We start from the raw sequence: 57,671 nt of genomic DNA, 5'->3' as shown, positions 1-57,671 counted from the left end.
TTGGTCCGGCGCTGGCGGCGGGAGCGGGTCCAGGCCCTGGCCCCGGCCGGCGTCGTCCCCGTGGCCCCCTGAGCGCTCAGCCGCGCCGCGCCGCCGAGCCGCGTTGTGTACCGCCTTGCCCTGTCCGTCCGGCGGCGGTTTCGGGTCCTTTCCCGTGAGTTGTGTTGCGGTGGTGTGGCGGTGCCGCCATCTCTTTCCGCCGCAACGGCGCTCAGCCGCAACGGCGCTCAGCCGCGACGGCGTTGTTCGGCGGTGCCGGACCGGCCGGGGCGCCGCGCCGTTGTGACAGGCGGTCGGGGGCCGGGTGCGGGTGCGTCGTGGCTGGTCGCGCAGTTCCCCGCGCCCCTGGCGGGGCGCTTCAGTGGGCCGGGGGTTCAACGCCGGGGAGGGGCGGTCGGGAAGCCGGGTGCGGGTGCGTCGTGGCCGGTCGCGCAGTTCCCCGCGCCCCTGGCGGGGCGCTTCAGTGGGCCGGGGTCCAGACGTACGGGGTTGTTGTCGTCAGCGTTCTGAAGCCCAGGCGCTTCAGGATCGGGGCGCTGGCGGACGAGGCCTCCACGAGGAGGTAGGGGGTGTTCCTGGCTGCCGCTCGGGTCGCTCGCAGGGCGACCAGTGCGCGGTAGATGCCCTTGCCGCGCCACTCGGCCAGGGTGGAGCCGCCCAGCAGCATGGCGAAGTCCGTGCCGGGGCGGAAGGCCACCCAGGCGGCCGAGACGACCTCTCCGGCGGCCTCGGCCACGAACACCTCGTTGTCGTCGGGGGCGACCGTGAGCCGGCCGCGCAGGTAGCCCGCGAGCCACGACATGTCCTCGCCCCACACCGCGCTTTCCAGCGCGGCGATCCGCCCCAGGTCCGCGTCGGCGGTGACCCGGCGCAGGGTCACGCCAGGCGGCAGGGCGGCCGCGGCCACGGCCGACTCGTCGACCAGGGCGATCACCACCGTCTCCCGCGGCTCCGGCACGAAGCCCGCCGCGCGCAGCCGGTCGGGGAGGTCCGCCGGGGCGTCGTGCCCGCGCGTCTTCCACTCCACGGCCTCGCCGCGCGCCGCGAAGAAGTCCCGCTGCCGGGCGATCAGCGCGTCCAGTTCGGGGCCGCGCACCCCGCCCCAGTCGCGCGGCCCGGTCACGAAGCCGCGGTGCTGGCCCACCACCCGCAGGGCGGGGCCGTCGTGCTCGTAGGTGATGCCGGGCGCGGGGACGGGCTGGACGGCGCGCATCTGGGCGTCGTAGGCGGCGAGCAGGGCCGCGTCGAGGTCGGTGTCGGTCACCGGCCGACCGTACGGGGAATGAGCCCGCGCGGAGCAACTGTTTTCACGGGCGCGGGACCGTGTTCGGCCAGGTCGGCACTCGATCGCTCAGAGCGAACATATGCATGGGAACATTTCTGGGCTCCTGAACATTGAGTCGGCATAGCTCAAGTTGACTGCCGAAGGGGAGATCATGGCTTCGACGTCCGCATCACTCACCCTCCCTGTGCTGCCTCTCGACGGCGAGGTCGTGCTGCCCGGGATGGTGGTCCCGCTGGACCTGAAGGACCCCGATGTACGCGCCGCCGTGGAGGCCGCGCAGGCCGCCGCCCGCACCGAGCCCGGCAAGCCCAGGGTGCTGCTGGTGCCGCGGGTCGACGGGGCCTACCCGAGCACCGGTGTGCTCGGCACGGTCGAACAGGTCGGCCGCCTTGCCGACGGTGACCCCGGCGCGCTGATCCGCGGCCGCTCCCGGGTGCGCATCGGCGCCGGTACGACCGGCCCGGGTGCCGCCCTGTGGGTGGAGGGCACCCGTATCGACGAGAACGTCCCGGACCCGGTGCCCGGTCATGTCACCGAGCTGGTCAAGGAGTACAAGGCCCTCGCCACCGCCTGGCTGCGCAAGCGCGGCGCCTGGCAGGTCGTGGACCGGGTGCAGGCCATCGACGACGTCTCCCAGCTGGCCGACAACTCCGGTTACTCGCCCTTCCTGACCACCGAGCAGAAGATCGAACTGCTGGAGACCGTCGACGCGGTCGCCCGCCTGAAGCTGGCCACCCAGCACCTGCGCGACCACCTCGCGGAGCAGGACGTGGCGGAGACCATCGCCAAGGACGTCCAGGAGGGCGTCGACAAGCAGCACCGCGAGTTCCTGCTCCGCCGCCAGCTGGAGGCGGTGCGCAAGGAGCTGCGCGAGCTGAACGGCGACGCCGCCAAGGACGGCGAGGAGTCCGACGACTACCGCGCCCGCGTGGAGGCCGCCGACCTGCCGGAGAAGGTCCGCGAGGCCGCCCTCAAGGAGGTCGACAAGCTGGAGCGCTCCAGCGACCAGTCGCCCGAGGGCTCGTGGATCCGCACCTGGCTGGACACGGTCCTGGAACTGCCGTGGAACGAGCGGACCGAGGACCAGTACGACATCCAGGGCGCCAAGGCGATCCTGGACGCCGAGCACGCGGGCCTGGAGGACGTGAAGGAACGGATCACCGAGTACCTGGCGGTGCGCAAGCGCCGCAGCGACCGGGGGCTCGGAGTCATCGGCGGTCGTCGCGGCGGTGCCGTGCTGGCGCTCGTCGGTCCGCCCGGTGTCGGCAAGACCTCGCTCGGTGAGTCGGTCGCGCATGCGATGGGCCGGAAGTTCGTCCGGGTCGCCCTCGGCGGCGTCCGGGACGAGGCCGAGATCCGCGGCCACCGCCGTACGTACGTCGGCGCGCTGCCCGGCCGGATCGTCCGCGCCATCAAGGAGGCCGGTTCGATGAACCCGGTCGTCCTGCTCGACGAGATCGACAAGGTGGGCTCCGACTTCCGCGGCGACCCGGCCGCGGCCCTGCTCGAAGTCCTCGACCCGGCGCAGAACCACACCTTCCGCGACCACTACCTGGAGGTCGAGCTCGACCTGTCCGACGTCGTGTTCCTCGCGACGGCGAACGTCCTGGAGGCCATCCCGGAGGCCCTGCTCGACCGCATGGAGCTGGTCCGCCTGGACGGCTACACCGAGGACGAGAAGGTCGTCATCGCCCGTGACCACCTGCTCCCGCGCCAGCTGGAGCGGGCGGGCCTGGCCGAGGACGAGGTGAGCCTCGACGAGAGCGCGCTGCGCAAGCTCGCCGGCGAGTACACCCGCGAGGCGGGCGTGCGCACCCTGGAGCGGTCGATCGCCCGGCTGCTCCGCAAGGTCGCGGCCCAGCACGAACTGGGCGAGCGGGAGCTGCCGTTCACCATCAGGGACGAGGACCTGCGCGCCCTGATCGGCCGGCCGCACCACGTGCCCGAGTCCGCCCAGGACCCGGCCGAGCGCCGCACCGCGGTCCCGGGTGTGGCGACGGGCCTCGCGGTCACGGGAGCGGGTGGTGACGTCCTGTTCGTCGAGGCGTCCCTCGCCGATCCGGAGACGGGCGCGGCGGGTCTGACCCTCACCGGCCAGCTGGGTGACGTGATGAAGGAGAGCGCGCAGATCGCCCTGTCCTTCCTCCGCTCGCACGGCGCCGAACTGGAACTCCCGGTCGGTGACCTGAAGGACCGGGGCGTGCACATCCACTTCCCGGCGGGCGCGGTCCCGAAGGACGGCCCGAGCGCAGGCGTCACGATGACGACGGCCCTCGCGTCGCTGCTCTCGGGGCGGCTGGTCCGCACGGACGTGGCGATGACCGGCGAGGTCTCGCTGACCGGCCGGGTGCTGCCGATCGGCGGCGTGAAGCAGAAGCTGCTCGCCGCCCAGCGCGCCGGGGTGACGACCGTCATCATCCCGAAGCGCAACGAGGCCGACCTGGACGACGTCCCGGCCGAGGTGCTGGACAAGCTCGACGTCCACGCCGTGACCGACGTCCGCCAGGTCCTGGAGCTGGCGCTCGCGCCTGCCGTGAACGGCGCGGCGCCGGAGGTTCCGGTAGCGGCGTGACGGACGCTGCCGGATGCAGAAGAGGGCCCGGGTCCCCGCGAGGGGGCCCGGGCCTTCGGGCTGTGCGCCGTCTTTCGTCCGCGGCGCGGTCGTGGCTGGTCGCGCGGTTCCTCCCCCGGCCTGAGCCGGGGGTACCCGCAACGCCCCTTCGGAGGCCCCGCGGGACCGCCTAGCCGTTGGCCAGCGCCACCACCCGGTCGAGGGCTCCGTTGAACTTGTCGTGGTCCCCGACCGTCGGCCCGGTCGACGTGTACTGCCACATCGTGTAGGTCGACCAGCCGGCCGGCAGGGTGCCGACCTCCGAGGCGTAGCGTGCGATCCACAGCGGGTTGGCGGAGGCGAAGCCGCCGTAGTTGCCGGTGCAGTCGGTCCACCAGCTGGTCGCCGTGTAGATGACGGCGGCCCGGCCGGTGCGGGCCTTGTACCGGTTCAGGAAGTCGGTGATCCAGGTGACCATCCCGCTCTTGGACTTGCCGTAGCAGGACGCGCCGTACGGGTTCCACTCGATGTCGAGGACGCCGGGAAGGGTCCGGCCGTCCTTGGACCAGCCGCCGCCGTGGTCGACGAAGTAGTCGGCCTGGGCGGCGCCGCCCGCGGTGTCCGGGGTCGCGAAGTGGTAGGCGCCGCGGATCATGCCGACGTCGTAGGAGCCGTTGTACTGCTTGGCGAAGGAGGGGTTGGTGTAGGACGTGCCTTCCGTCGCCTTGGAGTACGCCCATCTGACCCCGCTGCCGAGCAGGGTCGACCAGGAGACGTCGCCCTGGTAGCTGGCGACGTCGACGCCTTCGGTCTGGGTGGCGAGGTCGGTCTTGGGCGTGCCGCTGCGGCCGTCGTGGGCCAGGACGCCGATGCCCATGTACGCCGAACCGCGGGCCGGGACGGCCGGGCCGGACGCGTCGGCGTGGGCGGGGAGCGGGGAGAGCGCCGCGAGCAGCAGCGCCAGCAGGCCGGTCAGGAGTGTGGGGGCGGGTCTGTGCACGGGCATGACGTGCCTCCGTGGGGTGAGGTGAGGTCCCAGATATGCCAGAGGCGGTCGGTCAGCGCGGCGCGACACGACGCAGTGTCACACGGCACGACGCCACCGAATGGCGTGGGCATGCCAGCAATTGCCAGGATCCAGACGCTACGCACCGGCCGGACCCCCGGGGAAGGGGGTCCGGAGGCTGCCGTTGGTCTACGCCTGCGGAATACTTGGCGAGCTGCGGCGATGACGGGGTTTGACGGAAACTTTCAGGACTGCGAAACCGATCAGGGGTGCTGACGTGCACGAGGACGAAGAAGGCGTCGAACGGCGCGCCGCCACCGGGTTGACGCCGAGCGGGGCGGACCAGGAGTTCCTGGCCCTGGAACGCGAGTTGACGGTGCTGCTGCGCCGCGCCCGGGCCAGCCAGGGCGAGATGGCCCGGGAGGTCCACCCCGACCTGGAGTCCGCCGCGTACGGACTGCTCGTACGGCTCGACGAGTGCGGTGGCCAGCGCGCCACCGAACTGGCCGCCTACGTCGGCGTCGGCAAGGCCACCATGTCCCGCCAGCTGCGTGCCCTGGAGGAGCTCGGCCTGATCGCTCGGGAACCCGACCCGGCCGACGGGCGGGCCTGGCTGGTCGCCCTCACCGACGAGGGCCGGCGCCGCGTCGGCACGGTCCGCGAGGCCCGCCGTGGCCGCTACGTCCGCCAGCTCGCCCACTGGGACCGCACCGAGGTCGCGGAACTGGCACGGCTGCTGAGCCAGTTGAACGGCGTCATGGAGAAGTAGCGCCCCCTGGCTCCCGGGCCACCGGGCCCTTGGGCTCCCGGGCCCCAGAGCCCCGGCCGGGGGCCCCAGCCGCCGGGTCCCGGCTCCCGGGCCTCCACCGGACCGCCGTCCGGGGGCCACGGGGCCGCCGGGGGCCTCACAGCTCGACGTACACCACCGTCGCGTCGTCGTGCGTCTTGCTCCGCCGCAGGAACACCCGCTCCTCCCGGTCGGCCGCCTCCAGCTCCCGCACCCGGCCGACCAGCGCCTGCGCGCCCTCCTTGCGCACGACGTCGAGGAGGGCCGTCCAGTCGCCCTCCTGGAACTTCTCCGTCCAGCGGGTCGCCCCGTCCGTGAGCGCGGCCAGCGCCCGGACCTCGGCGCGGGGCACCGTCCCGGTGACCGCGCGGGCGGCCACCGAGGGGTCGGCGGCGGCCGTGAAGAAGCCGCCCTCCTTGTTGCGGACCGTGGCGTCGGCGATCGCGTCCGAGGCCAGCGAGGCGCGCGGCACCCGGTCGAGCCGGTCGTCCAGGACCGGGGTGACCGTGCCGTCGGGCGACCTCAGGAGCAGCGCCGAGTCGGACAGGACGAGGAACTCCACGGTCTGCGCGGACCAGCGGCTCAGCACGACCGTCGCCTGAGGGGTGCGCGGGTGAGAAAGGTCACAGGTGCCACCATGGGCGGCGGCTGTGCGGGCGATCGCCTGTTCGAGGATCTCCCGCAGCGTCAGATCTCCTCGCGAAACGGTCAGTTCGGTCAGGGCGCCGCCCAGCCGTGCGGTGAACCAGTGAACGGAATGCAGACACCCGGTGCCGTCCCGCGGCGGGGTGACTCCGTCCAGGACGATCACGCAACCCCCCTGCCCCGAGGCGGGAAGTCCGACACCGGCGAAGTCCTCGTTGGGGCGGTCGCGGGCGCCGGGTTCCGAAACGACTTCAGTACGCATTCGGCCAGTCTGCACGACCCCTCCACAGGCTTCACCAAAGGCTGGCAACCACCCCGGAATTGGCGCGGCACCGCAGGTCAGTCGCCTGTTTTGGGGTGGAATGACGCACTCCGGGAAGGTGCGGTGGCGAATCCTGCCAAAGCCTGCCGTCCGCGTCCAACCGGCCAGCCGGAAAAGGGTCCCGCACAGTCCTGCGGAACTTGCCCGCCAACTCCCCTCCGATGTTCACTCCTTCGGGTGGCGGGTGGGGCGATGTGAGACCACTGCCCGCACGCGCTGGGAGGGTCGGGGACCGTACAAGACGGGTGCACGCACCACTTGGCACCGAAATGCCGGGGATCATGACGGGGTGCCACCCGACCCCTTGGGTACACGAGTACAGGAATGCGAGCACCGGTGCAGAAGACGCGGCCTCGGCGCACAGGCACGAAGACGGCCTCCGAAACGGGCGCCGCGGCCCCCGTCGGCACCGGCCGCCCCAAGCACGTCCGCACCCGGCTGATCGTGGCCGTGGCCGTGGTCGCCGCGGCGATCGCGGGCGCCGGAGCACCCGCCCTGCTCACCGCCTCCGGGCAGCTGAGCGACTCCCAGGACCTGGTGACCCTGTCCGGCCGCACCCAGGACGCGCTGGCACTCGCCAACTCGCTCGCCGACGAGCGCGACGAGGTCACCTCCTACATCGCGGCCGGCCGCCCCAAGTCCAAGGCGCCCTCCGAGGACCGCAGCGCCCGCGTCGACCGCCAGGTCGAGGACCTCCGCGCGGACACCGACGCCCCCGGCTGGCTGCGCACCGACCTCGACGGCATCGCCGCCGTCCGCCGCTCCGCCCTCACCGGCAAGAGCACCGCCCTCGAAGCGCACCAGGCGTACTCGGCGACCATCACCGAACTGCACCGGCTCGCCGAGCAGCTGGCCGAGCAGATGCCCCCCAGGGCCGGCTCCGGCGCCTACGCGCTCGCCGAACTCGACTCCGCCGTCCAGCAGTCCGCCGCGGCCAGGGGCCTGCTGCTGGCCGCCCTGAACATCCCCAGCACCACCCAGACCACGATCAGCCCCCTCACCGGTCTGCCCGTCACCAGCACCACCACCTCCGAGACCGACAGGAAGCAGCGCGACGCGCTCACCGCGGCCGCCCAGCAGGCCAGGCTGCGCGCCGACGCGGCCCTCGCCGACTTCCGCGACACCGCGCCCAAGGCGGCGGTCGACTCGTACGACTCCACGGTCACCGGCGGTGACGTCAACGACGCCGACAAGTACCTGGCCGCCCTCACCGACCAGCCCACCTTCTCCGACGGCGACCTCGCCACCGGCACCAAGAAGCTTGACGCGGCGCTGTCCGCCCGGGTCGACCTGATGCGGGGCGTGGAGTCGGCCCTCTACGACCGCCGCACCAAGGACCTCGCGGCGCTCCGCGACGACGACGTCAACGCGCTGGAGATCCGGGTCGCGGTGGTCGGCGCCCTGATGCTGGTCGCGGTCGGCATCGCGACGGCCATGGCCCGCAGCCTCACCCGCCCCCTCTCCGTGCTCCGCCGGGGCTCGGCCCGCCTCGCCGGGGCCGAGGACCCGCGCACCGAGGAACCGATCACCTTCACCGGCCGCAACGACGAGTTCGCCCAGGTCGTCCGTTCCGTCAACGCCCTGCACGCGCACGCCGCCGAGCTCCACGACCGCATCGCCACCCTGGAGACCGACCGCAAGCACCTGGTCGGCCAGCGCCAGATGATGGCCGACGCCCGCGAGGAACTGCGCGCCGAGGTCGCCGACGCCGCCGCCCAGCTGGAGCGGCTGCGCTCCAGCATCGGCGGCACGTTCGTCAACCTGGCGCTGCGCACGCTCGGCCTGGTGGAGCGCCAGCTCGCCGTGATCGAGACCCTGGAGGAGCGCGAGCAGGACCCCGATCGCCTGTCGACCCTCTTCAAGCTCGACCACTTCGCCACGGTCATGCGCCGCCACAGCGAGAACCTCCTGGTCCTCGCCGGCACCGAACACGTCCAGCAGCACGCGGGCCCGATCCCGCTGGTGGACGTCGTCCGGGCGGCGGTCAGCGAGATCGAGCGCTACGAGCGGGTCCGGATCGCCGCCCTGCCCCCGCACGCGCACGTGGCCGGTTTCGCGGCCGACGACCTCTCCCACCTCCTCGCCGAGCTCATGGAGAACGCCACCGCGTCCTCCCCGCCCGACGTCCCCGTCGAGATCTCCGGCTGGCTGCTTGAGAGCGGCGAGGTCATGCTCTCCGTCCAGGACGAGGGCATCGGCATGACCGCCGACCGCATGGTCCGCCTCAACGGCCGCCTCGCCGAGTTCGACCCCGAGTCGCCCTACGACCAGGAGGGCGAGGGCGGTCTCGGTCTCGGCCTCTACGTGGTGGCCCGCCTCGCCCACCGGCACGGCGTCCGCGTCCAGCTGCGCGAGCAGAAGCAGGGCGGGGTGGCGGCGGTCGTGGTCCTGCCCCAGCAGCTGCTGGCCCAGGCCCCGCGGACCGCGGTCCCCTCACCCGCGACGGCCTCGGGCGGCGCCCACGCGTTCTCCCTCCCCGGCGCGGACGCCGAGGTCAACTCCAACGTCCTGTACGGCCGCTCGGCGTCCGGCGACCCGCTGGTGACGCTGGCGGAGAACGCGGTACGGCGGGCCGACGAGCAGCCCGCCCACGAGCAGCCCGCCCACGAGCAGACGCCGGCGCCGAAGGCCCAGGACGCCGAGCCGACGGCGCGGCCGAAGGCAGCGCCGGAGACGTTCGCCGAGACCACGATGGAGCTGCTGGTCCCGCTCACGGACCAGGATCCCCAGCCGGCCGAGCGGACCGAGCCACAGCCACGGACCGTTCCCGGCGAGGAGCGGACGCAGGCCGGTGCCGCCGAGGAGCGGACGCACCCTGCCGACGCCGAGATCCGGCCGCGGCGCCGGCGGGTCGAGGGTGACGACTGGCCCGGGTCGCCGGGTGCCGAGGACGAGGACCGGCCGCGGCGCCGGCGGGGCGAGGACGACGACTGGCCCAGGCCGCAGTCCGTGGACGCCGAGCACCACGCGCGTCCGCAACCCGCGGCCGCCGACGGCGAGTACGCCCCACCGGGGCCACCACCGGCACCCGACCTGGCCACCCGCAGGGGTGGTGCGGGCGGGAACGACTTCGGCGCGGCCGAAGAGCACTCCCGGCCGCTGCCCCGGCCCGCGACCGCCGAGGCCGAAGACGACGGTGACGCCGAGGACGAGGTCACCAGCAAGGGCCTCCCCAAGCGCACCCCCAGGATCACCGCCCCCGCCCCGGCACCCCGCCAGCGCAGCACCGGCGTCGACGCGGACGCCCTCCGCCGCAGGCTCGGCGGCTTCCGCCGGGGAGCCGACGCCGGACGGCGTGACGTCGAGGCGGAGATCGCCGAGCAGACCGGCCAGAACCAGGTGCCGAGCACCGTACGAGCCGTACCCGGAACAGCCGGATCCGAAGAAGCCACGGGGGGCACATCCGAGGAGGCAAGCAGTTGACCGCGCCCAGTACCTTCGGACTGAGCAGTGAGGCCCGCAACCTGCACTGGCTGCTGAGCAACCTCGTCGAGGAGGTGCCAGGGATCCAGTCCGTCGCCGTGGTCTCCTCCGACGGACTGCTCCTGCTCTCCTCGGACACCAGCCGCAACCAGGAGGCCCGCGAGGCACGGGACGAGAAGCGCAAGGGCCCCCGCGGCTCCTCGGCCGACCTCGCGACCGTCGTCTCCGGCATCGGCAGCCTGACCGTCGGTGCCGCCCGGCTGATGGACTTCGGCCCGGTCAAGCACACGATGGTCGCGATGGACGAGGGCAGCCTCTTCGTGATGTCGATCAGCGACGGCTCACTGCTGGGCGTGCACGGCAGCGCGGAGTGCGACATGAGCGTGGTGGCCTATCACATGGCACTGTTCGTCGGCCGCGCCGGCCACGTCCTCACCCCCGAACTGCGCACCGAGCTACGCAAGTCCCTTGAGGCCGACGCGACGAGGAGCGGCCGATGAGCAGCGCGCCGAAGAACCGCGGGCAGAACCTCCCGGTACGCGGCGGCGACCGCAAACCCGCCCGCGTCCGCCCCTACTCCCTCACCGGCGGCCGTACCCGCTTCGGCCACGTCCTGCTGGTGGAGACCTTCGTGGCCGCCCTCGAGGCCCCGGAGGAGCGCAAGGAACTGACGAATGGTTCCCTCAGCACCCGGGTGATGCCCGAGATGCAGGCCATCGTCGAACTGTGCCGCCGTATGCGGACGGTGGCCGAGATCGCCGCGTTGCTGAAGATGCCGCTCGGCGTGGTCCGGGTCCTGCTCAGCGACCTCGCGGACCAGGGAAAGATCCGTGTGTACGGAACCGGTACCGGGCACGGCGTCGGCCGCCCGGACCGCGCTCTGCTGGAAAGGGTGCTGAGTGGACTACGCCGTCTCTGACGCCACCGGCGTCAACCCGCTCCTCGACGAGGAGGAGCAGCCGCGGTCCTGGCAGACGGACCGCAGCCGGGCCCCCATCGCGACGAAGATAGTCGTGGCGGGCGGTTTCGGCGTCGGCAAGACCACGCTGGTCACCGCCGTCTCGGAGATCACGCCCCTGCAGACGGAGGCGCTGATGACCGAGGCGAGCGAGGAGACCGACGACCTCACCGCCACGCCCGGCAAGCTGACCACCACCGTGGCCATGGACTTCGGCCGCATCACGCTCGACGACGACCTGGTGCTCTACCTGTTCGGCACGCCGGGCCAGCAGCGGTTCTGGTTCATGTGGGACGACCTGGTGCGCGGCGCGATCGGCGCCGTCGTCCTCGCGGACACCCGGCGCCTGAAGGACTGCTTCCCCGCGCTGGACTACTTCGAGAGCTGCGGGCTGCCGTACGTCGTCGCGGTCAACCACTTCGACGGCAGCGAGCGCTTCGAGCCCGAGGACGTGCGCGAGGCATTGACGATCCCGCCGCGCATACCTGTAATGATCATGGACGCCCGCCGTCGGATCTCGGCCATCGAGACGCTGCTGTCCCTGGTCGCCCACGCGCTGGACGAAACTCCCGAGTAGCACCCGGGTAGATCTGCTGAACCCTTAGGAGCCACCACCGCATGCGGAAGATACTCGTCGTGGGGGCCGGCCAGGCCGGTCTCCAGCTCGCCCTCGGCCTCCAGTCGCACGGCTACGAGGTCACCCTGATGTCGAACCGGACCGCGGACGAGATCCGCTCCGGCCGGGTCATGTCGACGCAGTGCATGTTCCACACGGCACTGCAGCACGAGCGCGATCTCCAGCTGAACTTCTGGGAGTCCCAGGCCCCGAAGATCGAAGGACTCGGCGTCTCGGTCGCGGCCCCCGGCTCCTGGGGCGAGGGCCCCGCGGCCCGCGCCATCGACTGGGTGGGCAGGCTCGACGGGTACGCGCAGTCGGTCGACCAGCGGGTGAAGATGGCCGGCTGGATGGAGACCTTCGCGCAGCGCGGCGGCCAGCTGGTCATCCACGGCGCGGCGGTCGGCGACCTCGACTACTTCGCCCGCACCTACGACCTGGTGCTGGTCTCGGCCGGCAAGGGCGAACTGGTCCAGATGTTCGGCCGCGACGCCTCCCGCTCGCCGTACAGCGAGCCGCAGCGTGCGCTCGCCGTCGCCTACGTCCACGGCCTCGGCCCGCGCCCCGAGCACCCGGACTTCTACGCGGTCCGCTGCAACCTGGTCCCCGGCGTCGGCGAGCTCTTCGTCATGCCGACCCTGACCACCTCGGGACCCGCCGACATCCTCTTCTGGGAGGGCATACCCGGCGGCCCGCTGGACGTCTTCAACGGCGTCAAGGACCCCTCGGAGCACCTCTCCCTGACCCTGGAACTCATGGAGCGGTACACGCCCTGGGAGCACGCACGGGCCTCCAAGGTCGAGCTGACCGACGCCGGCGGCACCCTCGCCGGCCGCTACGCCCCCACCGTCCGCAACCCGATCGGCCGCCTCCCCGGCGGCGGCCTGGTCCTCGGCGTCGCGGACGTCGTCGTCGCCAACGACCCGATCACTGGTCAGGGCTCCAACTCGGCCTCCAAGTGCGCCGCCTCCTACCTCGCATCGATCCTCGAACGGGGTGAGAAGGAGTTCGACGAGACCTGGATGCAGGAGACGTTCGACCGCTACTGGAACACGGCCCAGCACGTCACCAAGTGGACGAACGCCATGCTGGCGCCCCCGCCGGAGCACATCCTCAACCTCATCGGCGCGGCAGGCCAGCTCCAGCCGGTCGCCGACCGCTTCGCCAACGCCTTCAACGACCCCGCCGACTTCGAGAACTTCTTCTACGAGCCGGAGAAGACGGAGGCCTACCTGGCCTCGGTGACCGCCGGCGCCTGATCGTTTTCGGCCGCGGGTGCGTGGGAGCTGCTCGCGCAGTTCCTCCCCCAGCCTTCGGTGTGCGGTGGTTGCTCGCGCAGTTCCCCGCGCCCCTGAAAGCAGGGGGCTGCACAGCGCCCCTTCAGGGGCGCGGGGAACTGCGCGACCAGCCCAGACGGGGCCGCACCCGGACGACGGCCCGTCGCGGCCCCCCACACGGACCGCATACGCTGATCGCATGACCCCGCAGGCCGCCACCCCCGCCTACCGCAGGCTCTCCGTCGAGGAGCGGCGCAGCCAGCTCCTCGACGCGGCCCTCACCCTCTTCGCGCACCGCGCGCCGGAGGAGGTGTCGCTCGACGACGTGGCGGAGGCGGCCGGGGTCTCGCGTCCCCTGGTGTACCGCTACTTCCCGGGCGGCAAGCAGCAGCTCTACGAGGCCGCCCTCAGGTCGGCCGCCGAGGAACTCGAACACTGCTTCGACGAGCCCCGTGAGGGCCCCCTCCTGCCCCGGCTCGCCCGTGCCCTCGACCGCTACCTCGCCTTCGTCGACCAGCACGACGCCGGCTTCAGCGCCCTGCTGCAGGGCGGCAGCGTGGTGGAGACCTCGCGGACGACGGCGATCGTGGACGGCGTACGCCGGGCCGCCGCACAGCACATTCTCAGCCACCTGGGCGTCGCCGCCCCCGGACCCCGGTTGCGGATGACCGTCCGGATGTGGATCACCGCCGTCGAGGCGGCCTCGCTCATCTGGCTCGACGAGGACAAGCAGCCGCCGGTCGAGGAGTTGCGGGACTGGCTGGTGGACCAGTTCGTCGCCGTGCTCAGCGTGACCGCGCGCCGCGACCCGCAGACCGCTGCCCTCGTCGACGCCCTCGCGGCGGATGGCTGAAACTGGTGCCGTGAAGAGTCAGGACATCCCCTTCGAGGGCGGCCCCATGGACGGACGGGTGCTGCCCGTGCTGCTGGGCATGACCGGCCACCCGCCGAAGACGTACCGCATCCCGGTCCCGGACCCGGCGGGCGGCCCGCCCACCGTCCTGGTCTACCGCCGCGAGCCCCGGGGGCGGAGCAGGCGCCTGGGGCTGTCCCAGGGCTGGACGTACGCGTACGACCCGACGGGCAAGGGGACCGGCGGCGGGCCGAAGTGGCCGTGGTCGAAGCAGGACCCGGCGCAAAGGCCCGACGACACCGACGGGTGACAAGGCTGCGCCGGACGGCGCACACGTGCCGCGCGGACCACGCATACACATCTGATAATCACGTGATCATCGCGATGTGGAACGGAGAGACCGTCCCGCATCGGAGGTGATGACGTGTCAGGAAGGTTCCTGCGTCTGGCCTGTACGGCCGCGGTGGCGGCCCAGGCCGTCCTCGCGCCGTCGCCCGCGCTCGCCGCACCCGCCGCCCCCGGGCAATCGGTCGCCGAGCTGCTGACGGATCTCCAGCAGGCGTACCGGCAGGCCGAACAGGCCACCGAGACCTACAACGCGACGGCGGAACGGCTGCAGCGGCAGCGTGCCGAGGTGACCCGCCTGGACGACGAGCTGGCCATCGCCCGGCGCTCCCTGCACGCCAGCCGCACCGAGGCGGGCCGGCTGGCCCGGCAGCAGTACCAGAACGCCGGCTCGCTCTCCCCGTACCTGCGGCTGCTGCTCGCCCGTGACCCGCAGCACGCGCTCGACGAGGGCCATGTCATCGGCGAGCTGGCCCGTGAGCGGGCGAAGACGGTGGGCCGCCTGACCGACGACGAGCGCAACCACGCCGACCTGGCCCGCCGGGCCCGCGCGGCGCTCGACACCCGGCTCGCCCTCGCCGAGAAGCAGCGGAAGCAGCGCGACGAGGTCCGCACCCGCCTCTCCGAGGTGGAGCGCATGCTGGTGTCCCTCACCCCCGACCAGCTCACCGCGATCGCCGGCCTGGAGAAGACGAGGACGGCGGACGCCCAGCGGAAACTCACCACGTCCGGCGCCCTGAGCAGCACCACGACGCCTCCGTCCCCGGCAGGGGACCGCGCGGTGCGCTACGCGGTGCAGCAGCTGGGCAAGCCGTATCAGTGGGGCGCGGCGGGCCCGGTGTCGTACGACTGCTCGGGCCTGACCTCACAGGCCTGGGACCACGCCGGCACCCCCATCCCGCGCACCAGCCAGGAGCAGTGGGCCCAGCTGCCCCACGTCCCGCTGAACCACCTGCGCCCCGGCGACCTGGTCGTGTACTTCCCCGAGGCCACCCACGTCGCCCTCTACCTGGGCGACGGCAAGGTCGTCCAGGCCCCCCGCCCCGGCGCGAAGATCAAGGTCTCCCCGATCGCGGCGAACCCGATCCTGGGCGCGGTACGCCCGGACCCGACGGCCGCCTCCCTGGCCCACTACAGGCCTCCGGTGATCCCGAAGACGGCGACGGACGGGCCGGACGAGGTCTTCGGAACCTTGCAACCGACCGTACCCAGACTGACCTAGGGGCGCTGGGGGTACCCCCGGCCGAAGGCTGGGGGAGGAACTGCGCGGGAAGCCCCACCGGCCCGCACCCGCAACTCAAGCCAGCAGCCCCGAGCTCTTCCACAACCTCCGCCCGGCCCCCCGGAGAACCCCGATGTCGTCCAGGAAGTCGGTCAGCCGCTTCGCGCCCGTCTGCATGACCTCCCGCCGATGCCCGCTCGCCCGCACCTGTGCCACCGCCTCGCGCCGGTCAAGGCCCACGTTCGTGTACACCTCCGGATTGACGAACGCGACCGAGAACACCCGCGCGAACTCACCGGAGGTGACCCGCGTGAACTCCTGCGACCACCGCGGCGCCGTCACCATCTGCCGGCGCAGCTCCTCGCGGGCGTACCGCACGTGCCGGGCCTCCTCGACCACGTGGATCCGCGTGACCCCGCGCACCAGCGGCTGGACCCGCTCGTCCGGGAAGGTCAGCCGCTGCATCCAGTCGAGGACCTCCTCGCCGAGCAGGGTGGCGGTGAAGGATCCCGGTGTCGTGGAGATCGTCTTGAAGAGGCGGCCCAGGTTCTGGTGGGCCCGGCTCACCGGGTACCAGGGCGCGTCACCGCGCGCGATCAGCCGCGCGAACATCTTCGAGTGCCGGCACTCGTCCTCGATCTCGGTCAGCGCGTAGCGCACGTGCGCGGTCGTCGCCGCCTTGTCGTAGATGTGCCGGACCAGCAGCTGCATCAGGATCAGCTCGAACCAGATGCCCAGCGAGGCCAGCGCGGCAGCCTCGTGCTGGGAGAGCAGGATCCGCTGCTCCTCGCTCATCCGCTGCCACATCGGCGTGCCGTACAGCGACACCAGCTCCGGCGGCCAGAACCACTTGCCCTCCTCGAAGGGCGCGTCCCAGTCCAGCTCCTTGTCCGGGTCGAAGGAGTGCTTCGCGGAGGAGACCAGCAGCCGTTCGGCCACCTGTTCGCGGTCCTTGAGCAGGCCAAGCGCGTCCCGCAGTCCGTCGACCGCGTCGGCTTCCGTCAGGGTCGTCATGGCTCCCTCACTTCGTTACCCGGGGGTACGTCATCGTCCACCCTTATGAGACCGCGTGTCAGCAAGACGGTCAATCCCCCGCGCACGACTTGCTGACTCCGCGTCTCAGAACCCGAGCACCGCCCGCATCACCGACCGGGCGATCGGCGCCGCGTCCCCGCCGCCGCTGATCTCCCCGCGGTCGGCCGCCGCGTCCTCGACCACCACCGCCACCGCGACCTTCGGCTCCGGGTCGTCGTCCGCCTGCGCCCAGGACACGAACCAGGCGTATGGCACCCCGGAGTTGCCGACGCCGTGCTGCGCGGTGCCGGTCTTGCCGCCGACCGTGGCGCCGCGGATCGCCGCGTTCGTGCCGGTGCCCTCCTCGACCACGTCCACCATGAGTTCCTTCACGCGCATCGCCGTCGCGGCACTCATCACCTGCCGCACCGGCCCCGCACCGCCCGTGCGGACCGTCTCGCCGGTCCGCCGCACGGTCCGCTCCACCAGGTACGGCGGCCGCGCCAGCCCACCGTCCGCCACCGCCGCCGCGACCATCGCCATCTGCAGCGGCGTGGCCCGGGTGTTGTACTGCCCGATCGACGACAGGGCCAGCTGGGCCTTGTCCACGCTCGTGTCGAAGGTGCTCGGCGCGGCGGTGAACGGGATCCGCAGCCGGGTGTCGTTGAAGCCGAACGCCTGTGCCGTCGCCGTCATCTGCGCCGCCCCCACGTCCACGCCCAGCTTGGCGAAGACCGTGTTGCAGGACCACTCGAAGGCCGCCCGCAGCGAGGCGTCCGCACAGCCGTCGCCCTCGTTGGTCAGCCGGGTCGTGGTGCCCGGCAGCCGGTAGGGGTCGGGCGAGTCGGTCGGTGCGTCCAGGTCGGTGACCACGCCCGCGTCCAGGGCGGCGGCCGCCGTGACCACCTTGAAGGTCGATCCCGGCGGATAGGTCTGCCGTACCGCCCGGTTGAGCATCGGCTTCTCCGGGTCGTCGTTCAGCCGCGCCCAGGCCGAGGTCACCGCCTCGCCGTTGCCGGACAGTTCGGAGGGGTCGTACGAAGGGGTGGAGACCAGGGCGAGGATCCGGCCGGTCGCCGGTTCGATCGCGGCGACCGCGCCCTTGCGCGAGCCGAGTCCCCGGAAGGCGGCCTCCTGGGCGTACCGGTTCAGGGTGGTGACGACGTTCCCGCCCGGGTTCACCGCCCGGCCGGTGTCGTTCCACAGCGGGAGCGGTGACAGCAGCGGATCGGTCCCGGAGAGCACCCCGTCCTCGGCGTGCTCCAGGAACGTGGTGCCGTACAACTGGGAGGCGAAGCCGGTGACGGGGGCGTACAACGGGCCCTGCGGATAGGTGCGTTCGTAGCGCAACTGCTCCCCGCTGTCCCGGGAGCCGGTGACCGGTGCGCCGCCCACCAGGATGTCGCCGCGGGGCAGGCCGTAACGGGCGATCGAGTTGCGGCGGTTGGCGGGGTTGTCGTCGTACTGCCGGGCCAGGACGACCTGGACGCGGGCGGCGTTGACGAGGAGGGCGAACAGCAGCAGGGCGCACAGGGCGCGGGCCCGCCGGACGTACTTGGCCGTACCGGCTTGCCGGCGGCCGTCCCCGGCGCTCATGGGGCCACCTGTCCGTCGTAGTGGCGGCGGGCCGAGTCGCTCACCCGGATCAGCAGGGCGACGATCGCCCAGTTGGTGACGACCGAGGAGCCGCCCTGGGCGAGGAACGGCATCGCCATGCCGGTCAGCGGGATCAGCCCGGTCACCCCGCCCGCGATCACGAACACCTGGAGCGCGATGATCGAGGCGAGCCCGACCGCGAGGAGCCGGCCGAAGGGGTCGCGCAGGGCGAGCCCGGCCCGGTAGCCGCGCTCGACCAGCAGGCCGTAGAGGAGGAAGACCGCCGACAGTCCGGCGAGACCGAGTTCCTCGCCTGCCGTGGCCAGGATGAAGTCCGACTTGGCGGCGAAGCCGATGAGGACGGAGTGGCCGAGGCCGAGGCCGGTGCCGAGGATCCCGCCGGCCGCGAACGCGAAGAGGGACTGGGCGAGTTGGTTCGGCCCCTGGCCCGCGTCGATCGTGGCGAACGGGTGCAGCCAGTCCTCGATACGGCCGTGCACGTGCGGTTCCAGCCGGCCGACGGCGAGCGCGCCGAACACGGCGAGCACCAGGCCGACGGCGATCCAGCCGGTGCGCCCGGTCGCGACGTACAGCATGACGACGAACAGGCCGAAGAAGAGCAGCGAGGTGCCCAGGTCGCGTTCGAGGATCAGCACGCCGACGCTCACCAGCCAGATGGTGACGATCGGGCCGAGCACCCGCCCGGTCGGGAACTGCATGAACCACAGCCGGCGGCCCGCGTACGCGAGCGCGCTGCGGTTGGCCGCCAGGTACGCGGCGAAGAACACGGCGAGCAGCACCTTCGCGAACTCGCTGGGCTGGATGGAGAATTCGGCGACCCTGATCCAGATCCGGGCCCCGTTGACCGCCGGGAAGAGGATCGGCAGGAGCAGCAGGACGAGCGCGGCGGCGACGCAGACGTACGCGTAGCGCTGCAGCACCCGGTGGTCGCGGAGCATCAGCACGACCATGATGAACAGGCCGACGCCCAGGGTGGACCAGACGAGCTGGGCGGGGGCCGCGCGGACGCCGGGGGTCTGCAGGTCCAGCCGGTAGATCAGGACCAGGCCGAGTCCGTTGAGCAGCACGCCGATCGGCAGCGGCAGCGGGTCGGCGTACGGGGCGCGAAAGCGGACGGCGAGATGGGCGACGAGCGCGAGGACCCCGAGGCCGGCGCCGTAACCGGCGGCACCCGGCGGGACGGTGCCGGTCTTCGCCAGGCCGACCGCGCAGTAGCCGTACACGCAGAGCAGGACGGCCAGCACGATCAGGGCGAGTTCGATGCCACGGCGCCGGGGGAGGCGTACGACGGAGGTGGGGGTCGCGGTCGCCGCCAGGGTGGTTCCGGCCTTGGTCATGTCCGGAACTTACCCAAATAGTGTGAGCCGGGGTGTTCTGTGAGTCGGTGTCAGCGTGGCGTACGGCCGGGGTCACGCGGGGGCGTCCGGTCCGCCGGGGCCGAGGAAGTCGAAATCGTCGTTGCCGGTCGTGCCGCCGGTGCCGCCGGTGCCGTCGGTGTTGCCGACGCCGTCGAGGCGGCCGTCGTCGTCGTAGGGAGGGTCGACCTGGCCTGCCACCGGGGAGTTGCTGCCCGAGCCGTCGTCGGCGAGGGCGGGGGCGGTGCCGCAGAGGGTGAGCAGGACGGTGGTCGCGGCGGCTATCGCGAAGCTGCGGGGGAGCATGGGGGCCTCCGGCGGGCGGGCGGGCGGACGGACGGTGCGGGCTTGGCTATGCGCCACGCTAGGAGGGGTGTGAGCAGAGCGCCTTCCACGATCCGCCGAAAGTGATCTGCCGGCCGGTGGGGGCTGGTCGCGCAGTTCCCCGCGCCCCTAAAGGGGCGCACTGCAGCGTCCCTTCTTTTCGGGGGCGCGGGGAACTGCGCGGGCAACCCCCACGCACCCGCGGCCGCGCAACGCACCGCTCACCCCCTAGGGGAGCGTCAACGTCGCCACCGCCCCGCCGCCGATCGCGTTGGCGAACGACAGCCGCGCGCCCAGCACCTCCGCCTGCCCCACCGCGATCGTCAGTCCCAGCCCGTGGCCCTTGGCCCCGCCCTCCGTCCGGAACCGCTGCGGCCCGTGGGCCACCAGGTACTCGGGATAGCCGTCGCCGTGGTCCCGTACGGTGACCTCGTTCCCCTGCACCGTCAGCACCACGGGCCCCCGCCCGTGCCGGTGCGCGTTGGCGACGAGGTTCCCCAGTACGCGCTCCAGCCGCCGCCGGTCGGTCTCGACCCACACGTCCCGTACGACCTTCACCTCGGTCTCCGTCCCGGACGCCCGCACCACCCGCTCGGCCAGCGCGCCCAGCGCCTCCGCGTCGGTCTCCAGCCGCTCCCGCCCCGCGTCGAGGCGGGAGATCTCGAGGAGGTCCTCGGTGAGCGTGCGCAGCGCCGCCACCCGGTCCCGCACCAGCTCCGTCGGCCGCCCCGGCGGCAGCAGTTCCGCCGCCGCGTGCAGCCCCGTCAGCGGCGTCCGCAGCTCGTGCGCCACGTCGGCCGTGAACCGCTGCTCGCTCAGCAGCTTGCTCTGCAGCGACGCCGCCATGCCGTCCAGGGCGGCGGCGACCGCGGCCACCTCGTCCTGCGGGCGGGTCGGGTCCTTGGTACGGGGGTCGTGCACCCGGGCGTCCAGGTCACCTGCGCTGATCCGCCGGGCCACCTGTGCGGTGCCGTGCAGCCGCCGGGTCACCCGGGTCACCGCGAACGCGCCGACCAGCAGCGTCGCTCCGATGGCCAGCGCCGACGACCAGAGGATGGAGCTGTCCAGGCCGGCGATGGTGCGGGCCTGCTGGGAGTAGTCGACGGCCACCGCGAGCGCCCGGTGGCCGTCGGCCGGGCCCGCCGCCCACATGGTGGGGCGGCCGTCGTCCCGGGCGACCATCGTGCCGCGGTCCCCGGAGAGCGCCAGCGCCCGCAGCTGCGCGGGCAGCCCCCGCGGGTCGACGCGGGCGCCCCGCGGCAGCGCGTCCCCCGCCTCGTACGCGCCCGTCGCCTCCGTCAGCCGGTCGAGGGCCTGGTCGCGGGCCTGGGCGACGGTCTGGTCGGTGACCGACACGTGCACCAGGACGCCGAGCAGCGCGGCCAGCGCACAGCACATCACCGTGATGAACGCCGCCGACTTCGCCCCCAGCGTGCCGGCCCAGCGCGGGAGCCTCATCGCGCGCCCGCCGAGGCCGACGGCATAGGCCGGCGGGTGTGGTGCCCGTGCCCCTTGCCGGTGCGCAGGAACTCGTCCCGGGAGAACACCATCGCCTTCCGCTCCGGGTCCCACGCCCAGGTCGTCCGGTACTCGTACCCGCTGATCCCGGCCGGCGACCGCACGATCACCGTCCGCCCGGCCAGCTCGACGCCGATGATCGCGTCGTCGTCGTCGAGGACCTGCTGGAGCCGGTGGTTCTCGACGGTGTACACGCGCACCGCGGTCTGGTTGGTCGGATACAGCCGGAAGCCGAGCGTCAGCTCGTCCCGCCCGTCCCCGGTGAGGTCCCGGTAATACGGCTTCAGCAGCGGGCAGCGCGCCCCGCCGCCGCCCGCCGTGCACTCCTTCATCCGCTCCGCGGTCCCGTGGTACGCCCCTTTCGGGCCGTAGTCCGCCGGGTCGGCGGCGATCTCCGCCCGTACGACGGCCACCGGGTCCACCCGGCGTATGTCGTCGCCGGGCACGGTGATCCCCTTCACGGTCTTCGTGCTGCCCTCGTCGTAGGGCCAGGCCGGGCTGGCCGCCGGCCGCAGGTCGGGCCAGAGCTTCGCGGGGCTGACCGCGGTCGGTGCGGCTCCGGCCCCGCGCAGCCCGCCGGAGTCGCCGCAGGCGGCGGCGGTCACCGCCAGCAGGGCGACGGCGGCCGCGGTCACGGCGGTACGGGCGGGACGACGGGCTGGCACGCTGCTCCTGGCTCGGCGGGGTCGGTGGGCGATGGGCGGGAGGCCCCGTACACCTTATTCGCAGATTTGTAGGGAAGTCCTTTTTGCGCCTGGGGCCGCCGGTGCACGGGAGAGGCTACTCGGCGAGGTCCTCCAGGAGGCGGGCGGTGGACAGACCGGCCCGCAGGTAGGCCACGAACAGCTCGTTGTGCAGCGCCCAGGGCGAGCGCCGGGCCCGTATCAGCCGGATCGCCTCCTCGGCCGTGCGCCCCTGGTGGACCAGCGCCTGCGCGACCACCAGCCCCGACCGGTTGTACCCGCTGTAGCAGCGCACCAGCACCGACCGCCCGGCGTCCAGGGCCTCGCAGGCCGCCCGTGCGAGCCGCATCACCCCGGCGAGCTGGGTGCCGTCCAGCGGCCCGTCCGGTATCGGCCACACATGGTGCTCGACCCCGTCGGCCGGACCGTGCCCGGGCATCCGCAGCAGGCTCTGTACCAGATCGAACTCGTCCCGCACCACGGCGGCCTCCAGCCGCCCCGAACGCGCCCGGAACTCGTGACCGCCCATCCACAAGCCGGGCAGCACCTCGCTCCAAGGACTGTCCGGAGCCGGCACCTCGTACTGTTCCCCACGGATCCGCACCCGGCGCCTCCCCGCTGCGCGCGCCAACCCCTGTCAAAGGTAGCGGGGTTCTTGCCCGTGGAGCACCCCGCCTGTTCCCATGGTCGAGGGGTGATGACGCAATGACCGGACTGCGCGTCGTGCCGGCCTGGCGGCACGGCCAGGAGCGACTGTACGTATGCCTCACGGACGGAAGGAACATCGCCTGGTACGACCGGGAGGCGGGCCGGGTCAACCTGCTCAGCGAGGAGCGGCGCGACGACGTGCTGGAGACCCTGAGGCCGTTCCTGACCGGCCCGGTCACGATCGGCCCGCCGCCCGTGCCCACCCCCGCGGAGCTGGCCCGGCTGACCCTGCATCCCGACGACGACCTGGCGCCCAACCGCCCCGGCGAGGCACTGCTGGTCGCCCTCGACCGGGAGCCCGGCCCGGCCCACCGGCTGCGCCCCGATCCGCGCCGCCGCGCCCTGACCGCCGAACAGACCGTCGGCGACGCCCTGGACCGCCTGGACGGCGCCGGCTGGCACGCCCTGCACTCCGTCCCGCTGCCCGGCGGCGACCGCCTGCACCACCTGCTGATCGGGCCGGGCGGCCTGTTCTGCGTGCACTCCCTCTACGCCCGCAAGCAGAAGGTCCTGGTCGCCGACCCGATGATCACACTGGGCCGGCGTGACCCCCAGCCGCTGCTGCGCCGCCTGCGGGCGGACGCCGACCGGGCCTCGTACGCCCTCACGGCCGAGGTCCGCCCGGTGCTGGCCCTGACCGAACCGGCGGACGTCAGGCTGGCCGCCCCGCCGCGCGAGGTCCACATTCTCCGCGACCGGGACCTGGACACCCTGTCCCGCCTGGGCGGGGTGCTCAAACCGGCGGACGTGGAGGCCCTGCACGCGATGGCGCGGGACCGGAACACCTGGGGGAGGGTGTAGGGCCCTCGGGGGCTTCCGGGCCCGCGGGGGTACCCGGGGCCTTCACGGCAGCGTCGCCGCGCGCCCCGCATCCAGCAGCGGGGCCAGCAGGTCTCCGTGGTCCTGGACGCGCGGCGCGATGTCCCCCGCCCGGAACAGCAGCTGTCCCGGCGCCCGGCAGGCGGCGACCTCCTCCCACGTGACCGGCGCCGACACCGTCGGCTCCCGCCGCGCCCGCACCGTGTACGGCGTGGCCGTCGTCTTGCGTCCCGCGTTCTGGCTCCAGTCCACGAACACCTTCCCCGGCCGCAGGCTCCGCGTCATCCGGTGCACCACCAGCCGCGGCAGCGCCCGCTCCGCCTCCACGGCCAGCGCCTTCGCGTACTCGCTGACCCGCTCGCTGGACGACCCCCGCACCGCCGCCAGCAGATGCAGCCCCTTCGACCCGGCCGTCTTGGCGTACGCCTCGATGCCGTCCGCCGCCAGCCGCTCCCGGAGCCACAGCGCGACCTCGCAGCACTGCACCACCGTGGCGGGCGCACCGGGGTCCAGGTCGAAGACGATCCGGTCGGCCTCGTCCGGCGTCCCCACCCGCCACTGGTGCGTGTGGAACTCGGTGACCAGGTTCGCCGCCCACATCAGGCTCGCGAGGTCCTGCACCAGCACCATCCGGGCCGCCCCCTCCGACCGGCGCACCTCGGCGGTCGTGACCCACTCGGGCGTACCCGGCGGCACGTTCTTGGCGAAGAAGACCTGGCCGTCAGGACCGTCCGGGTACCGGAGGAACGAGACCGGCCGGTCCCGCAGGTGCGGCAGCAGGACCCCGGACACCGTCGCGTAGTAGTGCAGCAGCTCGCCCTTGGTGAACCCGGTCGCCGGATACAGCACCTTCTCCAGGTTGCTGAGCGCGACCCTTCGCCCGTCCACCTCTGTGATCGGCGTCATACGATGACAGTCTCATACAAACACCTGGTATTCGGACGGAGGGAAGCCGCACGTGCGATCCATCTGGAACGGCGCGATCTCCTTCGGGCTCGTCAGCATCCCGATCAAGCTGGTGAACGCCACGGAGAGCCACTCGATCTCCTTCCGTCAGGTCCACACCGAGGACAACGGCCGCATCCGGTACCGCAAGTTCTGTGAACTGGAGGACCGCGAGGTCACCCAGTCGGAGATCGGCAAGGGGTACGAGGACGCCGACGGCACCATCGTCCCGATCACCGACGAGGACCTGTCCCACCTGCCCATCCCCACCGCCCGCACGATCGAGATCGTCGCGTTCGTCCCGGCCGACCGGATCGACCCGCTCCAGATGGACGCCGCGTACTACCTGGCGGCCTCCGGGGCCCCGGCCGCGAAGCCGTACACCCTCCTGCGCGAGGCCCTCAAGCGCAGCAACAAGGTGGCCATCGCGAAGTACGCCCTGCGCGGCCGCGAACGCCTCGGCATGCTCCGGGTGGTCGGCGACGCCATCGCCATGCACGGCCTGCTCTGGCCGGACGAGGTCCGCGCGCCCGAAGGGGTCGCCCCCGACGTCGACGTCACCGTCCGCGACAAGGAACTCGACCTCGCGGACGCCCTGATGGACACCCTCGGCGAGGTCGACCTGGAGGACCTGCACGACGAGTACCGGGAGGCGCTGGAGGAGGTCATCGCGGCGAAGGCGGCCGGCGAGGCCCCGCCGGAGGCCCCCGAGCCGGCGAAGGGCGGCAAGGTCCTCGACCTGATGGCGGCCCTGGAGAAGAGCGTACGGGCGGCGAAGGAGTCGCGGGGCGAGGGCGCCGGGGCGGCGGAGACCGAGGAGGCGCAGGTCACGCCGCTGCCGAGCAAGAAGTCCGCGTCCGGGGCGAGGAAGACGACGGCGAAACGGCCGGCGGCGAAGAAGACGGCGACGGCCAAGAAGTCGGCGTCGGCCAAGAAGTCGGCGACGGCCAGGACGGCAAAGAAGGCGACGGCCACGAAGTCCACCGCCAAGAAGACGCCGGCGAAGAAGGCGACGGCCAAGAAGACGGCTGCATCCCGCAAGCGCTCCGCGTGAGAGCGCCCTGAAGGGGCACGAGGACCTGCGCGCCCAGCCACGAAGGCGGTGCGGCCGGCTGAGCGCCCGGCCGGTGTCCGATGCGCGTCCCGCCCCCCTGACGGGTAGTCACCCGGGTAGGCACCGTGGCGGCCGTGGGCCCGTCTGCGGGCCCACGGGCCGGGGTGGTTATCGCCATTCGCAATAGCGCATATTCCGGCCTTTTGCTGGATATGGTGCGGAACCGGCGCAATGCTGGACGGCAGGGGGGGTCCGCCGCACGGCGGCCGGGCAGGTTGTCCCCACTCGTGAAGGTGTTGTCATGCGTGCACTGCATTTCCACCCCCTCGGCCGGACCCGCGTTCTGTCACTGACCCAGGTACGCGCCCCCGCGGCGGAGACCCGCAGGCCCGCCGACACGACGGCCAGGACCACCTCGGGCCCGCCCGGTGAGACACGCGCCGCCGGTGCCGTGCCGGGCCTGTCCGCCGCGGAGGGCGGACTGCTGCTGATCAGGCTGACCTTCGGACTGCTGCTGGCAGGCCACGGTGCGCAGAAGCTGTTCGGCATCTTCGGGGGACCCGGCCTGGCGGCCACCGGCAGAGGGTTCGACGCCCTCGGCTACCACCCGGGCAAGGTCTTCGCCGTGATCGGAGGTCTCTCCGAACTCTGCGGGGGCCTCGGCCTGGCGGTCGGACTGCTCACCCCGCTGGCGGCCGCGGCCGTCATCGGCGTGATGATCAACGCCATGGTGACCGTGAGCGGCGCCCACGGCCTGTGGATCCAGAACGGCGGGGTCGAGTACAGCGTGTCCATCTGCGTCGTCGCCCTCGCCCTCACCGCCATCGGCCCGGGCCGTTTCTCCCTCGACCGGTTCTTCCCCTGGCGTTCGGGCGGCTGGTTCCCGGCCGCCGTCGCGCTCGGTGTGGGCGGCATCGGTGCCGCGATCGCGCTGAGCATCTGAGTGGTCTTGCCGCCGCTCCGCGCGCGTGGCACGCCGAGCGACCGCTGTCATCGGTTCCGCGGGCGTCGTCGGCTGTGCCGCAACCTCCCTGCGCAGGCGGCGGCGACGAAGAACGAGCCGCCCGCTGCCATCGGGAGATGGGAGGCGAAGGGCTGGAGCGGGGGATGCTCGAGGAAGGCCCGGTCGAGGGCGATCCCGAGCAGGGCGGCGGGCAGCGTGATCGCCCACAGGAGCAGTACGAGCAGCCATGTGCTGCGGGCGCTCAGCCAGGAAGTCATTGCGTCATCATGCACACGGTCCCCTGGCCCCGACAGCCCTCCCCGCGCTCCGGGTATCCGCATGGACAGCGTTCCCCCGGTCCGCCATGCTGTCCTGGCGCCCGACGGGCCGCCGGTGCGGGCCGCATGGTGCGACGGGCCGGGACCGGGGACCGGGAGTCCGGGGGAACGGGGGACTGGGGGACTGGTGGAGAAAGCGCAGGTCGCGGCCACGCCGCCGGAACACGTGTACGTCCGCTACCGGTTGACGGTCCTCCAGCGGCTGCTGCCCGTGCTGCCCGGATTCGTTGTCGTCGTGCCCTCTCAGGTCCTGCTCCGGCTGAACGGCGGGTCGCTTGCCTCCACAGTCGTCCCGGGGCTGCTCATCTGGGGTGTCCTGCTGCCTCTGGTGCAGATCATCTCGCGGCGGTTCGGGGTCGCTCTCACTCCGGCGGCGGCCGTCGTGCACGGCCTCCGCCGCCGGACCATTCCGTGGGCCGGCGTCCAGGCCATCCAGATCGAGTCGGTCCTCGGCAGCCGGGCCGTCGTGATCTACGAAGCGGGCGGCCGCCACACCCGCCTCCGGGCGCCGATGAGCGGGTTCCTCAGCTGGGACCGCGCCTTCGAGGAGAAGTTCCACACCATCGGCAGGTGGTGGCTGCAGCACCGTGGCCCGGACTGGGTTCCCGTCCCGCCGCCAGGGGTGAGGTGGGACGGCCCGCCGGCGTCCCACGGGAACCCGTACACCCCCACCGTCTAGTACAGGACAGCGCCCCGTACTCGAGGGGCGCTACGGGTGACCGCCGCCGGCACCGGGACCGGTCAGGACGATGTCGTCGGCGTAGTAGTCGCCTTGCGCGTACCAGCCGTGCACGGAGATCGTCGCGCTGGTCTGGGAGGCGCCCGTGGTGAAGGAGACGGTCAGCGGGCTGAACCTGGACGGGGAGGTGACCCAGGTGGAGGCGCCGCCGTTCACGCCCAGGTAGACGTTGGAGCCGCGGACCCAGCCGGTGAGCGAGTAGGTGGTGTCCGGCCGTACCGCGACGGTCTGGTCGCACTGCCCGGTGCCGCTCGAACTCACCTTCCCCTGGAGAGCCTTGGACCCCGCGTGGACGGGGGAGGAGACGATCGAGCCCGGGTTCCCGGCGCAGCGCCACGGGGAGAGGCCGCCCGACTCGAAGCCGGGGTCGGCCACGGCGCCGGCGACCCCGGTCGCGTTCGGGGCAGCAGACGTCGGGGTCGCCGAGGCCGGAGAGGTCGACGCGCTCGACGCGCTCGACGCGCTCGACGCGCCCGCCGCGGGTGCGGTCGGGGCGGCCTCGGTGGCGCTGGGGACCAGGAGAGCGCAGCCGAAGCCGACCACGGCCGCCGCGGCAACCGCGATCACCACGGCCGCCCGGCGCTGTCCGGCCCCCGGGCGCGGGCGGTCCGCGAGGCCGGGGACAGGCGGGAGTTCCTCCGTCTCGCCGTCGGCCGGGGCATGGGGGACGGGTGCGACGACGGCGGCGCGCCCCCGGTCGTCCTCGTCCTGGCGGATGTCGTCGAGCAACCGGGCCAGCGCGTCGGTGTTGCGCATACGCAGTACGCGGACGGGCTCCAGGGCGGTGCGGTCGTCCGGTACGCCGGAGCCGGAGCCGGAGCCGGAGCCGGGATGGGAACCGGAGCCGGAGCCGGAGGCGGGCGGGATGGGCACGGTGCTCTCCTTCCGTCCCGTGGCAGGGACCGGAGCCGGCCCCGCGAAATTCATACGCACCGCCCGCCCCGCGGGTTCAGCCCGACCCGCCCTCGGCTGCCGCGCAGCCGCGGGGGCGGGTGGGGATGGCGCAGCTGGGTCAGCATGCCGTCGGCGACGAGGCCGACGACGGTCTCGCGGCCGGCGGTGTGCCTCTCGGCCTCGCGGGCACGGCAGCGTGCTCAAATAGGGCATGGCATCGTCCTGGACCGGTGATCGGGTCCGCCTGCGCGCCGTCGAGCCCGACGACTGGACCGCGTTCGTGCGCTTCGCCGACGATGACGGGCGGCGGGCGAGCCGGCTGGATCTGCCGCGGTCGGCCGAGAAGTACCGTGTCTGGGCGAAGGAGCAGGCCGTAGCCGAGAGCGATGACGACCGCTTCCTCCTGGCGGTCGAGGCGACGGCCACGGGTGAGCTGGTCGGCACGGTCGGCTCGCATCGGACCGGCCCTCGTTCGGGCTGGTTCGAGTGCGAGGTCACGATCGGCGCCGATCACCGGCGCCGAGGCTACGCGGCAGAAGCCGTGGTGCTGCTGCTGCGCTTCATGTTCGCCGAGCGGCGCTATCACAAATGCCTGGCAGCGATCTTCGCCCACAACGAGGCATCGCTGGCACTCTTCCGTCGGCTCGGCTTCACCGAGGAGGGCCGCTTGCGCGAGCACGTCTTCCTCGCCGGCCGGCACCACGACCTCGTCATGATGGGCATGCTCGCCGACGAGTTCGACCGGCGGCACCCGACGAGCCGACCGTGAGCTGGGAAGTCCGCCGATTCCAGAGCTGCTCTCAGCCGCGCGCGGTGGCGCGCAGGCGCAGGCCGACAGGCGCGAGACCCTCGAGGGTGGCGACCTCATAACCGGGCTCCGGTCCGGACGGCTCGCTCAGGTGGCAGGAGCGGGCGGTCTGCGCGGTCAGGAGCGTCAGCATCGCCATGGCCAGGGAGGTTCCCTCGCAGCCGTGCGGCCCGGTGCCGAACGAGAGGAAGACCCCGGGCTTCGCCGGCGAGCCCGAATCGTCGAGCCACCGCTCGGGCCGGAACTCGTCCGGCTCGGCGAATTCGCGTGCGTCCCGGTGGGCGGTGTAAGGGCAGACGAGAACGGTGGACCCGGCGTCGATGGTGTAGTCGGCGAGCTGGGTCTGCCGCCGGGCGCGCCGGGTCAGCAGCCAGCTCGGCGGGTACAGCCGGAGCACCTCGCTCACCAGCGCCTGCGTGTACCGCAGGCTGCCGAGGTGGGTGCTGGTCGTCGCGGCCGGGTCCGCGGGCAGCAAGGCGGCCTCGCTCGCGACGCGGCCCGCCGCCTCGGGGTACAGGGCCAGGTGCAGCAGGATCCATCCGGCCGCCCGCGACGGGGTCTCGAAGGTGGCGACGGTGATTCCGGGGAGCGTGTCGAGGACGGCCTCCTCCGGCAGCAGGCCGTAGTGGGGGGAGGGCCGGAGCATCTGCCCCAGCATGTCGTCACCGAGCCGGCCCGACGAACGACGCCGGCGGACGACGGGCCGCAGAGCGTCGGTGAAGGCGACTTGCTGCCGGGTGCGGAACCGCCGGCCCGGTGTGGGAACCCAGCGCGGCCATACCCAGCGGGAGGGTCGTACGAGCACCTCCCGCGCAAGGAAGAGCTGGAAGGCGTAGGGCAGCAGGGTGGGAGCGTCCTCGCCGAAGAGATAGTGCACGCCGATCTCTGCCAGGGTGTGCCGCACCGGGGGCAGGATCTCGACGTCCCGGCCCGTGGGCAACTGGTCGGCAAACCGTGCGGTCCGGGGCGCGATCTCCCCGATCCGGGCCGCGACCGCCTGGGCACGCAGTCCGCGCATGCGGGCGGCGTGCGCGTACCCGCGCTCCTCGGGCGTCGGTGCGCCGCTCGACCGCTTCAGCGGCGGGAAGAGGGGGGAGGGGGCCTTGGGAAAATCCTGCGCCCGGCGCAGGACCGCCTCACAGGGTTCGGCCGCAGCCGCCACATAGACACCCGGCTCCAGCTGCCAGACGTCCCCGCACTCCTCGGCGCCACGGCGCGCCACCCCCAGCCGGTCGCGACTCCAGGCCGCGAAATTCCCCTCGGGCAACCGCGGCGGCTCGTTCCTTCCGCCCATGAGACCGTCCCTGGCCCTCGGCAACGTGACCAAACCCGGCGGGCGCCCTCTGGGCACCCGCCGGAAACGCGCTCGGTCCTAGTCGTCGCCGGCGTACGCGTCCCATTCGTGGGACCCGTAGGCACCGTAGTGGCGGGTGAAGGACAGTCTCCCGAGCAGCTTGGCGATCATGATGCTCTCCTCTCGCCTGTCTTCAGCACCTGATGCCACACCCACATGTTCGCATACATCGCATCTGTGATATAGGCCCTATTTCAGGCATGCTTCCCACGCGTCCACCACGTGATCACCGCGTCCGCGAACCACGACCGCACCACCGCGGAGGGCGACAGAGACACCCCGGGCCCGAGGGGTGCCCACCGGGTGGCGCCCCGCTACCGGACCTCGTCCCTCGAGTAGCGGTCGCCACGGCCTGGACGTAGTCGGCCCGCGCGTAACGGCACGTGCGTGCACGGGCGGCTTTCCGGAAGCGGGAGGAGGCCAAGCGACTGACCGGAGTGGTCAGGGGCCGCGGATCGGTGCTCGATCTGCGGCCCCTGAGGGTCGTGTATCGCCGCGCGGGCGCTAGTGAATGGCGATGACCGGGTGCTGGGCCGGGTCGGTCCAGCGGATGATCTCGGTCATCACCGAGGCCGGCAGGGCGACGCATCCTGCCGTGGGGCCGGCCTGCGGGCCGAGGTCGTGGAGGAAGATGCCGGCACCGCGGCCGGCGACTGCGGGGTTGGTGTTGAAGTTGATGACGAGGGCGTTGTTGTACTGGGTGGGGTAGTTGACGAGGTGTTCGCTGCCGTGGACGCCGGTTTCGGTGAGCGGGAAGCCCCCCTGCTCCGAGGTGCGCAGCTGGTTGTAGTAGGGCGAGGAGGGGTCCTCGACCCACCAGTCGTCCGCGGCCACATGGTGATACGGCATCTTCGTGCCCGGGTTGGTACCGACGCCGAAGCCCTGCGTGAGGGTGTACGTGCCGGTCGGCGTCGTATCCGTGCCCTGCTTGCGGGTGGCGCCGTCGGTCACCCCGTTCGCCCCGACCCTGGCCTTGGTCGTGGCGTAGACCTGATGCCAGGTGGTTCCGCTCTTCTGCCACGCGATGACGGTGGCGTAGGAGCCGTGGGCCTGGACGGTGACGACCTGGGTCGCCTTGCCCACCGTGACCGGCACGGGGAACGGCGACGCCGTCGAGGCGGCGGGAAGGGCCAGTCGCTCGCCCGGGTGGATGGTGTACGGACTGGCCAGGTGGTTGGTCCGGGCGATCGCCTGCCAGCCGCCGGCCACGTGCTCGGCCTGCGCGATGCCGGAAAGGGTGTCGCCGGCTTTCACCGTGTACGTCGTCGTGGCGGCCTGCGCCGGGGCGGCGGCGAGGACGCCGCCCGCGGCCGTGGCGGCGAGGGCCGAGGAGGCCATCGCGGTGCGCAGCCGTGCGGGCCGCGGTTTGGCGTGCCGGCCTGAGCCGGTGATGAAGGACATCGGTTTCCTGGTTTCCCTGGTCGTTACGGGATCTGCTGGTCGAGGGCGGTGACCTGGTTGCCGGTCAGCGCGTAGTTCCACGCCTGGACGTCGCTGATGGAGCCGGGGAAGAAGTCGCTGTTGGCGCCGTTGTACTTCGAGCGCCCGACGGAGAACGCGTTGGTGGCGCTCCAGGACGTCACGTTGGCCGCCGTCCCGGCGAGGGCGCCGTTGACGTAGAGCTGGGCCGTCTTGGTGGCGGCGTTGTAGACGCCGACCAGGTGGGTCCAGGTGTTCGCGGTGGCCCCGGAGGCGTAGGCGAGGGTGAAGGAGGGGCTCGCCGTGTCGGCGCTGGTGAAGGTGAGGGCCCAGCCGGGGGCGGCTTTGTGGGCGTAGTTGTACTGGAGGTAGAAGGGGCTGTTCTGGGTGCCGTCCTGCCCTGCGACGGTCGCGTTGCCGTTGGGCAGCGAGGAAGGCCTGACCCAGGCGGAGACCGAGTAGCTGGCTGTGGTGTCGAGTACTTGGCCGCCGCTCGCGGCGTAGCCGCTGCTGCCGTCGAACGACAGGACACTGCCCCGGGTCGCGTCGGTGGCCCAGGTCGCGCCGCCGGTCAGGGTGAGCGGGTTGTTGCCCAGGTTCGGGTTGGCGCCCGCCGCGTTGAGGGTGTTGAGGGTGTCGGTCGCGGCGGTGTCGGTGGCCACCGGCATGCCGTCGCCGTCGTCCAGGTTCCAGGTGTCGACGGGGGAGAGCAGGGCCGTGGTGAGCGCGCCGAAGGCGGGGTTGGACAGGTTGACGTGGTCGCCGCTGTCGGCTGCCGCCGCCAGCTTCTCCTCACCGGTGGCCGAGTCCGGTACGGCGACGGCCGCGTCGAGGTCGGCGAAGTAGACGGCCGGGGTGGCCCAGGGGTTGCCCAGGTTCATGCCCCCGAGGAAGGCGTTGACGTCCGTTCGGTTGCTGTCCGTGGTGCTGGTGCAGGGGTCGTTGGGCGTGGCGCCGTCACCGGTGAAGCCCTCGCAGGGCGTCAGCGAGGTGAGCACCACGTTGATGCCCCAGCCCTGGAGCTGCTGGACGAGCGCCGTGTAGCCGTTGGCGTCCAGGTCGTCGCTGGTGGCCCCGGCCAGCAGGTCTTCGAGGCCGCTGTCCAGGATGACGGTGGAGAGGCCGGGCTGGTCGAGGATGTCGCGGTCGAGGCGGGAGAGCACCGACGGCCCTCCGATGACACTGCCGTTGTAGGTCTCCGGGTTGTCGGTCATGAGCTGGTTGGACTCGATGCCCTCGGCGATCACGCCGTAGGGGCTGGGCGTCGAGGGCTCGGCGGCGGTCAGCCCGTCGGCCACCCGGTACCCGTTGGAGTTGGGCAGGGTGGTGCCGGGCTGGAACGGGTCGACCAGATGGTCGCCCAGCACGGCCTCGGTGGGCACGTTCGCGGACTGCACATCCAGGTCGGTGACCAGGTCCGTGAAGTTGCCGTAGGCCGCGGCGTTGGTGGTGAACGGTGTGGCACTGGTGCTCGTGGTCAGGTCGCCGGTGCCGCCGGCGGTGATGTACTCGTAGGAGCCGCCCGCGTAGGAGTGCTGCACCAGGTAGGGGACGGCGTTGCTGAGTTGGTAGGAGACCAGCAGGTACTGGCCCGCGGTGACGGTGAACGCCAGCGGGTCGCTGTAGATCATGCCGCCGGCGGGGACGGTGACCGACTGGCTGCCGCCGAACTTGAGCGTCGTCGGGGTGCCGGCCGGGACCGATCCGATCGCGCTCGGGGTGGAGCTGAGGGCGATGGTGGCGTGGCCGATGGAGAGTTTGCTGGTCCCGAGCGCGTTGTCGAGCTTGACGCGGACGGTGCCGCCGGAGACCGAGGGCTTCAGGGCCAGCCGGATGGTCTGGTTGGAGAAGGTGCCGCCGCCCGGCAGTCCGTAGCTGCCCTCGGTGGCACTGGACCAGGCGCCGGTCCAGGACTGCCCCGCCGGAGCCGCCGCGTAGCTCCCGTTGGCCTCGGTGGTGCCCGCGGTGGTGTTGCGGGTGCCCAGGGCGAAGACGTGCAGGGTCGATTCGTTCGCTCCGGCCGCGCCGGTCAGGTCGGGCAGGGTGACCGAGGCGATGGTGCGGGTCGGGTCGACCGGTACCGAGAAGGCGTAGAGCTGGCGGTTGGCCGTGCTCTGGGTCGTGCCGTTGACGTGCGGGAAGACCGCGGCCGCGAGGGAACTGTCGCTGCTGGACCAGTCGGGCACGGTCAGCATGTAACTGGTACTGGTGCCGTCGGCGTAGGTGATCTGGCCGCTGGCCGGGCAGAAGGCGTCGGCGTCCTCGCCGGAGAAGCAGTAGGTGCCGCTGACCCGGGTGTCGGCCGGCACATAGGGGGCGGTGGTGTCACCGGCGATGGCACCGGGGGACGACAGGTTGGTGTAGGTGGAGGCGGTCAGGAAGACCAGCGCGCTGCCCTGGCCGGAGTAACCGACGGTCTGGTTGGCCGCCACCAGGTTGTCCTTCTGACCGGAGCCGAAGGCCGGCAGGGTCATGGGGGCGCCGTCGACGGTCACCTTGCCGCCGCTGGTCCAGCCGGCGTTGGTCCAGTCGGTGGCGGAGAAGCTGTGCCCGTTGCCGTCGAAGTTGGCGGCGCTCGTGTTGCTGTCGGCGCTGACGCCCACGTTGTTGAAGCAGGCGGCCAGGCTGGTGCAGGTGGTGCCCGGGTGGCCCGCGGCCAGGAACGGGTAGGCGGAGGTGCCGGAGACGTCGCCTGCCCCGTCCACGGCGTAGACGTAGAGGGTGTGCGGGCCGGGCGAGGGCGGGGCTACGGTGACCGTCGCCTTGTTGCTGCTCGCGGACACGATCTCTGCCGCCGGCGGGTTGCTGGTCGGCGGCGGCACGTCGAGGTGGTAGACGAACTTGGTCGCGGTGGTGCCGGAGCCGGTGATGTCGAACTTGCCGGAGGTGCCGGCGGCCGCGCCGACAGCGGCGTCGGTGACGTCCGTGTTCGGGAAGAGGTTGCTCTCGGAGGCGAGCGTCGGCTCGTCAGGAGCGCTGGGCTCGGCGGTGAAGTGGCAGGTGGGCGACTGGCTGTAGGAGGTGGACGCCATGCCGTCGGTGACCGTGACGTCCCAGTCGACGGTCTTGCCGTCGGTCAGCGAGGAGACGAAGGACGGCGGGAGCGAGACGGTGGCGTAGGTGTTGCTGGAGAGGTTGTCGCCGCTCTTGAGCGTGGACTTGGTGGTGGTGCCGTCGACCCAGTACTGGAAGGTGGCCTGCAGCTTGTCGCCGTTCGGGTCCTTGACCTTGGCGCGCAGCACCGGTGGGGTGGAGGCGATGGTCTTGCCCATGTACGGGTACGGCGAGGTGGTGTCGCAGGCCGCGTCGGCAGCGCCGGACACGGCGGCCATGGTGGCGGCGGTGGGAGCGCTCGGCGGGTTGTCGTAAAATATCTGCAGCGTCGGGTTGTGCGAGAACCGCTTGAACCCGAGGTCGTTGCGGCTGGACTCCATGGAGTCCTCGCTCAGCGTCGCGGTGAAGCTGGTGGCGTGTCCGCTCGCCGCGGTCCTGATCGGGCTCAGCACGTTGAAACCGTTGGTCGTGCTGCCGTTGCCCGGGCAGAAGGTGGGGTTGTACGCCGGCCCGAAGCTCGCAGAGGTCGAGTAGCTGTTGTAGCCGGGGCGGTTGCTCCAGTCCGTGCCGGAGCCGATGCCCTTGGACCAGTGCAGGTTGACCGTCGCGGTGGTGGAGCAGGAGGCCGAGTAGATGTCGGTCGCGTCCACCTCGGCGCTGTTGATGACGGCGCCGAAGACGGTCTTGGACAGGGTCCACTGGTAGACGGCGTGCTCGTCACCGGTGTTGCAGGAGCCCTCCGGCCAGCCGTTGTAGCCGACGCCCAGGTAGCCGTTGTCGGCCTGTGAGCCGGTCTTGTTGTAGAAGGAGGTGCCCGGGCAGCCCTGCTTGACCTCGTCGTAGGCGGGGCTGGTGTAGTCGACCGGGTGCCAGTTGACCGAGGGGTCGACGAAGACCGGGTAGACGGTCGAGGCGCGGGTGAGCATCGCCCGGTCCGGGACGAGCGTCAGGCTGCCGGAGCGGACTCGCGCCCGGACCCGGCCGACGTGTGCGGCCAGACCCGGGTGCGCGGTGTCGGAGGCGTCGGCCGCGACCTTGGCCCCGGCGGGCTGCCGGCCGGCGGGCAGGGTCCGGTTGGAGTCCCACTGCAGCGGTGTGGGCGCGTCCGCCACGACCGCTCCGTGCGCGTCCGTGACGGTGAGCCCGCCGTCCTCGGCGGTGGCCAGGTGCCCGTGGCGCACCTGAGCGCCCAGGCGCAGCGAGGCCAGCGCGGGATTCCGCGCCGCCGCGGCGTCGTGGACGACCAGGGTTTCGCTCGGGCCGCCGGCAGCGGTGGCGGAGACCTGGAGGTCGACGCCCGGAAGCACGGAGGCGTAGGTCGCGGTGGCGCCCGAGACATGAGGGGCCGGCAGGGCGGTGGGCCAGGTGAGGGTGAGCGAGGTGCTTCCGGAGCGGGTGACGGCGAGGGGGGCGGTGCCACCGCCGGAGAAGGACACGGTGCCGTAGGCGGTGGCCTTCGGAGCCCAGCTGCCGTCGGACCGGTGCGTCAGCGTCAGGTCGACCGGTACCCAGTGGCCGCTCTGCCGGGTGCGTACCGGCAGCGGGTTGGAGACCGAGCGGAATCCGCCGCCGGGCTCCGCCTGGACCTGCACGGTCGGGCTGGTCAGCGAGGAGACCGCGACCGGCTTACCGGTGGCGTGCGCCCGCCTGGCGGCTGCCTGCATGGCGGCGGAGTCCGTGGCGCCGGGGCCGAAGCCGTCCGGCAGGACCGGCGAACCCGCCGACTTCCCGGGGGACTTGGCGGCGGGGGCACTTCTTCCGGTGATCTGGAGGCCTGCGGTCGGCTGCGCCGCGGCCGCCGGCACGGAGGCCAGTCCGCTGGCGCTGACCGCAAGCACCGCGGCGGCCGCCAGCACCGCGCGGGGTCTGCCGATTCGCGCGCGTGCGCGAGGTATGGACATCGAATTCCTGTCTCTAGATCTCGGTCGGAGGCCCGACCCGGAGGCGAATGTAGGTGGTCGTCCGGGACCCCGCAAAGATCAAATCCGCAGGCCAGGCCCTTATGTGAGTGATCATCAGGAGACTTCCGCTGTGCCCGTGTTGTGAATCCGGCAAGAGATTCTTGTGAAGCGGCTCCTGGGGGGTCGGCCTGGGTATCTTCCGTTGCGACTTCAAGATCGACTTCATCGTCATGCGAAGGAGCAAGTCCTTGCCAAGGACGACAGGTCCACGCGACCGCGCAAGCGGACGCTGGAGACCCCAGGCCCCCCTGATACGGGGGCTGACCGCTCTGACGGCGGCGTTCTCCCTGATCGTGGGCGTCGCAGCTACCGCCGAAGCGGCCCCGCATCACCAGCAACCAGGCTTCACCCAGGTCAAGCCGGTCCCGGTGACCGCCGTACGCTCGCACTACGGCCGTGTCCGGCACCTGGCCAACTCGCCCTCACCCAAGGTGAAGTGGCCCGGCGGCACCGCCCGCTTCGCCGCCGCGACGTCCGTCGCGGCTCCGTCGGCGACCGGCCGCGCACCCGCGCGCACGCCCGCGACAGCAGGCGCCCGGCTCAGGGCGGGCAGCCTCCCGGTCTGGCTGGCGCCCTCCTCCGGCGTCGCCCTCCGGCACGCGGCGGTACGTGTCCTGCCACGGCGGAGCGGGCAGTCGGCCGGTGTCGACGGAGTGCTGCTCCAGCTGTCCGGGCTGCCGGGTGGCAGCCACCGAAAGGTCCGGGTCGGCCTGGACTACCGGGACTTCACCGCTGCATTCGGCGCCGACTGGGGCTCGCGGCTGCGGCTCGTGCAGCTGCCCGACTGCGCCCTGACCACGCCGCGACGCGCCTCCTGCCGCACCCAGACCCCCGTGGCCTCCGCCAACAGCACCACGGCGCACACCCTTTCGGCCCCGCTGACCGTCACCAGGGACAGCGTGGTCCTGGCGGCCACCGGCGCGCCGAGCGGCGGGGGCGGCGACTTCAGCGCGACCTCGCTCAAGCCCTCCGGCTCCTGGCAGGCCGGCGGCAGCACCGACGCGTTCACCTGGTCCTACCCGATCACCGGCCCCAGTGTCCCCGGCGGGCTGACGCCCAATCTCTCACTGGGCTACGACTCGCAGAGCGTGGACGGCCTCACCTCGTCCACCAACAACCAGGCCTCGGTCGTCGGCGACGGCTTCGCGCTGCCGAGCAACTACATCGAGCGCTCCTACGGTTCCTGCCACGACAACCCCAGCGGCACCACCAAGACCTGGGACACCTGCTGGTCGGCCGACAACCAGCTCACCCTCTCGCTCAACGGCAACACCACCACCCTGATCAAGGACGACACCACCGGGGACTACCGGGCCCAGGGCGACTCCGACGAGCGCGTCGAGCGGCTGACCGGCGCCACCAACGGAGCCCAGGGCGGCGAGTACTTCCGGGTGACCACGCCGAACGGCACCCAGTACACGTTCGGCCTGAACCAGCTGCCCGGGTGGGCGTCGGGGAACACGACCACCAACTCGGTGCTGACCGAGCCGGTCTACGCCACGACCTCGGGCCAGCCCTGCTACAACGCCACCTGGGCCAGCTCCTGGTGCCAGCAGGGCTACCGCTGGATGCTCGACTACGTCAAGGACACCCACGGCGACGTGATGTCCTACTTCTATACGCCGACCACCGCGTACTACGCGCGTAACCTCGGCAAGACCGCCGACACCCCCTACGTGCGCGACGCGGTGCTCGCGAGGATCCAGTACGGCCAGCGCGACGGCTCGGTGTACTCCTCCAGCCCCGCCGGCCAGGTCAACTTCACCTACAACGGCCGCTGCAACACCTCGGCCACCGGGTGCGCCACCTCCACGCTGACCAGTTCCACCGCGTCCAAATGGCCGGACGTACCCTTCGACCTGAACTGCGCCAGCGGCGCCGCCTGCTCGTCCAACTCACCGACGTTCTGGACCGAGAACGAACTGACGGGCATTCAGACCCAGGCGCTGGTCGGCTCCACCGAGACGAACGTCGACTCCTGGGCGTTCACCTACACCTTCCCCGCCACCGGGGACGCGACCACGCCCTCGCTGTGGCTGAACTCGGTGACCCGGACCGGCCAGGACACCTCCGCCGGCGGTTCCACGTCGGCGCTCGCCATGCCCCAGGTGACCTTCGCCGGCACGCCGCTGTCGAACCGGGTGGACCTCACCGACGGCTATCCGCCGATCACCCGCTACCGGCTCAACACCATCACCACCGAGTCCGGCGGCATCATCAGCGTCGGCTACTCGGCCCCCGCCTGCGGTGGCGGCACCCCGAGCAACGCCGACCAGAACACCTCCCTGTGCTTCCCCGGTTACTGGACCCCCACCGGGCAGACCAGCCCGATGCTGGACTGGTTCAACAAGTACGTCGTCACCACGGTCACCCAGCAGGACCCGACCGGCGGCGGCGTCAACGACACCATCGTCACCCGCTACATCCCGGTGGGCACCCCCGCCTGGCACCACGACGACAACCCGCTGACCCCCGCCGCCCAGCGCACCTGGGACCAGTGGCGCGGCTACGGCGGCATGAAGGTCACCACGGGCACCGCGCCGGACCCGGCCACCGAGACCGACTACACCTACTTCCGCGGCATGGACGGGGACACCCAGTCCGGTGGCGGCAGCCGCCCGGCGACCGTCACCGACTCCCGCGGCGACCAGCCGGTTCCCGACTCGGCCCAGTACGCCGGCCTGACCTACGAGGCCATCCTCTACAACGGGCTGAACAGCGGAAAGGTCGTCAGCGACACCATCACCGCGCCCTGGAGCAGCAGCGCCACCGCCGTCCACGCGCTGTCCGGGGGGCTGCCCGCGCAGAAGGCGTTCCTGACCGGCCAGAGCTCGGTCGAGGTCTTCACGCCGCTGGCGTCCGGGGCCACCCGGGACACCGAGACCGACTACACCCACGACTCCCACGGCCGGGTCACCAAGGCCGACGACAAGGGCGACGTCTCCACCGCGAGCGACGACCTCTGCACCACGGCGAGCTACGCGGACAACACCTCCGCCTGGATCTTCGACCTGGTGGACGAGACGAAGACGGTGTCCGTCAACTGCTCGACCACCCCGTCGCTGCCGGCCGACGCGGTCAGCGACAAGCGGGTCTTCTACGACGGCTCCGGCACCCTGGGCGCCGCACCCACCGTAGGTGATCCCACCTCCACCCAGCAGGCCACCTCGTACACCGGGTCCACGCCGGTCTACTCGACCATGTCGTCGCTCACCACGGACGTCTACGGCCGACCGCTGACCAGCACCGACGCCGACCAGCAGACCACCAAGACCACTTACACCCCCACCACCGGCGCCGCACCCACCGCCATCGTCTCCACCGACCCGATGCAGCAGACGCTCAGCCAGACCTACGACCCGCTGCGCGGGCTGATGCTGACGCAGACCACCGCGGCCGGCTACGTCACCAAGGCGCAGTACGACGCGCTGGGGCGGATCACCGCCGTGTTCCGGCCCGGGATCACCGCCGCCACGAACAAGTACAGCTACACGCTCGCCCCCGACAAGCCCAGCTCCGTCATCACCCAGACCCTGAACGACGACGGCACCTACCGCAGCAGCGAACTGCTGATGGACGCCCTGCTCCGGCCCCGCGAGACGCAGATCGCCACTGTCGACGGCGGCCGGGACGTCACCGACACCGTCTACGACACCAACGGATGGGTGGCCAAGACCACCGCCCCCTACTACGCGGGCGGCGCCCCCAGCGCAACGCTGGTACAGGCCCAGGACGGCGACATCCCGTCGGAGACGGGCTTCACCTACGACGGCGCCGGACGCAAGACCGTGGCCACCGCCTACGCGCTGGGCACCGCCACCTGGAACACCACCACCGTCTTCGGCGGCAACTTCACCACCACCATTCCCCCGAAGGGCGGCGTGGCCGAGACCACACTCACCGACGCCCGGGGACACCAGACCGACCTGTACCAGTACCACGCGGGCGCCGCGGCCGACCCGGTCCACGACTCCGCTTCGGACTACTCCGACACGCACTACACCTACTACCCGGACGGCCACCAGGCCAGCCAGACCGACCCGGCCGGCAACACCTGGACCTGGAAGTACAACCTCCTGGGGGACCAGGTCGCGGCCACCGACCCCGACTCGGGCGGCTCCTCGGCGACCTACGACAACGCCGGCCAGCTGCTGACCACCACCGACGCCAGGGGCGACCAGGCCAGCTACAGCTACGACAAGGACGGCCGCAGGACGGCGGCCTACGACACCACCGGCAACGCCACCCCGTCCACCGACAACCAGGTCGCCTCCTGGACGTACGACACGCTGAAGAAGGGGTACCTCACTTCTTCGACCTCGTACCAGATGGGCACCAGCAGCCCCTCGGTCACCAACGCGGTGCTGGCCTACACCACCATGGGTGAGGTCGCCGCCTCGAAGACCACGCTGGCCAACCTGCCGAGCAACCTGGCGCCGCTGGCGCCGTCCGGCGGCTACACCGAGTCCTACACCTACAAGACCACCGGAACGCTGGCGAGCCGGCAGGACCCGGCAAGCGGCGGACTGCCGGTGGAGACCGTCAACTACGGATACGACCAGTACGGTCAGGCCACCAGCGTCGCCAGCAGCGGCACCACCGCCTGGACGTACGTCTCCGCCATCGGCTACGACGAGTACGGCGAGCCGCTCCAGTACTCCATGGGCCCGACCACCAGCTGGGTCGACCTGACCCTGAAGTACGACCCGCAGACCGGCCAGCCCACCGACGCCAAGACCACCGACTCCACCAGCGGCACGGTCGTCGACGACACCGGCTACACCTGGGGCAACTCGGCCGTCTCCAAGGGCGCCGGACTGCTCACCTCGACCACCGACAGCCAGAACGGCGGCTCGGTCGTCGACACCCAGTGCTACGGCTACGACTGGGCAGCCCGCCTGACCGCGGCCTGGACCGCCACCGACAACTGCGCCGCCACGCCCACCACCGGCAGCAGCGCCACCGTCGGCGGCCCCAACCCCTACTGGCAGACCTGGACCTACGCCGCCGACGGCCAGCGCCAGACGCAGACCGACCACGACACCAGCGGCAACAGCGCCAACGACACCACCACGACCTACCACTACCCGACCGCGGGCTCCGCGACCGACCAGCCGCACACGCTCGGCAGCACCACCGCCACCGGCCCGGCCGCGTCGGCGAACACGGCGTCCTACCACTACGACGCCTCCGGCAACACCACCTCCATCCAGGGCGGAGCACTGGGCGACCAGACCCTGACCTGGAACCACCAGAACCGCCTGGACACCGACACCACGTCGGCCGGCGCCACCAGCTACCTCTACGGTCTCGACGGCGGCCTGGTGCTGCGCACCGACCCCACCCAGGCCACGCTCTACCTGGGCGACGAGGAACTGGTGGAGAACACCGCCACCAAGGCGGTGACCGGCACCCGCTACTACTCGGTCAACGGCACCACCGTGGCCGCCCGTTCCAGCAGCGGGAACATCCAGTACCTGATCCCCAACCGGCAGGGCACCGACTACCTGTCCGTCGACTACCAGACCCAGGCGGTGACACGGCGCCAGTACCTGCCCTTCGGCGGTACCCGCGGCGCTGCTCCGGCCAACTGGCTCGGCGACAAGGGCTATGTCGGCGGCACCACCGACACCGCGACCAGCCTGGTCAACCTCGGGATGCGCGAGTACGACACGCAGACCGGACGCTTCGTCAGCCGTGACCCGCAACTGGAGGCGACCGACCCCTCGCAGCTGACCGGCTACGACTACGCCGCCAACAACCCGGTGACCGGCAGCGACCCGACCGGACAGAGCTGGTTCAGCTCCCTGTCCAACGCGGTCTCCAGCCTGGCGGACACCGCCCAGCAGGTGATCGACCGCACCAACGCTCCCATGGCCGCACTCGGCTTCGGGCAGCTCCTGCTCGGCGCGGCTGCGGACGGCCTGGGCGGCGCGCTCATGCTCAGCGGCATCGGCGCACTCGGCCCGGGCGAGGCACTGATCCTCGCCGGCTCGGCACTCGCCGTCACCGGCTCCGCAACGGTGGCCGCCTCGGTCGCCGCACCCAACATCGCGTACGCCGTACAGAACGGCGACGGCGGCGGGGGCGGCGACGACGGGGGCGGGTCGGACAGCTCGTCGGCCGAGGATTCGAGCCGGGACAAGGATGCGCAGTCTCTGGTCAAGGAACACGGCGATGGCAAGGGCGGTCCGCAGCTCACTCTGGACAATGCCTACCGCGCGCTGGACGGCGCTCCGGAGGGGACTCGTGCCCGGGTGATGCCCAAGGAGAACGAGCTCACGAGCAAGCCAGGAGCCAAGGGGAAGGAAAAGGTCAAGAACACTGACCTCGAATACCTCGATCAGCAGGGCGACATCGTCGGCTACGGCGAGGTCAAGACCATCGGAGAGGCCGACGAGGGGAGGTTCACCGAGCAACTTTCCAGTGCTGTCAAGCAGTTGCGCTGGCGCCAGGACTGGAAGGGCGGCACGGACGTCAACGAGATCTTCATCCAGGTCCCCGACCTGGCCGATCCACCGGCGATCAAGCAGTGGGTCCGCAGCTATCAGAACGCCCGCAGGGGCGGTATCAAGTCGATCCGCGGGTTCCATCTGCGGGTCTACAACGAAAGCGGGACCAAACTCGGCGACTTCGACCTGGGCAGCAACGCCGATGAAGGTCATTACGACGAACACACCCACACCTACTATTCGTCGAACGGGTACTCCTACTGAACCGCCTGCCGTCGTCTGATCTCAGGTCGTAAATCCGGGATACAGGCGGATGCGTACCATGAGGGCGCGTCCGCCTGTATCCCTGCCCCTGTCCCTGAAAGGTACGTTCCTTGGCCTCGACGCTTTTTCGAGTGCTCGAATCCTTTCCTGACGCCCGCAGCACGCTGGCGCGGGCGCGCGAAATCATGCGCGAGCTTGCTGACTGGTCCTCCGATCCCTGGCCCCAACTGGAGCCGGTCGCCACAGCCGAGCAGTACGTGCACGCCCTCCGTTCCTTCGACACCGCCCGCGTCTACGGAAATCAGGGAAGGCCCGGCGTCGGTTCCGTCCTGGACGAACTGCGGCGCCGCACTGTCGTCACGCTCGACAATGAGGAGCCGAACTCCTGGTTCGCGGGGTACGTAGGGCTCCGCCCCGACCTGTCCGACCTCTGGCCGCTGCCCGAGGGGCTGTCCCTCACCCTCGACGCGACCCCGCCCTTCGGCCTTCCCGACAGCGAGCCCGAGGACGACGTCACCGAGGAGGAACTGGACGGGATGGTCTCCGTGCTCGGGCCGCTCAGTCTGAACGTCAGCTGGAGCTGTGGCTGGCGTGGCCTGCCCGATGCCAAGAACTGCGGCATGCAACTCTGCCTGAACAGCGTCTGGGCGGAACAGACCTCTGAAGTGTCCCCCGGTGAGTTCGGCGTCTGGATCACTCTCGGTAACCGCGTCGCCTGGACTCCCGAGGGTGAAGTTTGGCGCCGTGACTCGGGACTCCTGCTGGGTGAAGCACAGCAGGGGTGACCCGGGGCAGGCGCGGATGCGTACCGTGAGGGCGCGTCCGCCCTGCCCCTGTCCGAAAGGCGCGTTTCCTTGTCCTCGACGCTTTACCGGGTGCGCGAACCCTTCCCCGACGCGGTGAGCGCGCTGTCGCGGGCGCGCGCGATCATGCGCGACCTGACCGACTGGACGGCCGAGCCTTGGCCTCAACTGGACAAGGTCACCACGGTCGAGCAATTCACCTACGCACTTCGCACTTTCGACACCGCCCGGTTCACCGCGGACCGGGTACCTCACGTCTTCCCTTTCATAGACGAGTTGCGGCGCCGAGGAGTCGTCACGCTCGACGCCCGGCAGATGAAGTCCTGGTTCAGCGGCGACGTGCGGCTGGGTCCGGACCTGGCGGATCTCTGGCCCTTTCCCGAGAGCGTGGACCTCGCCCTGGCAGCGGCCCCGCCCTTCGGCGCCCCCGGCGGCGAGCCTGAGGACACCTGCACCGAAGAGGAACTGGACCGGATGGTCTCGGTGCTCGGCCCGCTGAGCCTGAGCGTCATCTGGGACTGCGCCTGGCGTGGTCTCCCGGAGGCCAAGGGGTGCGGTGTGCTGCTCTGCCTGAACAGCGTCTGGTTGCGGCAGCACGACGAGCCGTCCCCCGGCGAGTTCGGCGTCTGGATCTCCCTCGGCCCCCGCGTCGCCTGGACACCCGAGGGTCAAACCTGGGTCCGCGACTCCGGACTTCCGCTGGGTGAACCCGAGGACGGCTGGTGACCCGGACGCCCTGCGCCCTTTAACCCCCTGTACCGATGAGGGATCGGATGAGACGGTTTCCCTTCATGGTCCGCTGTCTCTGGACGTGAGCTGGGACTGCCGCTGGCGGGTTCTGTCGGATTCAGAGGACTGCGGCGTTCAACTCTGCCTGAACGGCGTCTGGAGGCGGGAGACCTTCGAGCCGTCCCCCGGCGAATTCGGCGTCCGGATCCCTCTCGGCAACCGCATCGCCTGGACGACCTAAGGCGAGAACTGGCGCCGCAAATGCGGACTTTCGCGGACTTCCGCTGGGCGAACCCCAATCGGGAAGGTGACCCGAACGCCTGGATTCGCCGGCGATCAAGCAGTGGGCCCGCGGCTGCAGAAGAGCCGCTGGAGCCCTGTCAAGTCCGCCAATTGGCTCGCCCTGCGGGTGGCAGCGAAAGCGGCGGTAGTCTGGGCGCCTTCGGCCTTGGCGGTGAGCCGGCAGGGGCCATGTCGAGGGGGATATCTGCTGTTCACCGAGCGGGTACTTCTACTGTTCCGCCCACTACCACTGTCCGAAAGACGTGTTCCTTGTCCTCGACGCTCTATCGAGTACGCGAACCCTTCCCCGATGCGGTGAGCGCGCTGTCGCGGGCGCGCGCGATCATGCGCGACCTGGCCGAGTGGACCGCCCCTCCGTGGCCACGAGTGGACGACATCACGACCGCGGAGCAATTTGCGTACGCCCTCGGCAGCTTCGCCATCGCCCGGTTCGGTGCGGACCGCGAACCCCACGGCGTGCCGTTCCTGAACGAACTGCGGCGCCGCGGTGTCGTCACCCTCGATGCGGAGCAGTTGAAGTCCTACATCTCAGGCGACGTGCGGCTCCGCCCCGACCTGGTCGATCTCTGGCCCCTTCCCGAAGGAGTGAGCCTCGTTCTGGCCACGACCCCGCCCTTCGGCGCCCCCGGCAGTGAGCCTGAGGACGACGCTACCGAAGACGAACTGGACCGGATGGTCTCCGTGCTCGGGCCGCTGTCCCTGGACGTCCGATGGGACTGCGCCTGGCGTGGTCTCCCGGAGGCCAAGGGGTGCGGCGTGCTGCTCTGCCTGAACAGCGTCTGGGTGCCGCAGCACGTCGAGCCTTCCCCGGGCGAGTTCGGCGTCTGGATCTCCCTCGGCCCCCGCGTCGCCTGGACACCCGAGGGCCAGACCTGGGTCCGCGACTCCGGACTTCCGCTGGGTGAACCCGAGGACGGCTGGTGACCCGGGCGCCCTGCGCCCCTTTACGGCCCATACAGGCGACTTCGACTTCGGCGCTGGCGACGACGGCCTCGTTGGGGGGCACACCTGCTCTTCGTCGAACTGGTCCGCCTCGGCACGGTGCGCCCTGAAGCGGCCCTGCTCCTGGCACGGCTCATCCGGGCCGGCTTGGAAGCGAGGGATGACGAAGCGCGCTCTCCGGCGACTCCGCTGCACTGAACAGAGGGACTCCGTTCCTCGACGAGGACCAACCAGGTGGCCTGCTGTTCGGCCGGGACCGGCGCCCTGGCGCCGCAGCCCGGACGGTCAGCAGGGCACTTCAGCGCGCCATCAGCTCGGGAAGCTCGTGCTTCCTGACCTCGGTCGCCCTGCTGACCCGAGACCACGGCTGTCGGCTACCGGTCAGTGACCTGCCGGGGGAAGCGGCTGACGGCGGAGGTTGGCGACGACGGCAGTAGTCCGGCCGGCAGCTTGCCTGACCCGCCGCAGCGCTCCAGCCACGGGGGAGGCGGGGCCGTTTCGTCGCTGCGCCGACTTGGTCCGGATATCTGGCACGGGCTGGGGGTACCCGCCTCGCAGCATGGCCCATGGCCGAGTCCGGTACGCGGTGACAGCAACGGAGAACCAGATGAAGGCCCGCCAGTCAGAAGCCCCGCCGCCCGCGCCGGTTCCAGCGGATGAGCAGCCCGCCGAAGTCCTCTCCGGCCGCTACCGGTTGGGCGCGAGAATCGGATCGGGAGGCATGGCCGACGTGTACGAGGGCGTTGACACGCGCCTTCAGCGGCCCGTGGCCGTCAAGGTGTTCCGGCCCGGCACGGACCCGCAGACGGAGGACCGTCTCACCGCGGAGGCCGTCCTTCTGGCCGGCCTGCAGCACCCGGGACTGGTCACCGTCTACGACGCCGGCCGCCACGACGACCGCACCTACCTGGTCATGCAACTGATAGAGGGTCCCACGCTGCGCAGCCTTCTGGCGTGTGGAGCGTTGCCTGAGCGGCGTGTGGTAGACGTGGGCGCCGCCCTCGCGTGGGTGCTGGCCTATGTCCACCGGGCCGGCGTCGTGCACCGGGACATCAAACCGTCGAACATCCTCCTCGACGCGGCCGGTGCTCCTCACCTGGCTGATTTCGGCATCGCGCGCCTGGCCGACGCCACCCGCCATACGGCACCGGACGTGCTGATAGGCACCGCCGCCTATCTGGCACCTGAGCAGGTCGAGGGCAGGCGGATCGGGCCCGCCGCCGACGTCTATGCGCTCGGCCTGGTCCTGCTGGAGTGCTTGAAAGGCGAGCTGGAGTACCAGGGCACCCCGTTGGAAGCGACAATCGCCCGCCTGCACCGCCCACCTGAGGTCCCCACCTGGCTACCCTCGGAACTCGCGGCCCTGCTGAGGGCCATGACCGCCCAGGACCCCGAGGTCCGCCCGGACGCCGAGCAGTGCGCGCAAGCCCTCGCCTCCCGGCACGCCGGATTCGGTCCGTACCCCCCGCCGCTCTCGGCGCCCTCCGAGGCGCGCCTTCCGACGCCGCTCGCCGCTCACCCCGGAACGGAAGAGCACATACGCTCTCAGGAGGCGGAAGCCACCCGGCCCAACCTCCCCGGCGGCCCTCGCCGCAGCCGTCGCCTGGCCGCGGGTACGGCCCTGGCCCTCTCCGCGGTCCTGGGGGCGACTCTCGCCGTCGCATCGAGCACCAGCGGAAGCGACGACCGGGCAGCGACGCCCGCCGGTACCCCCTCGCACCAGCCCTCCGGTACGGCGACCGCCAAGAGCGGGCCCGGTGCCCTCCCACTCACCCGATCTCACGGGACTCAGCCCCCCTCCAGGGCATTCGGTACGTCTGCGGCAAGCGGATCTCATGCCCAGCCCGTCTCCAGGACACTCGGCGCCTCCTCTCCGGCGGCTGCCCCGAGTTCGAGGCGCAGCGCCTCTGCACCGCCCGCGAAGTCGGGTCCGCACGGACCGGCGTCACGGCCGCCGCGATCCGCGCCGACCGGAGCCGGGGCCGCCGCCCCGAGCCGGACGGCACCTGCGGAGACGCCCACCACCGGCACGGCGCCGCCATCACCAACGCCCTCGAAGGGCGGTGGCGCCGCCACCGGCGCACCGCCCAGCCCGAGCCCGACACCTTAGAGCTCGAGGACCAGACCCGCCGTGCCGTCACATGCTCGGCCTTCCAGGGATACACGGTGGCCTCGGGCTGGGCCGGGCCCCATCTGCGGACGGGGCCGAGAAAGCCCGGCTGTCCGCGCGACGGCACCCGCGTACACCTCGGCCGCCTCCCCCCGAGTTCTTCGTCACCGGGGCGAGGCCGGGCGCCGGGTCATCCCGCCGACGGGGGTTGCGTACGACCGTCGGCGGGGCGAGGCTCCTCTGCGGTCCGGCCGCGGGCCTCGGCCAGGGCCTGGTCCAGCGCCTCGCGGGCCCGCCGTTGGATGCTTTCACCGCCGTGCAGGAGCTGATCCATCTCCTCGGGAGTGGGCGGCTCGGGCGGAGGTCCCTCGTCGGTCAGGCGGTCGTGGAGCCAGCGGCATGCCTGGTCCTCGTCCGTGAACCGTTCCCACACCTCGCGCGTGCCGCGCTCATGGACACCCACGGCCCACAGGCCGCCCCGCTCCTCAAGGAAGTAGCGATCGGTCGTGCGAGGCCCGTGGGGACAGCCCTGGATCTCGTAGTACGCCTCCGGGACGCCGGCCGACCGAAGAGCGCGGCACAGCTCGAACCGGTCCATGGAGTCAGTCTCCCACCACGGGCCACGGTCACGACCGGGACGGATACGTGGTCTTCAGCCGTACGAGGGTGCCGTTGTTCACCAGGTCGGCCACGTTGGTGCGGGGGATGCTCGGGCAGAACGAGCTCGAGGTCACGTACTGGGTGCCCGTGCCCGGTTGCTCGAACGCCGGGGCCTGCGGGCCCGCGCACACGGTGACGTCCTTGGCCAGCCGGTACAGGTGGTAGTCGTAGGGGTAGCGAGGGTCGATGGTGTTGAGGCTGGACGGCGGGAGCGCCCTCAGCCCGTACTTCGTGCCTGCCGGGGCGAGGAACCGGCCCGCCTCGGCGCCGAAGCGGTCGAGCATCAGGTTCTGGTTCGCGTGCAGCACCAACGGCGCCGCGATGACAGTGCCCTGGGCGTTGTGCGCGAAGCCGTCGTCCGGCGGATAGCGCCAGTCGCCCTGGCCCGAGTCGGCGGTCGGATTCCACCAGCGGTCCAGGAACTCCACGGCGGTGAGGCCGCCGAGCCGGTTGTAGCCCTTGACGATGGCTCCCACCGGCCCGAGGGTCGGCAACCGGCTGGGGCCGAGCCGCCAGTCGCCGCAGAAGTAGTACGGGCGGTAGGCCGCGGGGATGGGGTAGGGCACCAGGCCCCTGCATGCGCGTGGCTCACCGGACCCGGTGTGCCCGTCGCCGGGCTGCGCAGGAGGTCCGACCGGTGCGGGTGCCGCTTGTGCCGACGTGTCCGGCCGGGCCTGCCGAACGGCTGCCGCCCTGCCGTCGCGGTCGGCAGCGGTCGCGGACGACGAGACTGAAGCGCCCATGACGAGGAAACCGGACAGGCTGACCGCGGAGACGACGCCGGCCCACCACCTTGACGATTTCACTGAACCTCCCGAAGGGAGCCGATTGCCGGGAAGCGGCCCAGCCGGCCGGGCATCGGCCACGGATCATCCGATAGGACGGGATCACTGAAGCCGCGAGGAGGGACGAGCGCGAAGGAACGTGCCGCAGCTGCGTCCGAACGAATGCCTCGGTTCATACGGGGAGCCCAACCGGCGAGCGGCCCCCCTGACGCCGCCGGAGCGATTCCGGGCGGGAGCTGCCTCGGCGCGGGCGATCATGGCGCCGGGCGAGGAACAGGGAACCGGCCCGGCCCACCAAAAGCCTCCGCCCCACAAGAAACTCGCAGGGCGGGGGCGTCCGCACGTTCGGCACGGCCGACGACGGGCGGCTGTTCTTCACAGAGCAGGGCCGGGTCGTCAGCCACTCCACCTGTCACCGGGTCTGGCGCGAGAGCCGCGAACTTGCTCTGCTTCCGGCGCTCACCAGCACGCCGCTCGCGAAGCGGCCGTACGACCTGCGGCACTCGGCGCTGCCGGCCGAGGTCGCCCAGCGTGCCGGCAACCCCGGCGAGGTCCCCAAGTTCACCTTGGCCGAGCTGGAGGAAGAGGAGCAGTCGCTGGAGCGGCTGCGCCGCCGGCACCGCGACCTGACCGCGCGAGACGTGTTCGGCGCCCCGGAGGCGGCCGAGGCCGGCCGACGGCTCGAGCAGTGCGCCGCAAGCCTGCGAGCGCTACGCCGAGCGGGTCCTCGCCGCTCTGCACCAGCCACGTGCGGGGGAACAGGGACCGCGCGGGCGGCCCGGTCCCGGCAGATGTGGTCGCTCTACGCGGCCGGGTTCACCACGGCCTTCGGCGGGCACGGTATCGCCGACAACCTCGGCGCACACGCAAGACGCGGGGAGTGCGTGGAAATCGCCAAGCTTTCTCAAAATCGACCCACAGGCATCTATTAGGTAAGGCTTGCCTCATCTAGGTTGGGGGTGCACTTCCCCGCTCCTCCGACTGGAGTCCCCCGTATGTCCGGTTCCCAGGTAGCCCTGCTCGGCGCAATCGCAGGGTTCACCATCTACCTCGGCCTGCCCCTCGGCCGACTGCGCAACCCGAACCCGCGGCTACGCGCCGGTCTGAACGCCGTCGCCATCGGCATCCTGATCTTCCTGGTCTGGGACGTCCTGACACACGCCTGGGAGCCGGTCGACGAGGCGCTGGGCAAGCACGACTGGGGCACCGTGGCCTCCGGGGGCCTCACCCTGGCCGTGGGCCTCGGAGTCGGTTTGATGAGTCTGGTGTACTACGACGGCTGGATCGCCCGTCGTGCGGCCTCCGCAGCGCGGCCCGCCGGCCCCGGTGCCGCGGCCTCCGCCGAGCTGGCCCCCCGGGTCCGCAGCCAGGCCGGCTCGCTCGCACTGATGATCGCCACCGGCATCGGCCTGCACAACTTCGCCGAGGGCCTGGCCATCGGCAACTCCGCCGCCAAGGGCGAGCTCTCCCTCGCCGTACTCCTCATCATCGGCTTCGGACTGCACAACGCCACGGAAGGGTTCGGCATCGTCGCCCCGCTGGCCGCCGAGGGCGAACGCCCCTCATGGGCCACGCTGCTGCTGCTCGGCCTGATCGGCGGAGGTCCGACCTTCCTCGGCACCGTGGTCGGCCAGCACCTGGTCGACGACACCGTGTCGATCGCCTTCCTGGGTCTGGCAGCAGGGTCGATCCTCTACGTGGTCATCGAACTGCTGGCCGTTGCCCGCAAGGCCGCGCTGAAGACTCTGACCACCTGGTGCGTCCTGCTGGGCCTCGTCCTCGGCTTCGCCACCGACGCCATCGTCACCGCCGCCGGGGCCTGAAGCTCCCGCACCGTCTGCCGTCAGCTGCCCGCGAGAAGAGTCACGGGCAGCTGACGTGCGTGATCCCGGTGAAGTTCTGCGCACTGAGCTGACCACTCCGGCTCACCCGGGCTGTCCGGGGTCGGAGTGAGTGACCATGCCGGGCGCGCCGATGGAACCGGTCCTGATGCTGGCGCGTTATCGGTGGCCGCAGCGGCCACGTCGTTATAGCGTTGTGACTCAGCAGTCGTGGTTCCGAAGTTCCGTTCGCCCGTGATCGCCATCACGGGCGTTCTTGCTGTTCAGCGCCTCTCCGGACCAGGGCGATCACCTCCCGGGCGTGCAGGGTGCACCCCCGGTTTCCCTCGAAGGAGACAGTCATGGCCAAGGGCACTGTGAAGTGGTTCAACAGCGAGAAGGGCTTCGGATTCATCGAGCAGGAGGGCGGCGGCCCCGACGTCTTCGCCCACTACTCCAACATCGCCGCCCAGGGGTTCCGTGAGCTGCAGGAGGGCCAGAAGGTCGAGTTCGACGTCACGCAGGGCCAGAAGGGCCCGCAGGCGGAGAACATCCGCCCCGCCTGACGCACCGCCTCGGTGAAGGCCCGGCTTCCCCGCTTCGGGAGGCCGGGCTTGCTGTCTGCCGGAGTGGTCAGCGGGCGGGAGCCGGCCGGATCCCGCGTGGGTCCCCATGAGCCACTGTCAGGAACAGCGCGCGGAACCACTGGTGCGCCGGCACCGGACAGGTGCCGGGGCGCGGGTCGAGGTGGCTTCACGGGAGTCTGGCGGATCGGCGGGCCCAACTCGGCGACCGACCGCAGGTGGTGGGCAGGTGCGATGACGGACGGTTGCATCCTGTGAGGTGCTGGCCAAGCACTCGGGCCAAGGAGTTACGCCCCGCCAGACCGTGTGCGTTGCCGCGTACTGTCGGCCACATAGGGGCAGGTCACAGGTCATGTGCCCCGGACGTCAGCGCCTGGTCTCCCGCGATGCGGAACGGATGGCATTTGCTGGTGAGCGACGCGGTCCACCGCCCGGTCGTGCGTCTTTGACCTGTGGAGATCCGCCAACGGAAGAGGTTATCCACAAGGTGTGGAGGGGTGCGCGCACCGAAAGGAGCGGCGACCCTGAGACCGTGTGCGTTTTGGCACGTATGTAAAAATCCCGACCTGTATTTCTGCAGGTCAGAAGCTTTTCCCGGAGTGCCCCCGCCAGGATTCGAACCTGCGCACACGGCTCCGGAGCACAATCAGAGTTCGGCTCAAGAATCGGGTCTGACCAGCGGTTTTCTTGATCGCGAGAGGTGTTCGGTTTCCTCCTGTATCGCAGATAATGCGAAGTCGGAAGTCGCCTCCGGCTCCTGCGCCCGTTGACCGCGGTCGGCTTCGCCGACGGGCTGCAACCACCCGGGGGTCGGCTGGATGTGGTCCCGCTGGGATCAGGCTTACGGCTGCGATCGCGTACGATTACCACGAAGCGCGTGGTACGAGGTCGGGTCCGAGCCTCAAGCGCACCTCACACAGCCCAGGGATGCTGAAGCCGTTCATTCCCAGCACTACGAAGCCGGATCGGACCGGCGAGCCGTAGGCGGCGGGACAAGTCCATTCACCATGGAGTTGTCGTCCCGTGTCCTTCTTGTGGCTGTTCGCCGTTCCTCGCTTGCTGGTCACGATTGTCGTCGCGATCTGCGCTCTATTCGCAGCTTTCACCTCTGACGACACCAAGGCCCGACGGGCTATTGAGGTTGTCAAGTTGCTGGGAGGAAGCCTGCCGCGCATTCGCCGTTAATACGCGGTACAGCAACGTTCCTGACGGGCTGCAACCACACGCCGTCGAGCTCGAACTGTCCAATCCGCTGAGCCGCGTCCGGCGCAAGCGGGGGAAACGGGCTGTGCGGGAAGTTGACCGGCGCGTGGTGGTCAACCCTCGGCAGGCTCGGGAGCTGCAGACCGCTCTCACATATGTGGGTGGCTACGACCGGGCGAGGGCGAACGCGCTGATGGCGGGGTCTTTAGGCACCTCATACGAAGTGCCCCCGGCGGGGGACCCAGAACATGGGAACGGGGCGAGCCGTCGGCCGGCGGCGGGCAGCTGGTGCTCGAGTCGGTTGTACGGCTGAATCGGTAGATCTCGGCCCGGGCCGCAGGTTCGTCCCCGGTAGGGCGCCGGCGGTGGTCTCCAGGATCACGGATCGCCGTCCCGCCCACTTCACCCCGCACCAGTGCCGCCACACCCTGGGCACCCGCATGATCAACCGCGACGTCCCGCAGGAAGTCGTACGCCGCATCCTCGACCACGACTCCGCGCAGATGACGGCCCACTACGCACGACTGCACGACACCACCGACCGCGAACACTAGGGAGAACGGGCAGTTCGACCGGAGGAGCACGCGATGGCCTTGTCCCAGTCTGAGCTGATACGGCCGCTTGAGTCATTACGTCGGGCCGATGGGGTTGAAGCACTCAGGGTGGTGTGCAAGCGCATCCTGCAGGAGCTGATCGAGGCCGAGGCCACCGAGGTGATCGGCGCCGCGCCGCGTGAACACTCCGAGACGCGCACGACCTGGCACAACGGCGGCACTCAAGGAGCGGCCGCTGGACCACACTCGGAGGCGACTCAGTCCCGAGCGTGAGGAGAGGGCGATCCGATGCCTGGCATTCAGCCGGACCGTTCGGCGATCTCCGCCGTGGCACCAAGTTGCACCGATCCCTCTGCTGGAGGCCGGGGTTGCCGCCAGACCGCGCATGGGTGGTCGGCCGCATCGTGGAGCGGATTGTGCCGAACGGAAGAAGATCCAGGTCGGACCTCTGCTTCTGTGGCACAGACTTCTCACAGTTAATTCGGAATTAGGGATTCCCCTGTCAGCGTGCTGCCAGCGCAGCTCCCTGCATTCATTTTTCGTGGCAATTTCTGTCCTGTGTCGATGATAATTCATGGATGGCCGGTGGTGATTCCGGTCTGAAAGCCGAAAGCAGTCCTTGCCTTAAAGGGGAGTTCTTCATATGCGGAAGGGTCTACCGCGCGTCGTCGGCATCGTCCCCGCCCTTGTGGTCGCGGGTGTCTTGAGTATGGTGAGTGTCTCTGTGGCGAGGGATGCTCTGTCGGCGCCTGCTACCGCTCAGGACCCGATCTGGGGTGCCTTATCGGTCGATTCGGACACTCCGGGCGCTCAGGGCGACCCCATATGGGATTGATATTCAGCCAGTGATGACCGAGGGGGCCCACTCCATTGGAGTGGGCCCCCTCGTGCTGTTCCGCTCCCCCGGCGTCGCATATTCGTTGCGGATTCGTTGCCGTTCGAACATGATGTTCGGGCGTGTGTGATCCACGGGGGAGGAGCGCGGATGCTTGATCCATTGGGCCTGTCACCCCATGTGTCCGAGATCTACCGATCCATGCTGAGGAATCCCGAATGCAGCGTAGATGAACTCGCGGCCTCGCTGGGATGGTCGCGGGAGTTGGTCCGTTCCGTGCTGGACGAATGTGCCCGCCTTTCTCTCGTAAAACCTGCCTGGGGCGCACCGGACCATCTCCGCGTGGTGAGTCCGGAGGTCGCTCTCAAGGCGCTTCTGGCGCAGCAGGAGAGCGAGCTCCTGGAGCGGCAGCAGCAGCTCGCGGACGCGAGGACGGAAGCAACCCGGTTCATCGACGACTACAACGCGGCCCAGCAGGACCTGCGGGGCGCGGTGATCGAACGGCTCCGTGGCCTTGAGGAGATCAGGCTCCGCATCGAGGAACTGACAGGGAAGTGCAAGTCCGAGCTTCTCGCCTTCGCGACCGGGGGTCCGCAGAGTGAGGCCAGCCGCCTGGCCAGTCAGCCCCTCACCGAGAACCTGGCCGCACGAGGTGTGGTCATGCGCAGCATCTACCTGGAGAGCATCTACAACGACCCGGCGACGGTGGAGCATCTGCGCTGGCTGCGCTCCCACGGCGATGAGGTGCGCACCACGGCCGCGCTGCCGTGCCGGATGCTGGTGTTCGACCGCACCCACGCCGTGGTGCCCACCGATCCCGACGACTCCGCGGCCGGGGCTCTCGTCCTGAACGGCCGTGGCGTCATCGTCGCGCTGTGCGACCTGTTCGAGCGCGCCTGGGCGAACGCCGTCCCGTTCGCCGGTGGCCGGCCGCAGCCAAGGGAGCGCGGCGACGGGGAGCTGACACCGCAGGAGAAGACCGTTCTGCAGTTGCTCGGCGAGGGACTGACGGACGAGGTCGTCGCCCGCAAGCTGGGCGTGTCCGTGCGCACCGGGCGCCGGATCACCGCTGAACTGATGAGCCGGCTCGGCGCCCGCAGCCGTTTCCAGGCGGGGCTGCGCGTGGCCCAGCTGGGCTGGGTCGACGAAGCAGAGGCCGTATAGGCCGGGTATAGCCGCCCATTCCACTCTCGACCCATCACACGGATGGCTCAGTCGCCGGAACCCGGCACGGATCCCTCATTGGAGTCGAGATGACCAACGCGAGCGTGACGAACGGCCCTGACGCTGCCCGCAAGCAGGAGATCAAGGAGATCGTCTGCGACATTCTCGAGATCGACGAGGACGAGGTCACCGAGACCAGCCTCTTCAAGGAGGAGCACGACGCGGACTCGCTGCGTGCCATCGAGATCCTCGCCGCTCTGGAGCGGACCCAGAAGGTGACCATCGACCAGGCCGAACTCAGCCGCATGGTCAACCTGGAAGGCGTGTACGCGGTGGTGGCCGAAGCCGCCCAGCGCTGATCGCCGTCCCGACCGCCAGATGGGTGAGCTTCGATGAACGCTTCGATCAGTACGGACGCACGAGGTCAGAGCGAGTCCCGGGGCCCGCGCCGTGGGACCGGCGGACGTCGGGTGGTGATTACCGGTCTCGGTGTGATCACCAGCATCGGCATCGGGGTTGAGGCCTTCACCGCCGGGCTCCGTGAAGGACGCAGCGGCGTCAAGCCGATCAGCGCGTTCGACACGACGGGATTCGCCCACGCCAACGGCTGCGAGGTCACCGACTTCGAGCCTGGGCGCTGGATCACCCGGCAGCACCCCGAAGAGCTGGGCCGGGCGAGCCAGTTCTCGGTCGCCGCCGCCCGGATGGCGGTCGAGGACGCGGGCCTGACCGCGGCGGACGTGCGCTCGCGACGGTCCCTGGTGTCCGTGGGCACCACGGACGGCGAGTCCCGCGACCTGGACCAGCTCGTCGCCGCGGGGCTGGAGACCGGTCCCGAGGAGTACGACCCTGGCGTGGCCCGGCGCGTTCCGGCCGGCCGTCTGTCGGCTGGCATCGTCCGCGAACTCGGCCTTGAGGACGTGGAGGCAGTGACGATCCCGACCGCGTGCGCGGCCGGCAACTACGCGGTCGGCTACGGCTACGACGCCCTGCGCAGCGGCGACGTCGACATCGCCCTGTGCGGTGGTGCCGACGCCGCGTGTCGCAAGACGTTCACCGGTTTCTACCGGCTCGGCACGGTCGCCCCCGAGGTCTGCCGTCCCTTCGACAAGGACCGCGAAGGCATCCTCACAGGCGAGGGAGCGGGCATCCTCCTCATGGAGAGCCTGGAATCCGCCCTCGCCCGTGGGGCAGGGATCTACGCCGAGGTCCTGGGCTACGGGCTCGCCTGCGACGCCCTGCACCCGGTCGCCCCGGACCGCGACAGCATCGCGCGGACCATGGAGATCGCCCACCGTAACGCGGGCGTGACCCCGGACCAGATCGACTTCGTCTCCGCCCACGGCACCGGGACCAAGGCGAACGACATCACCGAGGCGGGCGCTATCCGCCAGGTCTTCGGTGCGCAGGCCATGCCGCGCACCGTCTCCATCAAGTCGATGATCGGCCACAGCATGGGCGCGGCCAGCGCCGTCGCGGCGGCTGCCTGCGCGCTGGCGATCACCGAGGGGTTCATCCCGCCGACGATCAACCACCGGGAGACCGACCCCGAGTGCGCCGTCGACTGCGTGCCCAACAAGGCCGTCGAGGCGGAGCTGAACGTGGTGCAGAACAACGCCCTGGCGT

Annotated in this window: 45 protein-coding genes and 3 pseudogenes (2 of these 48 cut by a window edge); 30 read left to right on the top strand and 18 right to left on the bottom strand. The window is 71.2% G+C overall.

Annotated features, from left to right (window positions below; translation table 11 throughout):
• Positions 1 to 72 carry the end of a rhomboid-like protein gene (locus tag ACZ63F_RS18440; RefSeq protein WP_469712210.1) on the top strand. Its footprint begins 726 nt before the window's first position, so the window shows 72 of its 798 coding nt (coding positions 727–798); its start codon lies off the left edge, out of view; the stop codon is at positions 70 to 72.
• Between the two features lie 388 nt (positions 73 to 460).
• On the opposite strand, the gene ACZ63F_RS18435 is transcribed toward ACZ63F_RS18440, so the two are convergent.
• Positions 461 to 1,264, bottom strand: coding sequence for a GNAT family N-acetyltransferase (locus ACZ63F_RS18435; protein ID WP_469712208.1), 804 nt, complete (start codon positions 1,262 to 1,264; stop codon positions 461 to 463).
• A 172-nt stretch (positions 1,265 to 1,436) separates the two neighbouring features.
• Here ACZ63F_RS18435 and lon point away from each other — a divergent pair, with 172 nt between their 5' ends.
• Positions 1,437 to 3,857, top strand: a complete 2,421-nt coding sequence (gene lon / locus ACZ63F_RS18430) for an endopeptidase La (RefSeq protein ID WP_469712207.1) — start codon at positions 1,437 to 1,439, stop codon at positions 3,855 to 3,857.
• 169 nt (positions 3,858 to 4,026) lie between these two features.
• Here lon and ACZ63F_RS18425 read toward each other — a convergent pair whose 3' ends face one another.
• Positions 4,027 to 4,842, bottom strand: a complete 816-nt coding sequence (locus ACZ63F_RS18425; protein WP_469712205.1) for a lysozyme — start codon at positions 4,840 to 4,842, stop codon at positions 4,027 to 4,029.
• A 277-nt stretch (positions 4,843 to 5,119) separates the two neighbouring features.
• Here ACZ63F_RS18425 and ACZ63F_RS18420 point away from each other — a divergent pair, with 277 nt between their 5' ends.
• On the top strand, positions 5,120 to 5,611 hold the full coding sequence (locus tag ACZ63F_RS18420) for a MarR family winged helix-turn-helix transcriptional regulator (RefSeq protein ID WP_351957855.1): 492 nt from the start codon (positions 5,120 to 5,122) through the stop codon (positions 5,609 to 5,611).
• A gap of 136 nt (positions 5,612 to 5,747) precedes the next feature.
• Here the strand turns inward: ACZ63F_RS18420 and ACZ63F_RS18415 are convergent, their stop codons facing one another.
• Positions 5,748 to 6,536, bottom strand: a complete 789-nt coding sequence (locus ACZ63F_RS18415; protein WP_469712203.1) for a protein phosphatase 2C domain-containing protein — start codon at positions 6,534 to 6,536, stop codon at positions 5,748 to 5,750.
• Between the two features lie 384 nt (positions 6,537 to 6,920).
• On the opposite strand from ACZ63F_RS18415, the gene ACZ63F_RS18410 reads away from it, so the two are divergent.
• The 8 genes from ACZ63F_RS18410 to ACZ63F_RS18375 all read left to right on the top strand — a co-directional run bounded on the left by ACZ63F_RS18410 (position 6,921) and on the right by ACZ63F_RS18375 (position 15,290).
• Positions 6,921 to 10,019 carry a sensor histidine kinase gene (locus tag ACZ63F_RS18410; RefSeq protein ID WP_469712202.1) on the top strand — a complete coding sequence of 1,033 codons (3,099 nt, stop codon included), beginning with the start codon at positions 6,921 to 6,923 and terminating at the stop codon, positions 10,017 to 10,019.
• A complete protein-coding gene (locus ACZ63F_RS18405) occupies positions 10,016 to 10,519 on the top strand; it encodes a roadblock/LC7 domain-containing protein (protein WP_469712200.1) in 504 nt (167 codons plus the stop codon). Before ACZ63F_RS18410 ends, ACZ63F_RS18405 begins: the two co-directional genes overlap by 4 nt.
• Complete coding sequence (locus tag ACZ63F_RS18400) at positions 10,516 to 10,938, top strand: DUF742 domain-containing protein (RefSeq protein ID WP_093499124.1); 423 nt, start codon at positions 10,516 to 10,518, stop codon at positions 10,936 to 10,938. The genes ACZ63F_RS18405 and ACZ63F_RS18400 overlap by 4 nt, the downstream gene beginning before the upstream one ends.
• Positions 10,919 to 11,554, top strand: coding sequence for a GTP-binding protein (locus ACZ63F_RS18395; protein WP_352362741.1), 636 nt, complete (start codon positions 10,919 to 10,921; stop codon positions 11,552 to 11,554). The genes ACZ63F_RS18400 and ACZ63F_RS18395 overlap by 20 nt, the downstream gene beginning before the upstream one ends.
• A 41-nt stretch (positions 11,555 to 11,595) precedes the next feature.
• The gene (locus tag ACZ63F_RS18390) at positions 11,596 to 12,852 is read left to right on the top strand and encodes a styrene monooxygenase/indole monooxygenase family protein (protein WP_469712198.1); all 1,257 of its coding nucleotides are present in this window, start codon (positions 11,596 to 11,598) and stop codon (positions 12,850 to 12,852) included.
• A gap of 217 nt (positions 12,853 to 13,069) precedes the next feature.
• Entirely contained in the window at positions 13,070 to 13,723 is a 654-nt protein-coding gene (locus tag ACZ63F_RS18385) for a TetR/AcrR family transcriptional regulator (RefSeq protein WP_352362745.1), read from the top strand.
• Between the two features lie 10 nt (positions 13,724 to 13,733).
• Positions 13,734 to 14,033, top strand: a complete 300-nt coding sequence (locus ACZ63F_RS18380; protein ID WP_469712195.1) for a hypothetical protein — start codon at positions 13,734 to 13,736, stop codon at positions 14,031 to 14,033.
• A 114-nt stretch (positions 14,034 to 14,147) separates the two neighbouring features.
• Positions 14,148 to 15,290 (top strand): C40 family peptidase, encoded by a 1,143-nt coding sequence (locus ACZ63F_RS18375; protein ID WP_469712193.1) that lies wholly within the window; start codon positions 14,148 to 14,150, stop codon positions 15,288 to 15,290.
• A 75-nt stretch (positions 15,291 to 15,365) separates the two neighbouring features.
• Here the strand turns inward: ACZ63F_RS18375 and ACZ63F_RS18370 are convergent, their stop codons facing one another.
• The 7 genes from ACZ63F_RS18370 to ACZ63F_RS18340 form a co-directional block, all read right to left on the bottom strand.
• Complete coding sequence (locus ACZ63F_RS18370; protein ID WP_093499118.1) at positions 15,366 to 16,304, bottom strand: AurF N-oxygenase family protein; 939 nt, start codon at positions 16,302 to 16,304, stop codon at positions 15,366 to 15,368.
• Positions 16,305 to 16,409: 105 nt separating this feature from the next.
• Entirely contained in the window at positions 16,410 to 17,900 is a 1,491-nt protein-coding gene (locus ACZ63F_RS18365) for a penicillin-binding transpeptidase domain-containing protein (RefSeq protein WP_469712191.1), read from the bottom strand.
• Positions 17,897 to 19,258 carry an FtsW/RodA/SpoVE family cell cycle protein gene (locus tag ACZ63F_RS18360; protein ID WP_469712190.1) on the bottom strand — a complete coding sequence of 454 codons (1,362 nt, stop codon included), beginning with the start codon at positions 19,256 to 19,258 and terminating at the stop codon, positions 17,897 to 17,899. Before ACZ63F_RS18360 ends, ACZ63F_RS18365 begins: the two co-directional genes overlap by 4 nt.
• 72 nt (positions 19,259 to 19,330) lie before the next feature.
• Entirely contained in the window at positions 19,331 to 19,582 is a 252-nt protein-coding gene (locus tag ACZ63F_RS18355; RefSeq protein ID WP_469712188.1) for a hypothetical protein, read from the bottom strand.
• 246 nt (positions 19,583 to 19,828) lie between these two features.
• Positions 19,829 to 21,058 (bottom strand): ATP-binding protein, encoded by a 1,230-nt coding sequence (locus tag ACZ63F_RS18350; protein ID WP_469712187.1) that lies wholly within the window; start codon positions 21,056 to 21,058, stop codon positions 19,829 to 19,831.
• Complete coding sequence (locus tag ACZ63F_RS18345) at positions 21,055 to 21,783, bottom strand: hypothetical protein (protein ID WP_469712186.1); 729 nt, start codon at positions 21,781 to 21,783, stop codon at positions 21,055 to 21,057. The genes ACZ63F_RS18350 and ACZ63F_RS18345 overlap by 4 nt, the downstream gene beginning before the upstream one ends.
• 115 nt (positions 21,784 to 21,898) lie before the next feature.
• Entirely contained in the window at positions 21,899 to 22,378 is a 480-nt protein-coding gene (locus tag ACZ63F_RS18340) for a protein-tyrosine phosphatase family protein (RefSeq protein ID WP_457700107.1), read from the bottom strand.
• 128 nt (positions 22,379 to 22,506) lie between these two features.
• On the opposite strand from ACZ63F_RS18340, the gene ACZ63F_RS18335 reads away from it, so the two are divergent.
• Positions 22,507 to 23,310, top strand: a complete 804-nt coding sequence (locus ACZ63F_RS18335) for a nuclease-related domain-containing protein (RefSeq protein WP_469712185.1) — start codon at positions 22,507 to 22,509, stop codon at positions 23,308 to 23,310.
• 42 nt (positions 23,311 to 23,352) lie between these two features.
• Here the strand turns inward: ACZ63F_RS18335 and ligD are convergent, their stop codons facing one another.
• Positions 23,353 to 24,234: a non-homologous end-joining DNA ligase gene (gene ligD / locus ACZ63F_RS18330; protein WP_469712183.1), complete on the bottom strand. Its 882-nt coding sequence runs from the start codon at positions 24,232 to 24,234 to the stop codon at positions 23,353 to 23,355.
• A 52-nt stretch (positions 24,235 to 24,286) separates the two neighbouring features.
• On the opposite strand from ligD, the gene ku reads away from it, so the two are divergent.
• Both ku and ACZ63F_RS18320 read left to right on the top strand, forming a co-directional pair.
• Positions 24,287 to 25,327: a non-homologous end joining protein Ku gene (gene ku / locus ACZ63F_RS18325; protein WP_469712182.1), complete on the top strand. Its 1,041-nt coding sequence runs from the start codon at positions 24,287 to 24,289 to the stop codon at positions 25,325 to 25,327.
• Between the two features lie 301 nt (positions 25,328 to 25,628).
• Entirely contained in the window at positions 25,629 to 26,270 is a 642-nt protein-coding gene (locus ACZ63F_RS18320; protein ID WP_469712180.1) for a DoxX family protein, read from the top strand.
• A gap of 47 nt (positions 26,271 to 26,317) precedes the next feature.
• Here ACZ63F_RS18320 and ACZ63F_RS18315 read toward each other — a convergent pair whose 3' ends face one another.
• Positions 26,318 to 26,548, bottom strand: a complete 231-nt coding sequence (locus tag ACZ63F_RS18315) for a hypothetical protein (RefSeq protein WP_469712179.1) — start codon at positions 26,546 to 26,548, stop codon at positions 26,318 to 26,320.
• Positions 26,549 to 26,735: 187 nt separating this feature from the next.
• On the opposite strand from ACZ63F_RS18315, the gene ACZ63F_RS18310 reads away from it, so the two are divergent.
• Positions 26,736 to 27,287, top strand: coding sequence for a hypothetical protein (locus ACZ63F_RS18310; RefSeq protein ID WP_469712177.1), 552 nt, complete (start codon positions 26,736 to 26,738; stop codon positions 27,285 to 27,287).
• Positions 27,288 to 27,326: 39 nt separating this feature from the next.
• On the opposite strand, the pseudogene ACZ63F_RS18305 reads toward ACZ63F_RS18310, so the two are convergent.
• Positions 27,327 to 27,716, bottom strand: a pseudogene (locus ACZ63F_RS18305) (carbohydrate binding domain-containing protein); the annotation flags it as partial.
• Positions 27,717 to 28,452: 736 nt separating this feature from the next.
• On the opposite strand from ACZ63F_RS18305, the gene ACZ63F_RS18300 reads away from it, so the two are divergent.
• Complete coding sequence (locus ACZ63F_RS18300) at positions 28,453 to 29,010, top strand: GNAT family N-acetyltransferase (protein ID WP_469712176.1); 558 nt, start codon at positions 28,453 to 28,455, stop codon at positions 29,008 to 29,010.
• Between the two features lie 31 nt (positions 29,011 to 29,041).
• Here the strand turns inward: ACZ63F_RS18300 and ACZ63F_RS18295 are convergent, their stop codons facing one another.
• The 3 genes from ACZ63F_RS18295 to ACZ63F_RS18285 form a co-directional block, all read right to left on the bottom strand.
• A complete protein-coding gene (locus tag ACZ63F_RS18295) occupies positions 29,042 to 30,343 on the bottom strand; it encodes a cytochrome P450 (protein ID WP_469712174.1) in 1,302 nt (433 codons plus the stop codon).
• 564 nt (positions 30,344 to 30,907) lie between these two features.
• Positions 30,908 to 31,804 (bottom strand): L,D-transpeptidase family protein, encoded by an 897-nt coding sequence (locus ACZ63F_RS18290; protein WP_469712173.1) that lies wholly within the window; start codon positions 31,802 to 31,804, stop codon positions 30,908 to 30,910.
• A gap of 23 nt (positions 31,805 to 31,827) precedes the next feature.
• Entirely contained in the window at positions 31,828 to 36,777 is a 4,950-nt protein-coding gene (locus ACZ63F_RS18285; protein ID WP_469712171.1) for a LamG-like jellyroll fold domain-containing protein, read from the bottom strand.
• Positions 36,778 to 37,130: 353 nt separating this feature from the next.
• On the opposite strand from ACZ63F_RS18285, the gene ACZ63F_RS18280 reads away from it, so the two are divergent.
• From ACZ63F_RS18280 to ACZ63F_RS18260, 5 genes are all read left to right on the top strand, one after another.
• A complete protein-coding gene (locus ACZ63F_RS18280) occupies positions 37,131 to 43,553 on the top strand; it encodes an RHS repeat domain-containing protein (RefSeq protein ID WP_469712169.1) in 6,423 nt (2,140 codons plus the stop codon).
• 110 nt (positions 43,554 to 43,663) lie between these two features.
• Complete coding sequence (locus tag ACZ63F_RS18275) at positions 43,664 to 44,338, top strand: hypothetical protein (RefSeq protein WP_469712168.1); 675 nt, start codon at positions 43,664 to 43,666, stop codon at positions 44,336 to 44,338.
• Positions 44,339 to 44,407: 69 nt separating this feature from the next.
• Positions 44,408 to 45,082 carry a hypothetical protein gene (locus ACZ63F_RS18270; protein ID WP_469712166.1) on the top strand — a complete coding sequence of 225 codons (675 nt, stop codon included), beginning with the start codon at positions 44,408 to 44,410 and terminating at the stop codon, positions 45,080 to 45,082.
• A 555-nt stretch (positions 45,083 to 45,637) separates the two neighbouring features.
• Positions 45,638 to 46,312, top strand: coding sequence for a hypothetical protein (locus tag ACZ63F_RS18265; RefSeq protein ID WP_469712164.1), 675 nt, complete (start codon positions 45,638 to 45,640; stop codon positions 46,310 to 46,312).
• 739 nt (positions 46,313 to 47,051) lie between these two features.
• Entirely contained in the window at positions 47,052 to 48,440 is a 1,389-nt protein-coding gene (locus ACZ63F_RS18260; RefSeq protein ID WP_469712162.1) for a serine/threonine-protein kinase, read from the top strand.
• Positions 48,441 to 48,630: 190 nt separating this feature from the next.
• Here the strand turns inward: ACZ63F_RS18260 and ACZ63F_RS18255 are convergent, their stop codons facing one another.
• Together ACZ63F_RS18255 and ACZ63F_RS18250 are read right to left on the bottom strand one after the other, a co-directional pair.
• Positions 48,631 to 49,038, bottom strand: coding sequence for a hypothetical protein (locus tag ACZ63F_RS18255; RefSeq protein ID WP_469712161.1), 408 nt, complete (start codon positions 49,036 to 49,038; stop codon positions 48,631 to 48,633).
• Positions 49,039 to 49,066: 28 nt separating this feature from the next.
• Positions 49,067 to 49,666, bottom strand: coding sequence for a TNT domain-containing protein (locus tag ACZ63F_RS18250; protein ID WP_469712160.1), 600 nt, complete (start codon positions 49,664 to 49,666; stop codon positions 49,067 to 49,069).
• Positions 49,667 to 50,451: 785 nt separating this feature from the next.
• On the opposite strand from ACZ63F_RS18250, the gene ACZ63F_RS18245 reads away from it, so the two are divergent.
• The 9 genes and pseudogenes from ACZ63F_RS18245 to ACZ63F_RS18205 form a co-directional block, all read left to right on the top strand.
• Complete coding sequence (locus ACZ63F_RS18245; protein ID WP_469712159.1) at positions 50,452 to 50,817, top strand: Chromate resistance protein ChrB; 366 nt, start codon at positions 50,452 to 50,454, stop codon at positions 50,815 to 50,817.
• A 63-nt stretch (positions 50,818 to 50,880) separates the two neighbouring features.
• Complete coding sequence (locus ACZ63F_RS18240; protein WP_469712158.1) at positions 50,881 to 51,708, top strand: ZIP family metal transporter; 828 nt, start codon at positions 50,881 to 50,883, stop codon at positions 51,706 to 51,708.
• A 359-nt stretch (positions 51,709 to 52,067) separates the two neighbouring features.
• Positions 52,068 to 52,271, top strand: coding sequence for a cold-shock protein (locus ACZ63F_RS18235; protein WP_007379522.1), 204 nt, complete (start codon positions 52,068 to 52,070; stop codon positions 52,269 to 52,271).
• Positions 52,272 to 53,511: 1,240 nt separating this feature from the next.
• Positions 53,512 to 53,691, top strand: a pseudogene (locus tag ACZ63F_RS18230) (tyrosine-type recombinase/integrase); the annotation flags it as partial.
• A 166-nt stretch (positions 53,692 to 53,857) separates the two neighbouring features.
• Entirely contained in the window at positions 53,858 to 54,046 is a 189-nt protein-coding gene (locus tag ACZ63F_RS18225; protein ID WP_469712157.1) for a tyrosine-type recombinase/integrase, read from the top strand.
• Between the two features lie 33 nt (positions 54,047 to 54,079).
• Positions 54,080 to 54,327, top strand: a pseudogene (locus ACZ63F_RS18220) (transposase); the annotation flags it as partial.
• A gap of 896 nt (positions 54,328 to 55,223) precedes the next feature.
• Entirely contained in the window at positions 55,224 to 56,045 is an 822-nt protein-coding gene (locus tag ACZ63F_RS18215) for a DUF6879 family protein (protein WP_450755188.1), read from the top strand.
• A gap of 89 nt (positions 56,046 to 56,134) precedes the next feature.
• Positions 56,135 to 56,404 carry an acyl carrier protein gene (locus ACZ63F_RS18210; protein ID WP_450755190.1) on the top strand — a complete coding sequence of 90 codons (270 nt, stop codon included), beginning with the start codon at positions 56,135 to 56,137 and terminating at the stop codon, positions 56,402 to 56,404.
• A 33-nt stretch (positions 56,405 to 56,437) separates the two neighbouring features.
• Positions 56,438 to 57,671 carry the 5' portion of a beta-ketoacyl-[acyl-carrier-protein] synthase family protein gene (locus tag ACZ63F_RS18205; protein WP_469712154.1) on the top strand. 53 nt of this gene lie beyond the right edge of the window, so 1,234 of the gene's 1,287 nt are visible here — the first part of the coding sequence; the start codon lies at positions 56,438 to 56,440; its stop codon lies off the right edge, out of view.

The sequence above is a fragment of the Streptomyces sp. NPDC104761 genome (assembly GCF_055583445.1).
Note: the sequence above shows the minus strand (reverse complement) of the source record. Positions and strands in the feature narration are given on the sequence as shown.

Coding starts and splice junctions, on each gene's coding strand:
- lon (WP_469712207.1), top strand. CDS start 1,437: ATGGCTTCGACGTCCGCATCACTCACCCTCCCTGTGCTGCCTCTCGAC.
- ACZ63F_RS18425 (WP_469712205.1), bottom strand. CDS start 4,842: ATGCCCGTGCACAGACCCGCCCCCACACTCCTGACCGGCCTGCTGGCG.
- ACZ63F_RS18415 (WP_469712203.1), bottom strand. CDS start 6,536: ATGCGTACTGAAGTCGTTTCGGAACCCGGCGCCCGCGACCGCCCCAAC.
- ACZ63F_RS18410 (WP_469712202.1), top strand. CDS start 6,921: ATGCGAGCACCGGTGCAGAAGACGCGGCCTCGGCGCACAGGCACGAAG.
- ACZ63F_RS18400 (WP_093499124.1), top strand. CDS start 10,516: ATGAGCAGCGCGCCGAAGAACCGCGGGCAGAACCTCCCGGTACGCGGC.
- ACZ63F_RS18390 (WP_469712198.1), top strand. CDS start 11,596: ATGCGGAAGATACTCGTCGTGGGGGCCGGCCAGGCCGGTCTCCAGCTC.
- ACZ63F_RS18385 (WP_352362745.1), top strand. CDS start 13,070: ATGACCCCGCAGGCCGCCACCCCCGCCTACCGCAGGCTCTCCGTCGAG.
- ACZ63F_RS18370 (WP_093499118.1), bottom strand. CDS start 16,304: ATGACGACCCTGACGGAAGCCGACGCGGTCGACGGACTGCGGGACGCG.
- ACZ63F_RS18365 (WP_469712191.1), bottom strand. CDS start 17,900: ATGAGCGCCGGGGACGGCCGCCGGCAAGCCGGTACGGCCAAGTACGTC.
- ACZ63F_RS18360 (WP_469712190.1), bottom strand. CDS start 19,258: ATGACCAAGGCCGGAACCACCCTGGCGGCGACCGCGACCCCCACCTCC.
- ACZ63F_RS18355 (WP_469712188.1), bottom strand. CDS start 19,582: ATGCTCCCCCGCAGCTTCGCGATAGCCGCCGCGACCACCGTCCTGCTC.
- ACZ63F_RS18350 (WP_469712187.1), bottom strand. CDS start 21,058: ATGAGGCTCCCGCGCTGGGCCGGCACGCTGGGGGCGAAGTCGGCGGCG.
- ACZ63F_RS18335 (WP_469712185.1), top strand. CDS start 22,507: ATGACCGGACTGCGCGTCGTGCCGGCCTGGCGGCACGGCCAGGAGCGA.
- ligD (WP_469712183.1), bottom strand. CDS start 24,234: ATGACGCCGATCACAGAGGTGGACGGGCGAAGGGTCGCGCTCAGCAAC.
- ACZ63F_RS18320 (WP_469712180.1), top strand. CDS start 25,629: ATGCGTGCACTGCATTTCCACCCCCTCGGCCGGACCCGCGTTCTGTCA.
- ACZ63F_RS18315 (WP_469712179.1), bottom strand. CDS start 26,548: ATGACTTCCTGGCTGAGCGCCCGCAGCACATGGCTGCTCGTACTGCTC.
- ACZ63F_RS18300 (WP_469712176.1), top strand. CDS start 28,453: ATGGCATCGTCCTGGACCGGTGATCGGGTCCGCCTGCGCGCCGTCGAG.
- ACZ63F_RS18295 (WP_469712174.1), bottom strand. CDS start 30,343: ATGGGCGGAAGGAACGAGCCGCCGCGGTTGCCCGAGGGGAATTTCGCG.
- ACZ63F_RS18290 (WP_469712173.1), bottom strand. CDS start 31,804: ATGTCCTTCATCACCGGCTCAGGCCGGCACGCCAAACCGCGGCCCGCA.
- ACZ63F_RS18285 (WP_469712171.1), bottom strand. CDS start 36,777: ATGTCCATACCTCGCGCACGCGCGCGAATCGGCAGACCCCGCGCGGTG.
- ACZ63F_RS18260 (WP_469712162.1), top strand. CDS start 47,052: ATGGCCGACGTGTACGAGGGCGTTGACACGCGCCTTCAGCGGCCCGTG.
- ACZ63F_RS18255 (WP_469712161.1), bottom strand. CDS start 49,038: ATGGACCGGTTCGAGCTGTGCCGCGCTCTTCGGTCGGCCGGCGTCCCG.
- ACZ63F_RS18240 (WP_469712158.1), top strand. CDS start 50,881: ATGTCCGGTTCCCAGGTAGCCCTGCTCGGCGCAATCGCAGGGTTCACC.
- ACZ63F_RS18235 (WP_007379522.1), top strand. CDS start 52,068: ATGGCCAAGGGCACTGTGAAGTGGTTCAACAGCGAGAAGGGCTTCGGA.
- ACZ63F_RS18210 (WP_450755190.1), top strand. CDS start 56,135: ATGACCAACGCGAGCGTGACGAACGGCCCTGACGCTGCCCGCAAGCAG.